This window comes from Methylococcus sp. S1M, assembly GCF_051295855.1.
Lineage (GTDB): Bacteria > Pseudomonadota > Gammaproteobacteria > Methylococcales > Methylococcaceae > Methylococcus > Methylococcus capsulatus.
In genome coordinates this window covers 456,917-514,587 of sequence record NZ_JBPDXO010000002.1, presented here as the reverse complement: position 1 = coordinate 514,587, position 57,671 = coordinate 456,917, and the positions used below count along the sequence as shown (strand labels likewise).

The 57,671-nt window shown below is 62.5% G+C and carries 41 protein-coding genes (1 of these 41 cut by a window edge); 26 read left to right on the top strand and 15 right to left on the bottom strand.

Annotation, left to right across the window (positions count from 1 at the left end; translation table 11 throughout):
• Positions 1-446: 446 nt before the first annotated feature.
• The 9 genes from ACSHWJ_RS05885 to ACSHWJ_RS05845 all read left to right on the top strand — a co-directional run bounded on the left by ACSHWJ_RS05885 (position 447) and on the right by ACSHWJ_RS05845 (position 10,102).
• Positions 447-1,376: a TIGR01777 family oxidoreductase gene (locus tag ACSHWJ_RS05885; protein WP_026045856.1), complete on the top strand. Its 930-nt coding sequence runs from the start codon at positions 447-449 to the stop codon at positions 1,374-1,376.
• A 327-nt stretch (positions 1,377-1,703) separates the two neighbouring features.
• Positions 1,704-2,510 carry a UDP-2,3-diacylglucosamine diphosphatase gene (locus tag ACSHWJ_RS05880; protein ID WP_432539357.1) on the top strand — a complete coding sequence of 269 codons (807 nt, stop codon included), beginning with the start codon at positions 1,704-1,706 and terminating at the stop codon, positions 2,508-2,510.
• A complete protein-coding gene (locus ACSHWJ_RS05875; RefSeq protein ID WP_432539358.1) occupies positions 2,467-3,468 on the top strand; it encodes a glycosyltransferase family 4 protein in 1,002 nt (333 codons plus the stop codon). Before ACSHWJ_RS05880 ends, ACSHWJ_RS05875 begins: the two co-directional genes overlap by 44 nt.
• Positions 3,469-3,587: 119 nt before the next feature.
• Complete coding sequence (locus ACSHWJ_RS05870; protein ID WP_010961470.1) at positions 3,588-3,824, top strand: hypothetical protein; 237 nt, start codon at positions 3,588-3,590, stop codon at positions 3,822-3,824.
• A 751-nt stretch (positions 3,825-4,575) separates the two neighbouring features.
• The gene (locus tag ACSHWJ_RS05865; RefSeq protein WP_432539359.1) at positions 4,576-6,399 is read left to right on the top strand and encodes a DUF2341 domain-containing protein; all 1,824 of its coding nucleotides are present in this window, start codon (positions 4,576-4,578) and stop codon (positions 6,397-6,399) included.
• Positions 6,396-6,800 (top strand): ExbD/TolR family protein, encoded by a 405-nt coding sequence (locus tag ACSHWJ_RS05860; protein WP_218805966.1) that lies wholly within the window; start codon positions 6,396-6,398, stop codon positions 6,798-6,800. Before ACSHWJ_RS05865 ends, ACSHWJ_RS05860 begins: the two co-directional genes overlap by 4 nt.
• Before the next feature lie 12 nt (positions 6,801-6,812).
• Entirely contained in the window at positions 6,813-7,475 is a 663-nt protein-coding gene (locus tag ACSHWJ_RS05855; protein WP_218805965.1) for a TonB family protein, read from the top strand.
• A gap of 61 nt (positions 7,476-7,536) precedes the next feature.
• Complete coding sequence (locus ACSHWJ_RS05850) at positions 7,537-9,315, top strand: putative porin (RefSeq protein ID WP_218812198.1); 1,779 nt, start codon at positions 7,537-7,539, stop codon at positions 9,313-9,315.
• The gene (locus ACSHWJ_RS05845; RefSeq protein ID WP_256994122.1) at positions 9,302-10,102 is read left to right on the top strand and encodes a hypothetical protein; all 801 of its coding nucleotides are present in this window, start codon (positions 9,302-9,304) and stop codon (positions 10,100-10,102) included. Before ACSHWJ_RS05850 ends, ACSHWJ_RS05845 begins: the two co-directional genes overlap by 14 nt.
• Before the next feature lie 90 nt (positions 10,103-10,192).
• On the opposite strand, the gene ACSHWJ_RS05840 is transcribed toward ACSHWJ_RS05845, so the two are convergent.
• The 11 genes from ACSHWJ_RS05840 to ACSHWJ_RS05790 all read right to left on the bottom strand — a co-directional run bounded on the left by ACSHWJ_RS05840 (position 10,193) and on the right by ACSHWJ_RS05790 (position 35,140).
• Positions 10,193-10,798, bottom strand: a complete 606-nt coding sequence (locus tag ACSHWJ_RS05840; protein WP_432539360.1) for a hypothetical protein — start codon at positions 10,796-10,798, stop codon at positions 10,193-10,195.
• Positions 10,795-12,222, bottom strand: a complete 1,428-nt coding sequence (locus ACSHWJ_RS05835; protein ID WP_218812200.1) for a TolC family protein — start codon at positions 12,220-12,222, stop codon at positions 10,795-10,797. The genes ACSHWJ_RS05840 and ACSHWJ_RS05835 overlap by 4 nt, the downstream gene beginning before the upstream one ends.
• Positions 12,215-15,391 carry an efflux RND transporter permease subunit gene (locus tag ACSHWJ_RS05830; protein WP_218812201.1) on the bottom strand — a complete coding sequence of 1,059 codons (3,177 nt, stop codon included), beginning with the start codon at positions 15,389-15,391 and terminating at the stop codon, positions 12,215-12,217. The genes ACSHWJ_RS05835 and ACSHWJ_RS05830 overlap by 8 nt, the downstream gene beginning before the upstream one ends.
• 19 nt (positions 15,392-15,410) lie before the next feature.
• Positions 15,411-16,460, bottom strand: a complete 1,050-nt coding sequence (locus ACSHWJ_RS05825) for an efflux RND transporter periplasmic adaptor subunit (RefSeq protein WP_238536818.1) — start codon at positions 16,458-16,460, stop codon at positions 15,411-15,413.
• 528 nt (positions 16,461-16,988) lie between these two features.
• Complete coding sequence (locus ACSHWJ_RS05820; protein WP_218812202.1) at positions 16,989-17,666, bottom strand: hypothetical protein; 678 nt, start codon at positions 17,664-17,666, stop codon at positions 16,989-16,991.
• Between the two features lie 632 nt (positions 17,667-18,298).
• Positions 18,299-28,348 carry a filamentous haemagglutinin family protein gene (locus tag ACSHWJ_RS05815; protein WP_432539361.1) on the bottom strand — a complete coding sequence of 3,350 codons (10,050 nt, stop codon included), beginning with the start codon at positions 28,346-28,348 and terminating at the stop codon, positions 18,299-18,301.
• Between the two features lie 13 nt (positions 28,349-28,361).
• Positions 28,362-30,005, bottom strand: a complete 1,644-nt coding sequence (locus tag ACSHWJ_RS05810) for a ShlB/FhaC/HecB family hemolysin secretion/activation protein (RefSeq protein WP_256994124.1) — start codon at positions 30,003-30,005, stop codon at positions 28,362-28,364.
• Between the two features lie 162 nt (positions 30,006-30,167).
• Positions 30,168-31,661: a hypothetical protein gene (locus ACSHWJ_RS05805; RefSeq protein ID WP_017364660.1), complete on the bottom strand. Its 1,494-nt coding sequence runs from the start codon at positions 31,659-31,661 to the stop codon at positions 30,168-30,170.
• Positions 31,662-31,753: 92 nt separating this feature from the next.
• The gene (locus ACSHWJ_RS05800; protein WP_017364439.1) at positions 31,754-33,043 is read right to left on the bottom strand and encodes a PKD domain-containing protein; all 1,290 of its coding nucleotides are present in this window, start codon (positions 33,041-33,043) and stop codon (positions 31,754-31,756) included.
• Between the two features lie 508 nt (positions 33,044-33,551).
• Positions 33,552-34,709 carry a cyclopropane fatty acyl phospholipid synthase gene (cfa, locus tag ACSHWJ_RS05795; protein WP_017364440.1) on the bottom strand — a complete coding sequence of 386 codons (1,158 nt, stop codon included), beginning with the start codon at positions 34,707-34,709 and terminating at the stop codon, positions 33,552-33,554.
• 290 nt (positions 34,710-34,999) lie between these two features.
• Positions 35,000-35,140: an HlyD family efflux transporter periplasmic adaptor subunit gene (locus ACSHWJ_RS05790; RefSeq protein ID WP_432539362.1), complete on the bottom strand. Its 141-nt coding sequence runs from the start codon at positions 35,138-35,140 to the stop codon at positions 35,000-35,002.
• Between the two features lie 239 nt (positions 35,141-35,379).
• Between ACSHWJ_RS05790 and ACSHWJ_RS05785 the strand changes: the two genes are divergently transcribed.
• Together ACSHWJ_RS05785 and blaOXA are read left to right on the top strand one after the other, a co-directional pair.
• Positions 35,380-36,231: an acid phosphatase gene (locus tag ACSHWJ_RS05785; protein WP_282213263.1), complete on the top strand. Its 852-nt coding sequence runs from the start codon at positions 35,380-35,382 to the stop codon at positions 36,229-36,231.
• A 224-nt stretch (positions 36,232-36,455) separates the two neighbouring features.
• Positions 36,456-37,235: a class D beta-lactamase gene (gene blaOXA / locus ACSHWJ_RS05780; protein WP_256996518.1), complete on the top strand. Its 780-nt coding sequence runs from the start codon at positions 36,456-36,458 to the stop codon at positions 37,233-37,235.
• Positions 37,236-37,286: 51 nt separating this feature from the next.
• On the opposite strand, the gene ACSHWJ_RS05775 is transcribed toward blaOXA, so the two are convergent.
• Complete coding sequence (locus tag ACSHWJ_RS05775; RefSeq protein ID WP_010961451.1) at positions 37,287-38,960, bottom strand: formate--tetrahydrofolate ligase; 1,674 nt, start codon at positions 38,958-38,960, stop codon at positions 37,287-37,289.
• A 562-nt stretch (positions 38,961-39,522) separates the two neighbouring features.
• Here ACSHWJ_RS05775 and ACSHWJ_RS05770 point away from each other — a divergent pair.
• From ACSHWJ_RS05770 to ACSHWJ_RS05745, 6 genes are all read left to right on the top strand, one after another.
• The gene (locus ACSHWJ_RS05770) at positions 39,523-39,612 is read left to right on the top strand and encodes a potassium-transporting ATPase subunit F (RefSeq protein WP_017364446.1); all 90 of its coding nucleotides are present in this window, start codon (positions 39,523-39,525) and stop codon (positions 39,610-39,612) included.
• On the top strand, positions 39,612-41,399 hold the full coding sequence (gene kdpA, locus ACSHWJ_RS05765) for a potassium-transporting ATPase subunit KdpA (RefSeq protein WP_017364447.1): 1,788 nt from the start codon (positions 39,612-39,614) through the stop codon (positions 41,397-41,399). The genes ACSHWJ_RS05770 and kdpA overlap by 1 nt, the downstream gene beginning before the upstream one ends.
• A gap of 12 nt (positions 41,400-41,411) precedes the next feature.
• Positions 41,412-43,484 carry a potassium-transporting ATPase subunit KdpB gene (gene kdpB, locus ACSHWJ_RS05760; RefSeq protein WP_432539363.1) on the top strand — a complete coding sequence of 691 codons (2,073 nt, stop codon included), beginning with the start codon at positions 41,412-41,414 and terminating at the stop codon, positions 43,482-43,484.
• A 9-nt stretch (positions 43,485-43,493) separates the two neighbouring features.
• A complete protein-coding gene (gene kdpC / locus ACSHWJ_RS05755; protein WP_249385276.1) occupies positions 43,494-44,066 on the top strand; it encodes a potassium-transporting ATPase subunit KdpC in 573 nt (190 codons plus the stop codon).
• A 196-nt stretch (positions 44,067-44,262) separates the two neighbouring features.
• Positions 44,263-46,995, top strand: a complete 2,733-nt coding sequence (locus ACSHWJ_RS05750; RefSeq protein ID WP_432539364.1) for a DUF4118 domain-containing protein — start codon at positions 44,263-44,265, stop codon at positions 46,993-46,995.
• A 3-nt stretch (positions 46,996-46,998) separates the two neighbouring features.
• Positions 46,999-47,694, top strand: a complete 696-nt coding sequence (locus ACSHWJ_RS05745; RefSeq protein WP_218800419.1) for a response regulator — start codon at positions 46,999-47,001, stop codon at positions 47,692-47,694.
• Between the two features lie 18 nt (positions 47,695-47,712).
• Here ACSHWJ_RS05745 and ACSHWJ_RS05740 read toward each other — a convergent pair whose 3' ends face one another.
• Together ACSHWJ_RS05740 and ACSHWJ_RS05735 are read right to left on the bottom strand one after the other, a co-directional pair.
• Positions 47,713-48,771, bottom strand: coding sequence for a PA0069 family radical SAM protein (locus ACSHWJ_RS05740; protein WP_432539365.1), 1,059 nt, complete (start codon positions 48,769-48,771; stop codon positions 47,713-47,715).
• Between the two features lie 22 nt (positions 48,772-48,793).
• Positions 48,794-49,540 carry a HesA/MoeB/ThiF family protein gene (locus tag ACSHWJ_RS05735; protein WP_432539366.1) on the bottom strand — a complete coding sequence of 249 codons (747 nt, stop codon included), beginning with the start codon at positions 49,538-49,540 and terminating at the stop codon, positions 48,794-48,796.
• A 131-nt stretch (positions 49,541-49,671) separates the two neighbouring features.
• On the opposite strand from ACSHWJ_RS05735, the gene tsaB reads away from it, so the two are divergent.
• The 8 genes from tsaB (at position 49,672) to galU (ending at position 55,582) form a co-directional block, all read left to right on the top strand.
• The gene (gene tsaB, locus ACSHWJ_RS05730; protein ID WP_017364454.1) at positions 49,672-50,358 is read left to right on the top strand and encodes a tRNA (adenosine(37)-N6)-threonylcarbamoyltransferase complex dimerization subunit type 1 TsaB; all 687 of its coding nucleotides are present in this window, start codon (positions 49,672-49,674) and stop codon (positions 50,356-50,358) included.
• Between the two features lie 50 nt (positions 50,359-50,408).
• Positions 50,409-51,032, top strand: a complete 624-nt coding sequence (locus tag ACSHWJ_RS05725) for an L-threonylcarbamoyladenylate synthase (protein WP_017364455.1) — start codon at positions 50,409-50,411, stop codon at positions 51,030-51,032.
• A gap of 37 nt (positions 51,033-51,069) precedes the next feature.
• Positions 51,070-51,735 carry a site-2 protease family protein gene (locus ACSHWJ_RS05720; protein WP_036245942.1) on the top strand — a complete coding sequence of 222 codons (666 nt, stop codon included), beginning with the start codon at positions 51,070-51,072 and terminating at the stop codon, positions 51,733-51,735.
• On the top strand, positions 51,732-52,547 hold the full coding sequence (locus tag ACSHWJ_RS05715; protein WP_432539367.1) for a segregation and condensation protein A: 816 nt from the start codon (positions 51,732-51,734) through the stop codon (positions 52,545-52,547). Before ACSHWJ_RS05720 ends, ACSHWJ_RS05715 begins: the two co-directional genes overlap by 4 nt.
• A 1-nt stretch (position 52,548) precedes the next feature.
• Positions 52,549-53,154, top strand: a complete 606-nt coding sequence (gene scpB / locus ACSHWJ_RS05710) for an SMC-Scp complex subunit ScpB (protein WP_017364458.1) — start codon at positions 52,549-52,551, stop codon at positions 53,152-53,154.
• Positions 53,078-54,010: a 23S rRNA pseudouridine(2605) synthase RluB gene (gene rluB / locus ACSHWJ_RS05705; protein WP_432539368.1), complete on the top strand. Its 933-nt coding sequence runs from the start codon at positions 53,078-53,080 to the stop codon at positions 54,008-54,010. The genes scpB and rluB overlap by 77 nt, the downstream gene beginning before the upstream one ends.
• 75 nt (positions 54,011-54,085) lie before the next feature.
• Positions 54,086-54,697: an adenylyl-sulfate kinase gene (gene cysC, locus ACSHWJ_RS05700; protein ID WP_432539369.1), complete on the top strand. Its 612-nt coding sequence runs from the start codon at positions 54,086-54,088 to the stop codon at positions 54,695-54,697.
• Positions 54,698-54,703: 6 nt separating this feature from the next.
• Positions 54,704-55,582 (top strand): UTP--glucose-1-phosphate uridylyltransferase GalU, encoded by an 879-nt coding sequence (galU, locus tag ACSHWJ_RS05695; protein WP_010961435.1) that lies wholly within the window; start codon positions 54,704-54,706, stop codon positions 55,580-55,582.
• A 49-nt stretch (positions 55,583-55,631) separates the two neighbouring features.
• On the opposite strand, the gene ACSHWJ_RS05690 is transcribed toward galU, so the two are convergent.
• Positions 55,632-56,813, bottom strand: coding sequence for a pyridoxal phosphate-dependent aminotransferase (locus tag ACSHWJ_RS05690; RefSeq protein ID WP_432539370.1), 1,182 nt, complete (start codon positions 56,811-56,813; stop codon positions 55,632-55,634).
• Positions 56,814-56,993: 180 nt separating this feature from the next.
• On the opposite strand from ACSHWJ_RS05690, the gene uvrB reads away from it, so the two are divergent.
• A protein-coding gene (uvrB, locus tag ACSHWJ_RS05685; protein WP_432539371.1) for an excinuclease ABC subunit UvrB crosses the window boundary here: on the top strand, positions 56,994-57,671 show its beginning. The gene runs 1,401 nt beyond the window's last position; the window shows 678 of its 2,079 coding nt (coding positions 1-678); its start codon is at positions 56,994-56,996; the stop codon falls past the right edge of the window.

Below are 57,671 nucleotides of genomic sequence, written 5' to 3'. Positions count from 1 at the left end.
TACACTACAAGGCAGGTACAATACATGGGAGCTATACTTGATCTGGTTGAAAAGATGAGATCGCCGACGGGGATCGTCGTCACCATCGCCATTGTCGCGATCGCGTTCTTTTTCGTTCGTTGGGTCTTCAAGGACGAAGACGGCAGCAATCAATAAGAGGTCTCCCCGTGGTGTGGCAAGCTGGGGGCGCGAGGTCCGTGTTCCTTCCTTGCCACGCACATATCAAACGTTTCATGTTTCTCACGTGATGTGGCGGAACTCGGGCCATAGAGCGTGATTCTCCTCAGGGGCGCCGTCAGAGCCCCCGAAATGGGCCGGCGAGAATTCGATGCACGCGGTCCTTGCGTTTTCTGCAACTGTCTTCAGGGAGGAGGGAGCGCCGGTCCAACGATCGGTGGTGCCGCCATGATTACGGCCTGCGACGGTGCGGGACGGGGAGGGCGATGATGCGAGTCCTTGTGACAGGCGGGACCGGTTTCATCGGCAGTCGGCTGTGCCAGGAACTCGGCGGCAGCGGGGCGCGACTGGTCGTGCTCAGCCGCCGACCAGACCGTGTTCGCGACCGCTGTGGCCTGGGTGTCACCGCAATCACCGCGTTCTCAGACCTTTCTCATTCCTTGGTGTTCGACGTCGTGATCAACCTGGCGGGCGAACCGCTCGTCGGTCCACGCTGGACGGATGCGCGCAAGAGGCTTCTGTGGGATAGCCGGGTCGAGCTGACCCGATCCCTGGTCGATTACATTGAGCGCGCCAAGGTCAAACCGAAATTGCTAATCAGCGGTTCGGCGGTCGGTTTCTATGGCGATCAGGGAGATCGCATTTTGGATGAATCCTCGGCCCCTGCCGACGGTTTCGGGCATCGGTTATGCGAGGCCTGGGAGTCGGCTGCGCTGCGCGCCACCGAGTTCGGCGTTCGTGTCTGCATCCTGCGGGCCGGGTTGGTGATGGGGGCCTCGGGCGGTTTTCTCGCGCCCTTGTTGCCGCTGTTCCGTCTCGGACTCGGGGCTCGCATCGGCAGCGGCGAGCAATGGGTGTCGTGGATCTGTCTGCGCGACTACATCGCCATCGTACGGTGGTTGATCGCCACACCGGAATTTTCGGGGATTTTCAACGCTACGGCACCGAATCCGGTCACCAACCGCCGGTTTACCGAAACCCTTTCGGGCTTGCTTGGCAAGCCCGCGTTCCTCGTCGTTCCCGCCCGCCTTGTCCGAGCACTGATGGGAAGAGAAATGAGCGGTCTCCTGCTGGGCAGCCAGCGGGTCTTGCCGGCCCGTCTGCTGGAGTCCGGTTTTCGGTTCAGATGTCCCGAGCTGGAGATGGCCCTGCGGGATGCGTTGAGCCAGACATCGGCCGTCCCGGGCGGGTCGTCTTAGCTTCCGCCTCTTCGGGCAGGTCCAGCCGATTCCCCGGAATGGCCGCGGTTTGACGGGGGCGTCTGTGCGCGGGGGCGGTCGTTCGAAAAGAACCCTCCGGGGGCGGGTTTGCCCGAAACTCGGTCTCGAGACGACGTGAGTCGGGCAAGACTCTAGCGTTCAGGAATGACAAGGAAATGACCATCTCATTTCTGCCCGGTGAATAATCGCTGTTCCGCGGTGTCACGGCTTCCGAATCCTGAAACTGTCATCAAATCATGACGGCTTTGTAATACACGGTGGTTACCTTGTGACCGTTTACCGATCCGGCTGAATGAGGTGGTCTTAATGGCTCTGGATTATAGAACGGTGTGGATTTCCGATGTCCATTTGGGTACCCGCGGTTGCAAAGCCGAGTATCTGGTGGATTTTCTCAAGAATGTCCGCTGCGACACGCTCTATCTGGTCGGCGATATCCTCGATTTGTGGAAACTGAAATCAGGGTGGCACTGGCCGCCGATGCATTCGGAAATTCTGCGCGCCGTCATGGATCGCGCCAAACGCGGTGTGAGGGTCGTCTACGTACCCGGTAACCACGACGAAATGCTGCGCGATTACACCGGCAGTCTGTTCGGAGGCGTGGAGGTCGTCGATCGCGTCGTGCATGAGACTAAAGACGGGCGGCGCCTGCTGGTATTGCACGGCGACGAGTTCGATGGTGTGGTCTGCAGCACCAAGTGGCTGGCCGTGCTCGGCAGCGAGGCCTATGAAGTGCTGCTGGCATTCAACCGCTGGTTCAATTGGGGGCGCCGCAGGCTCGGTTTCCCTTATTGGTCGCTTTCCGCTTTCATCAAACACAAGGTGAAGAATGCCGTGAATGTCATCTGCCGCTTCGAGGAAGTGCTGATGCGGGAAGCGGCGAGCCGGGGGCTGGATGGCGTGGTGTGTGGGCATATCCACCATGCCGCGCTGCGCGAGGTCGACGGCCTGACCTATGCCAATTGCGGCGATTGGGTGGAAAGCTGCACGGCATTGGTGGAAACGCCGGCCGGTGAGCTGAAGGTCGTGCGCTGGGTCTATGAAAGCGCCTTCCTGCTCGAGGATACCAAGCGTGAAACTGGCACTGATAAGCGACGCCTGGCGACCGCAGGTTAACGGTGTCGTCACGACGTTGAGCCGGATATGCGAGGGAGCCCGGCAGCGCGGGCACCAGGTCGAGACGTTCACACCGGATTGCTATCGGAACTGGCCTTGCCCCGGCTATCCCGAGATCCGGCTGGCCTTGGGTTGCGGTTCCAGGCTGCCGTCGCAACTCGACGCCTTCGCGCCGGATGCCATCCACATCGCGACCGAAGGCCCGCTGGGAATGGCGGCACGTCGTTATTGCCTGCAACGGCGGCTGCCGTTTACGACATCCTTTCATACCCGTTTCGCCGAATATGTGAATCTGCGGACCGGGCTCCCCTTGCGCTGGGGGTATGCGGCCTTGCGCTGGTTCCATCGTCCCAGCGTGCGGGTGATGGCCCCGACGCCAACCCAGGTCAGCGATCTCCGCGCCAGGGGGTTCCGTAATCTGGTGCTGTGGTCCCGAGGCGTCGATACGACGCTTTTCGCGCCGCGAGGCAAGGCGCGGATCGACGACGTCCGTCCCGTATTCATGTATGTGGGACGCCTCGCCGTGGAGAAGGGACTGGACGATTTCCTGAGGCTCGATCTTCCCGGCGTGAAGTACGTGGTGGGCGACGGACCGTCCAGGACCGAGCTCCAGAAGCGTTATCCGGACGTGCGCTTCCTCGGTTATCGCTGCGGCCTGGATTTGGCCGAGACGATCTCGGCGGCGGACGTCTTCGTCTTCCCCAGCCGGACCGACACCTTCGGGCTGGTCATGCTGGAAGCCCTGGCGGCAGGTGTCCCCGTCGCCGCCTATCCGGTACCGGGGCCGCAGGATGTCATCACCGACCCCTCGGTGGGGTGTCTCGACCACGATCTACGTGCCGCCGCGCTGCGCGCACTGGAGCTGCGGAGCGAGGACTGCCGGAAATTTGCAGAGCGCTTCACCTGGGACCGTTGCACCGAGCAGTTCCTAGGCTATCTGGCGCCGATTTCACGCTGATCCGCTGGCCACCTTCAAGGGTGCGGAAGACCCGGCAAGGGAGGCGGCGCAGGGAGTGAGAGGCGAGGCAGGGAAGGGGGCGCCGGCAATGCGATTATCGGAGCGGGAATCAGTGGGACATGGATGACCGGTGCTTCATCCCCGCCGAAATGGGGGTGGTGATGGTGCCGGTGGAGACCGTAGGCATGGCCGTGGTGGTGTTCGTGGCCGTGACCATGGTGATGCTCGTGACCATGACCATGGTGGTGCCCCCCGGCCAGAGCGCCATGGCTTTCGATGAGGTAAGCCCAGAGGAGGGCGGTCGAGACAATCGTCTTTTTCATGGAGGTACATCCGACGAAGGATGTTCTTTGTGAGACATTTTTCGTGCCAGGCTCGTCGCGCGGGGAGCAATCGCGGCGTTCCCCCTGGGCCGATGCGGTCCCATGGTTTTGCGTGCCAGCGATGACCCTTGTGAGGTGTCGCACAGGCGCGACTTCATGAGTCATCCACGCCGTGGCTCTGGGCGATACGTCTCGTTCCAGGCGCGGAGCGGAACGAAGGTGCGGCGCAAGGCAGAAGCCGAGCCGCCGCAATGACGGGCAGTTTCACCCTCCGCCGGCGCTTTGCCAGACGCGGTACGGCGGCTTTGCATTCCTGTCGTTCCGGAGCGTCACATCGAGGTAAGCGCGACGTCTGTGCCTCTGCGGTGATCATGGCTGCGGCATCGGTCCGAACGAAGTCTCGGGTATCGTCGTCATATCCACATGGATGTGTAAATCCGTTCCGATCCTTCCTTGCTGGCACTGTCTACGCCTGTAAATGGGGGGCTGATTAGGGCTCTTGCGTCCGATTTTCCTCCCTTCGCCCCCTCTTCCGGGGCGTCATCCCTTCCTCTGGCCAGTCCCGATCATCGGGGTTTCTCGGCACCCTTGAGCCTGGCTACCCGGGCGATATGTCTCCAATGACATGTAGATGCAGCGCTGATACCCGGTTCGCGGGGCCGGTCCGGTTTTCCCTTGGCGGATCCGGCGGCCTCGTCGTGTTCGTAACGTGTTCGTAACACCCGCGTAATACGATGAAAGCATTTCCATTCAACACTACGCGTTTCACGGCGCGGCGAGAGACATGAAGACATTGAGGCTGATCGTATTGGTATGCCTGGCCATGGCGCCGGCCATCGCACTGTCCTGGTGGAACGATGACTGGCGGTCCAGAAAACAGATTTCCGTGGATGCCAGCGTCACCGGTGCGGATACCCGCGACCTGGTGGCCGACTTCCCGTTACTGATCCGGCTTCATACGGGCAATTTCAGCTATTTTGGCGAGTTGGCCGAGGGCGGGAAAGACCTGCGCTTCATGGCGGACGACAAAACGCCGCTCAAGTTCCACCTCGAAAGGCTCGATCCGGTCAACGAAATGGCACTGATCTGGGTCAAGGTGCCGCGGATTCCCGGCCAATCGGCCGACGAGTCGTTCTGGATGTATTACGGCAACGAAGAAGCCCAGGACGGCAGCGACGCCAAGGGAACCTACGATGTCAACCAGGCACTGGTTTTCCATTTCGACGAAAAGGATCCCGCGCCCAGGGACGCCACGGCATACGGCAATGATGCGGCCAGGTCGGCGGCCCTGCCGGAACCGGCGGGCTGGATCGGGGTCGCGGCCCGGTTTACCGGCACCGGCGGGATCGAGATCAATCCGTCGCCTTCCCTGCAACTGGACCCGGCCAAGGGCTGGACCTTTTCGAGCTGGCTCAAGCTCGACTCCGGTGCGACTGAGGGCTACGTCTTCCGTGCCGCAGAAGGAGAGGCGAGCGCCATCGAGCTGCAGGTGCGCGGCGGGACGCTGGTGGCGCGCTACCTGGCTGCGGGCAAGGTGGTCGAGACTGCGCCCGTGGCGATGACCACCCCGGATCGCTGGCAGCACGTGGCCTTGGTATTGCGGCCGGACAAGCTGGAGCTTTATTTGAATGGCGAGCCTGCGGCGCAGGCCGCTGCCGCTCCGTCGGCCATGAATCCCTCGATCAGCTTGGGAGGGGCCGCGACGGGAGGTTTTCTGACCGGGCTGCTCGATGAGGTCCAGGTTTCGAATACGGCCCGCAGCGCCGAATGGATCAAGCTGTCGGCACGCAGCCAGAGTCAGGATTTCAGCGTCGTAAGTTTCGGCCAGGACGAAGGCAAGAGCAGCGCGGGCGAGATGAGCTCCTTCGGGGTCATCATCCAGAACGTGACGGTTGACGGCTGGGTGGTGATCGCTTTGACCGGCGTCATGTTCGTGGTTTCGGTGCTGGTCATGATCATCAAGGCCGTGGTGATCTCCAAGATCAAGAAGGACAACAAGGCGTTTATGGCCCAGTACGAAGCCTTGAGCCCCGATGCCGATCCCGGTCAACTGGATCGTGAGGAAACCGAGGACGAAAAGGAGTTGGCCGACTCCGAATTCCTTTCGGCCCTGGTCGGCCAGCACGACCATTACCAGAGCTCGCCGCTTTATCACATCTACCACGCCGGCATCCGCGAGGTGAAAAAACGCCTGGGATCCTCGGCCAAGCCCCTCACGCCGGAAGCGCTGCACGTGGTGCGGGTCAAGCTGGATTCCATCGTGGTGCGCGAGAGCCAGCGCCTCAACAGCAAGATGGTGCTCCTGACCATCGCCATTGCCGGCGGGCCGTTCCTCGGGCTGCTGGGCACCGTGGTGGGCGTGATGATCACCTTCGCGGTCATCGCCGCGACCGGCGACGTCAACATCAACTCCATCGCGCCCGGCATCGCGGCGGCGCTGCTGGCGACGGTGGCGGGGCTGGCGGTCGCGATTCCGTCCCTGTTCGCCTACAACTACCTGCTGACCCAGATCAAGGACGTCATCGCCGACATGCGGGTGTTCTCGGACGAGTTCCTCGCCATGCTGTCCGAGCGCGTGGCCGACCGCTGCAGGGAGGCATCGTCATGAAGGTCGAATCCGAAGAGAAGGTCTACGACGACATCAACATCACGCCCATGCTGGACGTGGCGTATGTGCTGCTGCTGATCTTCATCATCATGACCACGGCGACGGTGCAGGGCATCACGGTGAACCTGCCCAAGGCCAGCAGCACGCCCAGCCTGTCCAAGCCCAAGACCAAGGCGATTTCCATCACCCAGGACGGCACGATCTACCTGGACACCTATCCCGTGTCGCCCGAGGAGCTGGAAACCCGCCTGGCCCAGTACAAGGCGGCGACGCCGGACCTGCCCGTGGTGCTCAAGGCGGACGCCTCGATCCAGTACCAGAAGGTCGTCGAAGTGCTGGACATCGTCACCCGCCTCGAAATCAGCCAGTTGGGGCTGGTGACGCAGAAGCTGGTCAAGTAGCGGGCTCGTTCCATGAACATCAAGCTGATGCGCCGATATCTGCCAGTCGCCGTCGGCGTGGTTCTGGTCCTGCTGGTGGCCCTCGGCGTCTATCTGGCCAGGGATCTGTTCGACAAGCCGGCGCAGACCAAGAAGCAGATCCAGCAGATCACCGTGGTTCAGCCGCCACCCCCACCGCCGCCCCCGCCTCCGCAGGAGAAGCCGCCGGAGCCCCAGGTCAAGGAGGACAAGATGGAGGAGCCGGAACCCCAGCCGGAGCCGGAACCCGAGCAGGCCGAGGAGCCGCCGCCGGGCGAAGACCTGGGGGTGGATGCCGAAGGCGGCGCGGGGAGCGACGCCTTCGGCCTGGTCGGCAAGAAAGGCGGGCACGGCCTGATCGGAGGAGGCGGCGGCAACGCCATCATCTGGTACGGACAGCAACTGCAGCGGACCGTCTCCAGCGAGCTGCAGAGAAAGCTCAAGGACCGGGCACGTAACAGCCGGTACCAGGCCGTGCTCCACATCTGGATCAGCCCCCAGGGCACCATCAGCCGGGTCGAGCTGGGAAAGTCCAGCGGCATCGAAGAGATCGACGAGGCCCTCAAGGCCGCGCTGGCAACGATTCACGGACAGCTCGAGCCGCCCCCGGAGCGCATGCCGCAACCGGTCAAGATCAGGGTCCAATCCGAAGGTTAAACAGGCCACCTACTGAAAACAACCGCACCTTGGATGCGGCGAGGCAAACAAACGGGACATTATGAAAAGCGAACACAAATCCCTTGCGCTGCTGGTCTCCTGCGCGCTGGCGGGGTCGCCCGCCGCCTACGGCAGCGAGAAGAACGAGAAGGAGGAACTGCTCAAGCTGCGCAACACCACGCTGAACCTGATCGATCTGCTGGTCCAGCAGGGCATCCTGGACAAGGGCAAGGCGGACCAGATGATCCGGCAGGCCGAGCAGAAAGCCGCTGCCGAGGCCAAGGCCGAAGCGCGGCGGGAAGCCGAGCAGTCGGCAGCGGCGGGCGGCGCGGAGAAAGCCGAAGAGAAGGATGGCGCTTCGGGCAAGGCTGGAAAGGGCAAGGGCGAACCGGGTACCGTACGGGTCACCTACGTACCGGACTTCGTGAAGGACGAAATCCGCGCCGAGGTGCGCAAGGAACTCAAGGATGAGGTGGTCAAGGAGGTCAAGGCGGATGCCAAGCACGAGAAATGGGGCGTTCCGGCGGCCCTGCCCGACTGGGTCAACCGTTTCAAGCTGTTCGGCGATTTCCGCGTGCGGTTCGACGACGAATTCTTCGGCAGCAACAACCGGCCCAACACCTATTTCAACTGGCCGGCGATCAATGCCGCCGGGGGTATCACCAAAGTCGGTGATCCTTTCCGGAACACCACGAACGATTTTCAGCGCTGGCGCCTGAGGCTCCGGCTCGGCCTGGACGCGAAAATCACCGACAGCCTGAAGACCCAGGTCCGTCTGACCACCAGCAACGACTACAGCCCCATTTCCACCAACCAGACCCTGGGCCAGTACGGGCAAGGGTACGAGGTGCAGCTCGACCGCGCCTTCCTGCAATACGACTACCTGGACGACAAGGGCCAGGACTGGGCCACCTTGTGGGCGGGCAGGATCGCGAATCCGTGGTTCAGCACCGACAACATGTTCGATCCGGACCTCAATTTCGAGGGATTTTCCGGAACCTTCCGCTTCCCGTTCGGGCATGACTTCAATCCGGAAGTCATCGCCTACCACGTGGTCAGCACGGAGGGACGCCAGCAGTTCAACTGGGGCTACACCAAGCCGAACGAAGCCTATCTGACCCTCGGCGCTTTCCCGCTCGAGGAAGACATATTCTTCGGCACCAGCAAGTATCTGTGGGCGGCGCAGGGCGGCCTGGACTATCTGTTCAACCGCAACAACCGCTTCAAGTTCGGTGTGGCCTATTACGACTACAACAACACCCAGGCGCGGCGCGATCCCCTGGGCAGCACCAAGTACGACTGGACCGCCCCCGAGTTCTTCACCCAGGGCAACAGCCTCGCGCGCATCAGTAACGATCTCAATTCCGCGACGGAGCCGCGCCTAGTGGGCCTGGCGTCGAAATTCGAAATTTTCGACGTCACCATGACCTACGACTACACCGGCTTCTATCCCCATCACGTCATGCTGATCGGAAGCTACTCCCACAACTTCGGCTTCGACCAGCAGCAGATCTACAACACTCTCGGCGAGGACCTGTCGCCGCATACCAATGCCTTCCAGGCGCGGGTCGAAGTCGGCGAGCCCAACATCCAGCGGTTCGGCGACTGGAACGTCTGGCTAGCCTACAAGTACCTGGACGCGGACTCGGTGCTGGACGCCTTCACCGATTCCAATTTCCACGCCTACGGCGGCACCAACGCCAAGGGCTGGGTGCTGTCCGGCAACTATGCCATCGCCAACAACACCTGGCTCAATCTGCGTTGGATGTCCAGTTCGGCCATCGTGGGACCGACCTATGACGTGAACTCCTTGCTGGTCGACCTGAATGCCCGTTTCTAGCGCCGACGCGATGAAGAAAGTGACGCCCTCCGCCAAGGACATCGAGAATGGAACCAGGGATATGACCCCGCAGCCGCTTCGGTCCCGCCTGGCGCCAGCCATAGCGCTCGGCTTGTGTTCGCTGGTCTGGAGCGGCTCGGTCTTCGCCGAGAAGCCGAAGGGGGACGACGGCGTCGTCCAGACCCTGCGCAAGGCCCAGGGCATGCTACGGCAGCTCAGCCAGGAGAAAATCGAACTGGAAGCGAAGAACGCCGCGCTCGAAAAGCAGCTCGCCGAGCAGTCCGCCGCGCTCAAGGCGCTCGAGGCCAAAGCCGCGAAGCTGGAACCCCTGGAGGGGGAACTGAAGCAGATCACCGCCGCCCGGCAGAGCCTGGAACAGCAGCTCGGCGGCCAGACCTCACGGCTGCATGCGCTGGCCGAGCAGCAAAAGAAAGCCTTGGCCGAACTTCAGCGCTACCGCAGGGACAATCAGCTTCTGGTCGATGCGGTCAAGGAGCGGACGCGCTGGATCGAAAGCTGCACAGCCAAAAATCGCGACCTGGTGCGGGCGAACGAGGAAATGCTGGAAAAATTCGGCAACAGCAGTTTGCTGGACAAACTGGTGGAATCCGAGCCGTTCACCGGTATCGCCGCGGTCGACAAGGAAAACGCCGTACAGGAATTCCGTTACAAGATCGAAGATCTGGAAGTCACACCCTGGAAGGACGTGCCAGCGGCAGCGGCTCCGGCGAGCGGCGGTTCCGAGACATCAGCGGCGCCGGAAGAAGAAGACGAAGATGGAGAATAGAGTCCCTTTCTGGCCGGGATGAAACCCGGACAGGGGATGGCAGTCCGAGAGCCATCTGGCTTGAATGAGTAGCTGGGTATACCGCGACCTCTATGACGATTGCCTGCCGATCTTGAGAAGGAACCCTTGGATATACGCCGGCGTCAAAATGAATGGAGTCGAAACAGAACCGTTGGGGCCAAGGAGATGCAGGGTGATTCCTTTATGTTTATGTTCGGTCAGATATCGGCCTTCCAATTCGATAACGATAGCGTCCTGAAATTCGCAATTGAATTCACATTCTACTCCTTGTCGTAAAGAATAAGCGGAAAACTCGTGGCCGTCGTCGTCGGCCGCGTGGATGGCGCCACGCCAATGGCCTCGATACCGATGGTCGACTGTGAGAAAGTACCGTGTATCGCCCAAGCGATTCGCGTTTGCATGCAAACTGATTTCTTTCACCTCAGGGAAGCCTTCCGGTTCGGCTTCCTGAGTGACGACGGGTCCATGATAGAAAACCCACCCCGTAGACGTATCGCGGCTGACCTGTACCGCCTTCTCTACATGGGTGGTCTCGTTCGGTACGGTGCCCAGACTACCCGCACAGCTTGTCAGCAGACTATTCAATAGAAAAAAAAGAAAAGGCACGCATCGGATTAGAGTCGTTGCCGGCTCGCATCGGCGAAGAGCACCTGCTCTAGGTGCCGGACGACTCATCTCCAGCCTCCGCCAAGGGACTTATAAAGGTCGACCATCGCAAATACCTGTTTTTGCTTTGTTTCAATCAACTCACGTTTGGCTTCGAGAGCATCCCGTTGAGTCGTCAATACATCCAGATAGAACGTTCTTGCGGATTTGAAGAGTTGAATAGAAATATCGATCGATTTGACCAGGTGGTCAACCTGGTCCTTCTTTAAGTTGAAGCTCTTCCGCGTATTCTCGATATTCGATATCTGGTTCAGAACTTCAACATAGGCGTTGATAATGGACTTTTCATATTCGAATGCGGCTTCGACCTGTTTGACATTGGCGGTTTTGAAATTGGCTATGATGGCATTTTTATTGACCAGGGGGGCAACCAGTTCGCCCGCGACATAGGCTGCCAATGATTCCGGTGTATTGATAAGATATTTCATTGCAAATGCGTCAAATCCAACCCCAGCTCTGATGCCGAAAGAAGGAAAAAACTCAGCCCTCGCAACCTCGATGTTCAGTTGGGCCGCGGCCAGCTCCAGCTCGGCCTTTCTGATATCAGGTCTGTTCAGGAGCAGTTGTGATGGAATACCGGTGTTGATGAGTTTGGGTTCGAGATCCAGGAAGCCCGACGAGGTCCGCCTGATCGGCTGAGGCGTCCGGCCGAGCAGGTAATTGATCCGATTCTCTACGACGACGATTTCCTGCTTGATCTCGTACCTTTTACTCTGGTTCTTGGCCACCTCAGCTTCGTAACGTTTGACGGCGAGAGCATCTGCTCTTGCAAACTTCTGAAGCTCTTTGACGATCCGCAATGCGTCCTGCTGAATCGCTATGTTCTGATCGAGATTTTCCAGCTGATTATCCAGCGTGACGAGTTCATAGTAGGAGTGAGCCACCTCGGCCACGAGATTCGTGATGAGGAAGTTCTTTCCTTCCATGGTCGCCATGTATTCGAGCATGGCCACCTCAGTGGCGTTCCTAAGTTTTCGCCAGATGTCCAGCTCCCACGTCGATGTAAGCCCGAACTGATAGTCGCCTACAAATGTCGGAAACGGATTTCCTGCAAGCGGAAGATTGCGTTCGACGGCGCCATTGAAGGTATAGTCGCCGGGTTTTTCTCCCCCGGCTTTGGCGCCGGTCCTGATGAAAGGCAGGTACGCACCGCGCCTCGCCTGAATTTCATTTTCGGCAGCGCTGATACGCTGCATCATGATATTTACGTCCTTGTTGTTGGCAACGGCAATCTCCAGGAGATTCAAAAGGTTTTCGTCTTCAAAGAAGTCATTCCATTTGATGATTGCTGAATTTGATTTCTCGGTCGGCCCGGCCTTGTACCGATCTGGCAAATGGACGTCCGCTGTCCTGGTCGTCATATCAGGAATTCCGCATGCCTGTAACGTCAAGGACGCCAGAACAGCTAGGAAACGACATACAACCTTAGTCATCAAGGTCGTCCCTGGTGTACTGGTAAGTTTCGGTAAAAGGTTCTTTGTCTTCGTTTCTGATCAGGGACTTACCTTCGATCATTTTCCCGAATAGGTAATAGAGTCCTGGTATCAGAACGACGCCTACGACGGTTCCGAATAGCATCCCGCCCATTGAGGCGGTTCCGATGGTGCGGTTTCCTATTGCGCCTGCGCCCGTGGCTTTAACCAAGGGTATCAAACCTGCTATAAAAGCAAACGAAGTCATCAGAATGGGACGGAAGCGCGCTTTTGCTCCCTCGATTGCGGCATCCTTGACGGACAAACCCAGACCGTGCCGTTGAACCGCAAACTCTACGATAAGTACGGCGTTTTTTCCTAATAGCCCGATAAGCATGATCAAGGCTATTTGTGAATACACATCGTTGGCGAGTCCAAACAATTTCAGTAAGAAATAGGAGCCAAAGATGCCTGCAGGCAGCGAACACAGCACAGCCAATGGCAAGATGAAACTCTCATATTGGCCTGCGAGAACGAGATAAACGAACACGATGACGACCATGAAAACGATGACCGCTTCATTGCCTCGGGCCGCTTCGTCGAACGACAATCCTTCCCACGCGATGTCGTAACCACGTGGAAGAGTCGTTGCTGCGACTTCTTTGACGGCTTCAATGGCGTCTCCCGAAGTATATCCTTTTGCTGGAGCGGCCCGAATCACCGCGGAGTTGTAGAGATTGTAACGGGTGATTTCATTCGGTCCCTGGGTTTTTTTCATCGTCATGAATGACGAGTAGGGAACCATTTCTCCTTCTTCATTCTTGACAAAATAATTTAGAATGTCTGAAGGGTATCTGCGGTATTCTGGAAGTGCCTGTGCGTACACCTTGAAAAAGTTGTTGAACCTAATAAACCCTTGTTCATAGGTGCTCCCGATCATGATGTCAAGATTTTCCATGGCTTTGGCTATCGATACATGTTTTTGCATCGCAAGCTTGTTGTCTATTACAAGCTCATATTGGGGGAAATTGGCTGCATAGAAAGTAAACAAGCCGGTTAATTCCTTGCGCTTTTTCAATTGCATGAGAAAATCTTGGGTGATCTTGTCAAATTGCTGATAATCGGTGACGTCAGACTTGTCAAGCAGCCGTAACGCTAGACCTGATGACGCGCCGTAACCGGGTACGGGAGGAGGTTCAAAAAATTCGATAATCGCTCCAAAATCCCTGGATTTCTCCTCTAGCTCCTTGATGATATCCTGCACGGTATTCTTGCGCTCTTCCCAATCTTTCAGGTTGATGATGCAGGTGCCAGCGTTAGATCCTCGTCCCTCGGTCAGAACCTCATATCCGGCAAGTGACGAAACGGACTTGACTCCTTCGATTCCTTTGGCCAGTTCCTCGAGTTCACGAGCGACCTTGTTGGTGGTTTCTATTGTCGATCCCGGAGGGGTTTGAATGATCGCGTATATCATTCCTTGATCTTCGCCAGGAATGAAGCCCGCCGGTAGTTCAAGATTGACCGCATAAATACCAATAGAGAAACCCGCAAAGGCAAGAATGGTCACCAGGCGGCGAGTAATGATCTTTTCTAGAATCGTGACGTATCTGCCGGTGGTCTTTTCAAAAAAGGAATTGAATGTATCAATGAAGATGCGGACTGGAGTTCGCTTTCTTGGTTGTCCGTGAGTATTTTTCAGGATCATGCCGCAGAGTACAGGTGCAAGTGAAAGCGCAACCAGTGCGGAAATCAGAATCGCGGACGCCATAGTAATGCCAAACTGTCGATAGAACACACCGACAGGTCCGCTCATGAAGGAAATGGGTACGAACACCGATATCATTATCAAGGTGATGGCAATGATGGCGCCGCCGATTTCGCCCAAAACCTTCTTGGATGCCTGATAGGGGGATAGGTGTTCTGCCTCCATCTTGGCATGTACGGCTTCGACTACCACGATGGCATCGTCTACCACGATGCCGATGGCTAGTACCAGGGCGAATAGAGTGATCAGGTTTATCGATAGTTCGAAAGCCTGTATGACTGCAAACGTACCGATCAAAGAGACAGGAATCGAAAGGATCGGTATCAACGTCGAGCGCCAGTCACCCAGGAAAACAAATGTAACCAGGGCGACTAGCACGAAGGCTTCCATCAACGTATGGAGAACCTTGTGGATGGATGCATCCAGAAAGCGGGAAACGTCGTAATTGATTTCATAATCCATTCCTTCCGGAAAAGTCTCCTTCAACTCTCTCAGTTTCTTCTTTACGTCCTCGATTACTTTGCTGGCATTGGTGCCGTAGTTTTGATTGAGGACGATCGAGGCGGAAGGAAGGCCATCCTTATCCGAATAGATATTCCAGAATTCACTGTTCAGATCGACGGTGCCGATATCCTTTATACGCAACAGTTCGCCTTCCGAGTTGGCTCGTATGATGATATCCTCATATTGCTCCGGCTTGTTGTACCAGCCTTCATACACCAGAACATATTCTTTCGATTGGGCTGTGACTCCCGTGCTCTGTCCCAATCTGCCAGGCCGGCCGATAATGCTTTGCTCCTCGATGGCCTTGAGTACTTCCTCTGTTGAAACCTTATAGGCTCTCATCCTGTCCGGATTCAGCCATATTCGCATGGCATATTGGCGGCTGCCCAATATCCTTGCCTGTGCTATGCCGTTTACACGTTGGATCTCTGGAACGACGTTGACGTAGGCGTAATTGAAAAGGAATTTTTGATCTGCATTCTTGTCTTTGCTGAACAGATTGATATACATCAGCATGCTTGGCTGGATGCGCTGGACCCAGACCCCTTCGAGCGTCACCAGCTGGGGGAGCCGGCTCATGGTCGTATCCAGCCGAGTCTTGACGTCGATCATGGCTTGCAGTGGATCGATTCCCAGATCGAACAGGATCTGGATCGTAGCCTCCCCAGCGCTCGTCGCGGCAGAAACCATGTATTTCATGCCGGGAACGCCATTGATCGCACGTTCTATTGTGATGATGGACGATTTCACCAATACGTCCGCACTCGCTCCTGGGAATGACAGTGTTACGGTTACGCGGGGAGGGGCAATGTCTGGAAACTGTGATACCGGCAATGATTTTATCGACAGAAACCCCATGAACACGATCAATAGTGACAGCGATATCGCCATCACCGGTCTATTGATAAAAACGCCAAACATAGATGAATACGAATCCTGTTTATTCGGCATGGAGCTGCAGATTTGACTGTAGCTTTTCTGTTGGAATCAAGGTGATGTCCAGATGGTCGCCAGGATGTACTTTACGCAAGCCCTCGATCAAGATCTTGTCATCATCTTTGACGCCTTGCTTTACCAGAAAGAAATATGGAATTTCTGCGTCAATAGTGATCTGCCTCTGTTCGACGACGCCTTCATTGTTGATGACGTAGACAAACATCTTGTCCAGGACTTCGAAGGTGGCTTTTTGGGGGATGAGCAAAGCGTTTTTGTATGGCTTTTTCATTATGATGGTTCCGGTTTCTCCATGTCTGAGGAGACCGTTGGGATTCGGAAAAGTGGCCCTGAACTCGATATTGCCTGCGGTGTTGTCGAAATCTGCTTCGATCGTTTCGATCTTGCCTTCCTGATCGAAAATCGCGCCATTTGCCATTTTCAGCTTGACTTTCGAGTATGTCTGGTCGGCGTTGTTATTGGTTTTGTAGTCGAGATATTCGGATTCGGGTACGTTGAAATAGACCCATAACTTGCTGATGTCGGAGAGCGTGGTTAATAGTGTCCCTTCGTCCAAAAGGCTGCCATTTCTGGCCAGGAGATGATCGACGATTCCGTCAAATGGGGCATTGATGGCGGTGAAACTCAAATGTGTCTCTGCCAGTTTTACTTCGGCATTGGCCTTGTCCAGCTTGGCTTTGGCCAAAGCGAGTTCGTTCTGCGATACGATATTCTGGTCGGCCAGGCCTTTGGTGTTTTTGTATTCGATATTCATGATGTTGGCTTCGGCTTGTGCCTTCATCAGTTCTGCTAGATAGATGGCCGGCATGATTTTGAACATCGGCTGGCCCTGATGTACCAACTGACCCTCATCTACATATATGTCTTGCAGGTAGCCTTTTTCCATGGCCCTCACCTCGATATGTCTGATGCCGTGTATCTGACATACATATTCCTTTTTTATTGATATGTCTTTGCGAAATGGGGTGGTTGCTTCGTATTTTGGAGTTTCCTGGTGCGTTTCGTTGTCCGTCTCCTGGCAGGCAAGCAACGACATGGCAATGAGGATGATGTATAGGGGCGATGTTGTGTTCATCGTTCAGGAGGGGGATGTTTATTCAGTCAGCTTCGTCGTCGATCGTCTGCAGGTTGGTTCAAGGAAACCGCAGCCGTGTCGATAAAAAAGATGTCATGGCCCGTTTGTCTTTATGGGAGACAAAGTCGGGGTTTATTGGTTACCTTTTGGCCGAACTGATGCTCTGTGGAATCCGTGGTAAAAGCGTGCTTTAGCAGGCTCGATCGTGTCTTGTCGATCGAGCAAGCAGGAGATCGTTATCGGTCCTCATTTGGACATGGGTCCCTGTGAGGTTTGATGAATCGACACGGCAGACAAACGACAAGCAAAGAACTCACTTCGCTCAAACGGATTTCTGAAAGGTGGTTGCCTCCTAGACATTCATGCTGACCTGGCATGGAGATAACGGACCCATCGGATATCGATCACTGTCATGGCCTGTATGTTTGTCATTGGCGGGAGGATGGGGTGTCGTCGGTTACCGTCGCCATCGGCGATCGGGGTTGGCCTTTATTTTATTTTCTGGGGTACGCCGACACATGAGAACGCGTCCCCCGTGGGGTTCGTCGTTCCTTGGCCACATACGAAAAATTCGTCATACGTTTCGTCGTTGATCATGGCCGTGATATGGAATCCATAGGCGCCTACTCCTTGCACGTCTGCAGAATCGCCGGTCCGTGGGCCAGTCGGGCCCGTCATGAAGCGCGCGGAATATTTGTAGTTGAACTGAGGGTCCATGCTTTGAACCAACGGGCCCATCATGGTGTATCCGTAATAAGGCTTCAGCATTGTGGCGCTAATGACGTTCTTGTCCGATTCGGCGGTTACGTGTGTCTGTTTCTTCAGGCGCAGAACGTGAATCATGACATTCATGATGGTGTCGTCTTTCATGACGTCGACGGGAACGTATTTGGCGCCGCCATTATTGGTGTCGTCGTCGAAATCGGGGATCGTTTTGGTGAGATCTAGCGTGGTCGGGGTGCCGACGTTCTTCTTGATCCACAGATCGAGTCCATTCATTTCGTTGGCCAGTGCCGGCTCATGGGTGAATCCCACGAGAACCAGGTAGTAACACGGATCGTTATGGGTCGTACTTGGGAGACAACGTGCTTCATGAGCTTGAACGTTACCTGCCGCGAGAAGTCCTGCGCTCATCAGCACAGCCGGGATGAGGTGGTCTGCTTTCATGGGTGAGTCCTCTTGTCATTGGCATTGAAACGGAGGAGCTCACGCATGCTGCTCCACGGATATTGGGGATATCCAAGGTCGGTGGCTCCTGCGCACTATCAAGCAGCTTTGGTGCCAGAAGCGGATGGGTTGATTATTCAAGGGTTTTGAGGGTTTCGGTTGCGGGCGAAGGGGTATATAAACCGAAGGGGTAGGATATGAACCAGAAGCGGGCCGGTCCGTGAGCAGCAAGATTCGCGTTCGAAGTGACATCCACCTACGGAGCACAGATACGCCGACAACGCAGGCAGGTAGGGAGGGAGAATTCTACCCACCGTGGCGCAGCGGGGGCTTCTTCGGCGAAGAAGGCTCCGATTGGAGGCGATGACGGTGCACCGGGAGAGGCGGCGCGCCGCTTTGGCGGGGTTCGCGGTGGAGAAGTCGAACACGTCGCCGGGATTCGTTCCGGACGTGCCGGGCGTTAGAGCGAAGCTCGGATGAAAAGGGGAGGCATCGGCTCCCGTTGGTGAGTGACCGGGACTTGACGTTTCCGAAATACCGGGCCCTTTCGAGGCCCCGGAACGAGCAGCGCGGGATGTCTCTTCGCCGCGCGCCGCCGCGGCGCGGACCGGTCCGGCCGGCGGCCGGACCGGTCAAGTGCAGCCGGGCGAACCGTTCTTGATGTCAGTCGTCGAACATTCGCCGAATCCCAGCAACTCGACTTTGAGCGGGTTGAGGCCGCTGGAATTCGCCACCTTGGGTTCGGACTTCTCCTCGCTGTCGGACACGGTGGACTGCATGGCGGCCTGTGTGGCCGCGCCCGCAGCGGCTGCCGCGCCGGCCGGAACCACCGGGACGCTGACATTGGTGCTGGGTACGCCGGTGGCGGTGCCTCCGACCTGAATGTTGCTGGCGCCGAGTACGGCCGTCGCCGCGATCGCCACGTTGGTGCCGCCGATGCCCGCCTCGCCGGCATCGACCACGCCCCGCGGGGCGGCGAGGAATACGTCACCGGGCACGGGGGCCGTGCTGGCTGCGGTACGGATGCCGCTGCCCGATACCACCGGTGGGAATTCGACCTGCAGGTTGCCGCGTTCGTCGAAGGTGATCCGCGGCGGCGGGACGGCGATGGCCGATTTGGCACCGCGGCCGGCGTCGATGTTGCCATTGGATGACCAGATGGTGATGTCACCCCCGTCCATGGCGAACACCCGTGATTGGTTGACCATGAAATTGCCGTTTACCAGGGCATTCACGGCTCCTTGCCGCTGAGCGACGATGCCCAGATCGCTGGCGGCCTTCGAGCCGGCGAAGGCAACGGCCAGACCGGCATTCACACCGCCGCCGGGAACGAGGAGATTGATGTCGCCGCCGTCGACGGTGTGGATCTTGCTGAAGAACAGGCTGAGATTACCCTTGTAGTGGGTGTCGCCGCTTTGCGGGAAGAGGGTATCGATGGCCGCGAAGCCGCGGTCGTAGGCGGATTTGCTGCCCGTCTTGGCGGCCTGGGCGGCGGAGATCCGGATTTCTTCGAACAGGATGGCCAGCAGGAATTCGTGCTGCTGGTCGCCGGGCAGGGCCCGATAGGCGTCCACCGCACCGGCGTAATCGAGCCTGCCGTTGCCGGTCCGCCGGCGCATGTAGTCGCGCAGGAGGGTGCGGTACCGGGCCGAGGTGGGGTCGTATTTCTCCGCGAATTTGTCGAAGCGCGCCTGGTTGCCGTTCAGGCCAGCCATGACCGTAATCGAGGCGCCGTTGTCCGGCAGGGTGCGGTTTTCGGTGTTGCCGATGGTGTAAATGCCTTCCGAAGCGCCCAGGTCGATGTTCCGTCCCGCGCTGACCCAGAGCTGACCGGGGCCTGCAAGCCGGATTTCGCGGGTCAGGTTCACCAGATTGCCCTGGGCGTTGCGCGGGGAGGTGAAACGGATGTCGCGGCCTGCGGTGATGGTGGACATCGCATAGTCGGGGTGCTGCACATGCAGGCTGACATCGAACAGATCCCGGCCCGCCATGACGTCCACCGCCTTGGGCAGGACGAGGAGCAGGGGATCGACGGAGGCGATGTTGCCATTGGCGTATATCCTTGCCGCCTCGCTGTCGCCGCGATGGACGGGAACCTGGGCGTGGATCAGATTGGCGGCGCCGAAGGGTTGCAGCCTCTGCGAAGCATCGTCCCAGCTCCGGGTGGGATGCGCGATCCCGGGCAACAGGGCGGGGTCGGCGTCTGACTGGGTGACATTGACGTTGTCACCCACCGAGCCGCTGCCGATGTTTCCGCCCGCCATGAGGTTGAAGCTCGCTTGGGCAGCGGGATAGGTCGTGAAGCTGCGTTCCAGCACGATGTCCCCTTGCAGCGCAGTGACGTCGAGCGAGGCGGGATACACGCCGAGCGCGCTCAACGAAGCGCCGGGGAAGCTGAGCTGGTTCCTCGTGCTGCGCAGATTGTTGACGGCGCTGACCATCCCCGGGATGTCGTTCTGGAGGCGGACGTTTCCCGCGAGCGATTCCAGCGCGATGCCGCTGCGGTCGGAATAGGTGAAGAAGAAGTTGCGGGCGGTAGCGCTGTTGATCACGGTGGGGTTGATGGCCGCGCCCAGTTCGATGTCCTGGCCGGCGTTCAGGCTGAACCGGGAGTCTCCCAGTGCCAGCACCGGCCCCAGGCCGGTCGTCGATGCCTTGATTGCACCCCTCGCGCTGATTTCCCCCATGCCCTTGCCGGTGTAGAAAGTACCACCCAGGACGTCGCCGCCGGCACGGACGGTCAGGTTCCCGCCGCCGGAAATCTGCACTTCGTTGGTGTTGAAGCCGGTGTCGGAGGGATCGTTCGGCTTGGAAGGGGTGCCGAGCTGTTTGCCGGTGGTGGCGATGACCGCCGAAAGATCGGACACGTTCCGACCGGCCTCGACCGTGATGTTGCCGCCGCCGAGTGCGCCGATGTTCTGCTGGAAGCTTCCCTGCTGCGCCGAGGTGCCGACCGGACCGCCGATCGCCACGGCCCAGGCCGTCGGCGTTTCGCCCTGGTGACTGGTGCCATCGGTCCAGTTGCCGGTGCGCACCAGCCAGCCGTCGAAGAACTGGCCGGTCTTCGCGCCGATCACGTCGCGGCCGGCGCTGATATGGATGTCTCCGCCGTCGACCGGGTATTCGCCGTAGAACTGGAAGGCTACGAAGCCGTTTTTGAAATTGCCGTAGCGTTGGGTGTCGGTCGGACGGCCCGCAGTGTAGATGGATGAGCCGGCATTGGTCAGGACCACGTCCCGGCCGGCGTTGACGTCGATGTCACCGGTGCCGGTCCGCACCGCGACGTCGGCGCCTACCACCACGTCGGTGCCGGCCTGCAACCGGTAGCTCCATGAAGAACCGGTCTGCAGCATGTCTTTCACGGCGACGGTGGCACCGGGGCCGAGGATGCCGGAAACGTCGATGCCGTTGGGGTCATCGCGGAAGCCGTCACTGAGTTTGCCGTCGATCGAGAGCTGGCCGGCGGCTTTCAAGGTGAGGACGCCCGGACGGCCGCCATAGCGCCAGTCGACCAGGTCCCAGCCGGCCGATCCCAGGGTCAGGTCGCCGCTGCTGCGGATCTCCAGGCCGGCTCTGAGGCCGCCAGGCAGCCCCAGACGGCTCTCGATGGCGCCGGCGTTGGCCATGTAGGCGTCGGTGTCGGTTTTCCAGGCCGCGATGTCGGTACTGCCGATGGTGCCGCTGTGATCGTAGATACGGACGGCTTCCACCGTGGTTTCCCGGGCCCCGGTCACGGACGATCCGAGGTTCCCCGAGACGGCGACGTCCTGCCCCGTGCGCAGCGCGCGCAGGTTCACGGTTCCGTTGGCGGAACCGTCCGTCGCGCTCACGTCGATTCGGGCGCCCGATGCCACGGTGATCCCGCCCTGCGGACCCGGGTCCATGGACTCCAGCGCGATCCGGCCGCCCTGGCTGGTACTGCCGTGCGCTTCCAGGTCGGCGCCCGCAGCCAGGGTCAGGCCGCCGCCGGCCTTGAGGTCCAGGCTGGCGTTGTCGCCTTGGGCTTTCAGGCTGCCGTCGATCCGGACCGAGCCCTGGTCGGCCGCGAGTTCGACGGTGCGTGCCGCCAGGGTATCGCCGGTATTCAGGTGCAGGTCACCGGTGCGCGCCCTCAGGCTGATGCCATCGCTGAATCCGGCCGACGCCAGCTTGCCGGCCATTCCGCCGACGTCGCCCCCGTTTTCCAGGGTATGGACATCGAGACCGAAACGGCCGCCGCGTTCCGTGCCCCGGGCGTCGATGTTGCCGTCGAAGCGGAATCCGCCCGCTGCCGCCGACACCTGCAGCTCGCCGCCCTTGCTGCCGTTGAGCGCGAGCTGGGCGCCGGATTCCAGCGCGACGCTGCCGGTCCGGCTGGAGAGCTCCACCGCACCGCCGTCGGTTTTGACATTGGCTTTGCCGATGCTCACTTCCCGGCCGGAAACGTCGATGTTGGAGCCGGCGGCGAGGACCACGTCGCCTTTCAGGGCATCGAGCTTGACGACGCCGGACTTGAGCGCAATCGTCCCGGCGTTCCGGATGCTGTCCGCGGTGATCGACAACTGGGCACCGAGTGCGTCGGCGGCGGCCTGAGCGGCGCCGGACGACTGGATGGCGACCGCGTGGCCGGTGGCGTCGATCCGGGTGTCCGCCCCGCGGTCGCCGGTGACGACGGGGGTTTTGAAGTCGAGATCCGCCGAGGCGGTCAGCGTGCCCGTACCCGAGCCGACGATGGCCTTGCCGGCTTCGACCGTCACTTTGGAATAGCCCTCGAGTGCATAGGCGCCCCCGCCCAGTTCGACGGTGTCGGCGACCAGGGAGAGAGTGCCGGTGCCGTTGCCGGTACGGCTGGTGCTCGCAGCGAGCGGATTCTCCAGACGGATGTCTCCGGCCTTGATGCTTGCGGTCTGGCCGGCGTTGTCGAATCCCAGGAGTCCGCCCGAGCGCAGTACGATCCGCTGCGATGTCAGTTCGACCGGGCCGTACAGGCTGATGTCGCTGCCGCTGTTCAGGCGCAGTTCGTTCGCATGGAGGGCGTTCAGTGCCGTCTGGCTCAGCGCCAGGCCGTTCTGGAAGCTGGCGTCGGCGCCCAGCCCGATCCGGCTGGCGCCCAGCGATACCGAGCCGCCCTGGGCCAGGAGTCTACCGGAAAGATCCATGTTGGCCGTGGCATCGATGATCATGGAGTTGGACGTGGCCAGGGTCGCGCCGGTGCCGATCCGGATCGAGCCGCTCTGACCCGAGACACTGCTGCGTTGGAGATCGGCTTGGTCCGACGTCGACACCCGCAGGAAGGCTGCATCGCCGTCGACTTTATAGACCTTCGGTGTTCCGACGCTCTTGGACGGGCCTTCGGCGGTGATGCCGGAACCCTTGGCGAGGGTGATGTTGTCCTTGGCGGTGAGGATGAATTCGGAGCCCTTGAGCCGGGCGTTCTGCTCCAGGGAGATGGTCGAGGCATGGGTGTCGACCGTGACGGTACCATCCACGGTGTTGCGCACACCACCGATGGCGATGCTGGAGACCCCCAGCCCGTTGAGCTTCTCTGCGACCAGCCTGATGGCGCTGCCGGTCGCCTGCCCGGCGTTGCCTTGGGAGACGATGGCGATGTTGGTGGCATCGATGTCGAGGCGGCCGCCGCGGCCCTTGGCGCCGGCTTTGGCCGACACCCGTCCGTCCAGACCCAGCGCCGTCTCCGCCGAGATGAACAGTGAGCCCGCGTCGCGCGGCAGATAGGGGAGCGCGGTTTCATCCTTGGCCGCCTTGGCAGAGAAGAATGCGTTGGCGCCGTAGGTCGAATATTCGGCGCGGGTGCGGGCGGCGCTGCCGGGTTCCACCGCGAAGCCGCTCCAGAGTGCGTCGCGGATGCCCGTGCCGGAAACGGTGCGGTAACCGGCGACGATCGGAGCGCCGTCGGCACGCTGCAGGTCGAGGCCCGGCACGATGTTGGTGACGTTCTTGTCGGGCGTCACCAGATAGGCGCCGGGGAGCAGCGCATAATGGGCCGGCAGGAGGACGTAATAGCCGGCCTTGAGTCCGCCGCCGCCGGAGAGGTAGACGCTGTCGCCGACCTTGAGGCCCGAGGTGGCGGATTCCAGCGGATCGTAGGGCGCGGTCGTACCCTTGAAGGAGGGCAGGACGGCGTAGGCTTCCTGGTAGCCCTGGCTGGTGGGGTCGAGCAGATCATAGGAACCGCCTGGTCCCGGCACGAATTCGAAGGCGAACAAATCGCCGCCGCCCCGTGTGTCGATCACCGAGCCGTTGGCGATGTCGACCTTCGGACCGTCGAGCACCAGTTTCTTTTCCGGCGGCGCGGTGAAGACCAGGTTCTGGTCGCCCAGCGGGTAGATCCAGTCCAGCCCGCCCTGGGTGCGTCCGAACGGAATGATCGCGCCCTTGGCCGAATTGGAGGTGACGCTCCCGGCGGCCAGTTCGAGACGGTTGGATGCCTGGAAATTCAGCTGGCCGAGCGGCGCTTTCACGGTGCCGCCCTGGACGATGTTCGGAGCCTCCAGCGTCAGTTTCCCGCCGGCGGAGAGCACCGTTCCCCCTTTCGAGTCGCCTGGCTTGACCGTGAGCGTCCCGTCGCTTGTGCCTCTCACCGCGATCCGGAAGTCGCTCAGGGTCGACGGATAGATCTGGTCGGCGATCAGGGTGAGATCGCCGGCCGCCAGGAACTCGCCCAGGAAGTCCCGCTGCTGCTGGGTGGTGCGCACCCCGATCAGCCGCAGGTCGCCGGCGCTTTTGAGGTTGGCGCCGTCGAAGCCCTGGAGGGCGGTGGTGCCGACCAGGTCGATCAGGCCGGCGTTGACTTGCAGGCTGCCGTTGCCGGTGGTCGGAGCGGCGTTGCCAGGCCGGGTCTGGGTCGAACCCAGCGCGACGTAGGCCGAATCCAGCGACACCTTGCCGGCGGTGGCGCCGGTGGCGGGCGCGAAGGCCAGCACCGGCGCGTCGAGGACGATGCTGCGCTCGGTGTGCAGGTTGAGGCCGCTGCCCAGTTCGATGCGGCCCGGTGTGCGCAGCGTCAGTTCGCCGAAGCCGCCGCGTTCGACCTGGCCGGCGCTCAGCACCGCCTGGCCGTAGCGGTTGGAGGCCACGGCCTCGCCCTGGACCGTGGCTGTCCCCGCGGGTCCGGACTGGTTCAGCGATATCACGCTGGGGACCTTGGGGAAGGGCGTCTGGCCTTGGCCGATCTCGTCGGGTTCGGCCCGGGTGTTCGGATTGAGTTCCAGCGACAGTCCGCCGCCCGCGGCGCCGGTTCCGTCACCGGCCCGTCCGTCCAGCTTCCCGTAGAGCTGGATGCCCTCGGCGGCGCGGATCGCGATGCTGCCGCCGGAGGAGGCGATCTGGCGGCGCTCCTGGGAGATGGCGCCGTTCGGTCCCCTGACGGGTACGTCCAGGCGTCCCTGGGTCCCGGAAACGTCGAGTTCCGAGCCCTCGTCCGCCACGACGAAGCCGCGGTCGGCGTGCAGGGTGATGGTTCCGCCGTCCAGCACCTTGCCGGTCACGTGGTCCGGCCGGTCGCTGTAGAGCAGGGCAGTGCCGGACACGTCCACCTTCGCGCCGGAACCGATCCAGATGCCCTGGTCCGCCTTGAAGCCGGGGTCGGTGCCGGCCGGCGGCGTGACGGTCATCGCCACGTCGCCGCCGGCAGCTTCGAGGGTTCCGTTCATGAAGATGCTGGAATCCGATTGCAGCGAAATCTTGCCGCCGGCATCGGTATGGATCACCGCGCCGTCGCCGATGCGCACAGCAGCGTCCTTTCCGCCTTGCCCGACCTTTTGGGCCAGCACCAGATCGAGCTCTCCCGCTTGGCGTGACAGTTCGGGGAGCAGCTCGACCTGCGCGAAGTCGCGGAAGTTCGAGCCGCTGACGCGGCGGACGGCCGTCGGATCGATGACCCGGTTCTGGACGCTGAGTTGGATACGGGTTCCGTCGCTGACGGTGACCCCGCTCTTGTTGGAGCCTACGGAGTAATGCGCAAACCCGCCCTGGCCGAAGAAATCCGGGGTGAGGACCAGCGGGTCGGCGCCCTTGGCGGTCCCGACGTCCGTGGCGTTGCCCAGGATCACCTGGTCGGAGACGAGACTGAGCGACCCGCCCTTGCCGCCGGCGAAGGCATAGCCTTCGAGCGTGCCTTTCAGTTTGAGGTCCGAGCCGTCGACGGCCGCGGCTTCCAGGCTGATGCTCCCCGCGTCGCCGGCCTTGATGCTGTCTTTGCCGGTGCGCCGCGCTCCGCCGCTGACGTCGATGCGGCTACCGGCGGCGAGATTGACGTCACCTTCGGCCTTCGCCGAAACGGTACCGCCGTTCACCAGCACGCGGCTGCGGTCCTGCCCGGCGTGGCCGGTAGCGTCGGCCGGACGGTCGTTGATCCACTGGCCGCTGACGTCGATGGTGGCGCCAGCGCCCAGGTCGATGGCACCGGACAGCTTGCCCTGGGTGGCGCTGGTGAGCCGGGTCGAGAGATCGACTTCGCCGGCGTGGGCCGTGATCGTTCCGTCGACCTTGATTTCGCCGCCGGTGAGCGCGAGGCTGCCTCCGTCGGTCATGGCGAGGTTCTCGCCGGAGCGGATGGCGACCTTGCCGTTGGTCTTGATATCGGCGTACATGATGCCGGAGTCGCGCAGCTTGTTGCCGGACAGCACCAGGGCGGCCGGCTGGCCGGGCTTCTCGGGGTCTTGGGGAAACGGCTGGTCTTTGCCGATGCCCAGAGATCCCGGGGCGCTGCCGAAGATCACGGACTGGGTACTGTCGGGGCTGCGCGCCAGGTCGATCTTGAGGGTTCCGCCGGCGGGCTGGGTTCCCGCCTCACGCTGGTGCAGACCGGCGGTCGCGGCGCCGCGCATCTCGGCCTCCAGCGCCAGCGCCGCCGCCTTGATGTCGAGCGTGCCAGCGGCCTTGCCCTCCACATAGCCCTGTTCGTAGCGCCCCAGGTTCCTGGGGCCGATGATGTCCCAGGTCTTGGTGACGTTCCAGGCCTTGAACTTCTGGGTGACCTGGCCGAAGATGCCGGCATAGGTCTGATTCGGATCGGCGCTGCCGATGTCCACCGTCTTGCCGTCCGGCGTCAGCAACTGGGTGGTGTCGATGTAGCCGGAGCGGTAGGCCACCGAACCGCCGGAGAAGTCCAGCAGTGCGCCCCGCTGGAGGATGGCGTCGCCTTCCGATGTGAGTTTGATGGTACCGCCGGCGGTGCTGCGTTCGGCCACGGTGCGGGCGATGCGCTCCAGTTCGCCCGAGATGTCGGCGATCGGCGTGCCCTTGCGGATATCGACCCGTATTTTCTTTCCATACAGTACGCCGTGGCGTTGCAGCGGCGAGTCCCGCAGTTCATTGCTGCGCAGTTCGACCGTCACCACGTTGCGTTCCATCGGCACGCTGACGTCCTTGATGCCCGATACGTCGATCGTCGCGCCCTTGTCCACATAGACGCGGGCGTCGTTCTTGACGTTGTCGAGGCCGGGGTTGGCGGGGTTTTCGGTGGCCGTCACCGTGACCTTGCCCGAGCGGGACACCAGTTGCGCACCGTTCTCGATCCGTATCTGGTGTCCCATGATTTCCACCCAGGAAGCATCCTGCGCCTGGCCGTCCACGGCGGTGGCCGGGTCGTTCAGGTCCGGATTCGCCGAAGTCTTGCTACCCCCTTTCAGTGTCACCGTGGCCCGGGTGCCCAGGCCGTCGTCCAGGGGGGCGCTGCGTTTGGTGCGGTTCGCCTGCAACAGCCAGGCATCGCCCTCACGCCGCACGCTGGCACCCTCCCGTGCCAGCAGCCGCACCGAGCCGTTGACGCGAACCGAGGTGGTCGCCGACACCCGGCCCTGCTGGTTGACGGCGAATCCCATCAGCGTCACGTTGCCGCGCTCCGCCAGTGCCTTGCCGATGTTCGCGACTTCGCCGCCGGTCCCGACTTCGACCAGAAGGCCGCGCAGGGTGGAGTCTTTGCCGGCTTCCTGCAGATAGACCTTGTCGGTGGCGGCGATGAGGAGAATCTGGCCGTCCGGCGAGGAGAGATCGCCCTTGTTCACCACGGAAGGAGCGGCGGCGATGATGCGCCCGGAATTGGCGGTCTTGACGGAGGAGCCTTCGGCGAACTCGATGCCGATCTTGACGCGATTCCCCTTCTCGTCAAGGACGAACTGGCCCTGGTCGTCGACCCGGTAGACTTTGCCGTCGCCCACCAGCGCCGCCCGTCCGTCCTGGTCCAGGACCTTGGTGATGCCGCGCTGGAAGGTATCGTCGGTGATGTTCAGCGTGCTGACCAGCAGGGTGTTGACGTCCACCTGCGAGCCTTTGCCGAACAGGAATCCGTTCTGGTTGAGCAGGTAAACCTGGCCGTTGGCGGAAAGCCTGCCGAAGATGCGGCTGGGATCGTTCTGGTAGATGCGGTTGAGGGCGATGGACGAAGCCGAGGGCTGCTTGAACTGCACCGTGTTTCCGGCGCCGATGTCGAAGCTCTTCCAGTTCAGGATGGCGCGGTCCGAGTGCTGATTGATCGTCATCAGGTTGCCGGCGACCGACTGGTCGGCGCTGCCGCTCGACACGAAGACACCGGCAGGCACCGGCAGGCTTCCCGCATGCGCGGCGCCGCCGGCCAGGAAGGCGCCGGCCAGTACGGTACGGACGGAGGCGGCGAGCGGTTTGAGGCCGAGGTCGGCGGGGGGAAGATGGGCTTTGCGGTTTGCAGCTTCGCGGGTCGTCATGCTCGTTCCCCGATCAGTAATCGTAGGCGATGCGGAAATCGACGCGGGTTTCGCCTACCGCGACGCTTTCCGTCCGGGTAAAGGGATAGGACCAGAACAGGGTGCCGTTGAGTTTGCGCCACAGCTCCATGTTGAATCCGGCGCCGGTGCTGGCCAGACTGAAGTGCTGGGGCTGTCCGGGCAAGGCGTCCTTGACCCAGAGGTAGGCGAGGTCGCCGAACACCAGGAACCGGAGCAACCCCATGTTTTCGTAAAGGTACTGACCGAGATCCGGGCTGTAGAATTCCAGCGAGCCGTTGATGCCATTGTCCCCCAGCCGTTCGACCTCGTGGTAGCCGCGCACGCTGAACATGCCGCCGGCGCCCATCTGTTCGTTGCTGATCAGGGGTACATTGGTGATCTGGCCGGTCATCCGTACCTGCAGGGACAGGTCTTCCGGCAGTACCTGCCGGTGTCGGACGTCCCCCTTCAGGTAGACGTAATTGGGGGTCGCGCCGAAACGGCGGTTTTCGAATTCCTGATAATCGCCCCAGAACAGGACATGAGTTTCCAGGTTGAGTTGGCTGAACGAACCATCGTCATAGCCGAGGCTGGCGTCGTAGCCGGCCATGAAGGGCGAGTAGCTGATCGGTGTCATCTGGGTGCCGCTGTCGGACAGGATGGCCTGGCCGAAGTTCTTGTAATCCCAGCCGAGGGTCGCGTAATGCCCGAGTTGCTTGGTGAGGCGGGGGAGGGGTTTGATCCAGCGTAGCCCGAAGATTTCGCCGTCGCCCACCACGTTGAGGGCGCCGACCGTCGACACGCCGCTCTTGGAATTCAGGCCGATGCCGTAGAAGACCATGCGGGCGTCGGAATTGAAGATGTCCATGGGCATCACGTAGGTGCCCGACCAGACCTGGACGTTGTCGGTGTTTTCCGGGGAAACCTGGAATTGCAGCGAGGCGCTGTGATTCAGCTGCCAGAGGTTGTCGTAGCGCGCCGAAGCGATCAGGCGGGTACGGCTGGTGCCAACGCTGTTGCGGCCGTTGAACTCCAGCCCCGCGTGCAGGGGCAGCTGGTCGTCCACCGCCAGCTCCACTTCCACCGTCCCGGGGGTATTGCCGGCTCGCATCACGGGCGTCACCGTGCGGTCCGCATTCTCCGCCGAAAGCTTGCTGAGCTGTTCCTGGGCGGCGGGCAGATTGAGCGGCTGGCCTTCGGCCAGGGCCGGCACCTTTTCTTTGATATGGCCCAGCGAGAAATACCGTGAGCCGGTCACCTTCAGGCGGTCGACCTTGCCTTCGCTGACCTTGAGGATCACCACGCCCTCGTTGACGTCCTGTTCGGGGATGTCCACCAGCGCCGCCGAATAGCCGGCGTCGTGGTAAGCCTTTTCCAGGGCTGCGCGCGCGCTTTCGACGTCGCCGATCGACTTGCCCGGCCCGAGAAAGCCGTAGACGGTCTTTTCGACCACTCTCTGATCCAGCACGGAATTGCCCTCGACCCGGTACTCCCAGACGTCGAACAGCGGCGCCTGTTCAGCCGCGGCGTCCGGCGGGCTGTCCTTTGCGGCCGGGTTGCCGGTCGGATCGGCATTGGCCGGCGATGCAGCCAAGGCCAGACAGAAGGGGATGCCGGCAAGGACACCGGTGCGGCTCCGCGGCATTGTTTCTTGCATGCGTTCCATTCGATACCAGAGAGACGGACTTTGCCTTTATACGGCGTTGCACCTGTATGAATACAAATAGCGATAAAACCGGCGTCCCTTCCGGAACGCCGGTTTATGCCCCCGCAGCGGGGAGAGGCGAGGCCGTGCGCGGCCCCGCCACAGCCCCCTCGATCAGAGCCGGTTCGGCAGGTTGTCGTTGACCACCGGCACGCGGCAGTTGTCCAGAGACAGGCCGGGCGCATGGCTGTAGGGCAGGATCGGATTGTTGGGATCGAACTTGCCATCCGCCGACGGGGTGTTGCCCGCCGTGGTCACCGCGAGATAACCGCCCTGGCCGAAGGGATGCGCGTAGGCGGCGTTGTTCTTGGCGGTCAGGCTGGGGCTGCCGGCATCGGATGCGATCTTCTGGATGATCTTCAGCTTGTCGCCGGTCGGACCGTTGTAGGCGGGTTTGCGCCATTGATAGGTATTTTCCGCCCAATCCATGTAGTGGCCGCTTGCCGTGTTGGCGAGCGTGGGTGCAACGCCGTCGATGGCGATGAAACGGTAGTTGTATTTGAGGTTGGCATTGCGTTCGGTGCTCTGTACACCGATGGCCCAGGCCTTGACTCCGGCCGCATTGGCTTTGCTGTTGTTGGTGCCCTGATTGAAATCATCCAGGCAGGTGTCGACATTCCCCGCGCCCGAGTTCAGGATCACGACCGGTCCTGCCAGCGGATTGGAGGTGGAAGCGGGACTCAGTGCGCTGTCGGTGCAGGGTGCATTGAGGAAATTGGCATTGGTGGTGGCCTGGGTACCCGATCCGTTGACCCGGCGGCAGATATAGACCTTGTCGTCCGTGATCGATCCGTTGGCGTATTGGGTCAAGTCGCCTTTCGCCTGGCCGTTCTTGTCGACGACCTTGATTTCGCTCCATTTGCCGATGTTGCCGGTGAGCAGGCTGGCGATCTGATACTTTCTCAGGCTGGGCATGCAGCGCTCGGTGTCCTGCCCTTCGCAGTCCGGGTCCAGGGTACCCATGTCGATCTGGGCGCGCTGCAAAGCGTCGCGCAGAGATTTGGTCACCGGCGTGTTGAAAACCAGGGCGCCGCCGGAGACCACGTCCAGGCGCTGGCTGACCTTCGCGGGATCCACCGGAGCCACGCCATCCGGCGTGTTCATGCTCCGGAACATCGCGGGATTGACGTCGGAGACGCCGGCGTCGGACACCTTTTGCGCGAGGTCGCCGGGCTGGGAGATCCGGCACAGCCAGTTACCGCTCGCCGCATCCTTCTGGCAGTTGCCGTTGTTGATCATCATGGCGTCGATCGCCTGTTCGTCGAGCACCGGGCCCACACCCTGCGCCGAACCGCCGGCGGAGCGCTTGTGGAACAGCACCTTGGGATTGTTGACGGAGAGCCCCGTCACTTTGGACGAGTCGATCTGGCAGAAGATAGCCGTGTGTGCGGAACCGGGGTTGGAGGGGTTCGAGTTGTCGAAATAGACATCGAGCGTTCCTCCCACGCAGAGTTCTTCGAACAATTGCCGGACATTGCCATCCTGGGCCGATGCGCCGGACATGAAGATTTCGATGTCGGGCGATACGCCGGGTTCCAATGCCCAGCCCTGAGCGCAGAATCCCAGAGAGCTTGCCGCGACCGCTGCAGCGATTTTCTTGACTTGCATGAGTTAACTCCTGTCTGTTTGAGAGTGATTGGGTGATTACGCCGGGCGGCCCGCCGGTTCCGGCGGGCCGCCGTTCCTGGACCTTGCCGGAGTCAGGGTTCTACCGTGACGTCGATCTGGTCGCAGACGAACGAGGACTTTTTGCTCGGTTTGACGCAAACCCGGAGCACACCCTGTTGTGTGACGTGCTTCTTGGTCGGCTTCCACAGGGTCTGTCCTTTTTTGTTGGCGACGCTCTTCAGTTTCTTGAACTTGGAGCCGCCGTCGGTGGAGAACTCGAGGTTGACCAGCTTGCTGGCCGGCACTTCCGTGGTGGTCCAGGCGACTGTCTGAGCCTGCTTGACCTTCCAGGCCGCGGGCGCATCGATGTGGATGGAAGCGCCCGTGGAGCTGCCTTCCACCGTGACGGTGGCTTGGGCGGTACCGGTGGCGGCGCCGTCGCTGACCGTCAACTGGAAGGTGTAGCTGCCGACCTCGGCGGGTGTGAAGCTGGCTTTCGCCTGATCAGCGTTGCTCAACGTCACCGTGGGGCCGGAGGTCTGCTTCCATGCGTAGGACAAGGGTTGGGGACCGTTGTCGGGATCGGTGCTGGCGCTGCCGTCCAGGGTGACGGTGGTATTGACCGCTACCGTCTGAGCGGGATTGGTGATGGCCGCCGTCGGGGCTTTGTTCCCCGATCCCGAGCACAGGGTCGAGGTGCCGGTGCCGCTGTAGCTCAGAGCGCCGGCGCTCGACAAGCTCCATGCCCCCAGCTTGGTGATGTGTTCTCCCTTGGAATCGCCGGTGGAGTTGTTGATGAAATAGAACTCGAGTTCGGCGCCGGGGGTGCCTTCGGTGTTGCCGTTGACGGAGCTCCCCATGGTGGGACCCCAGGTGCCCTTGCCGTGATAGGCAAGGTCGTCGGGACCGAACACGCCCGATTTGTTCTCCGCCGCCTGCCCGGGCTTGTTCTCGAACGGCTGGACGTTGAGGGCGGCGATGTAACCCTGGATCTTCTGGATCGCATTGTCGATCAGGTTCCATTTGGCGCTGAAAATGTCCTTGCCCTGGCTCGATGTGGCCAGATAGCCCCATTGAGTGATGTTACTGGCATCCTTCAGCAAGGGATTGACCGCCGCGATGTTGTAGACCAGGTTGGTTTTGCCGGCAAAGGCCGCAAAATTGGGATCCTGCGCCAGATTGGCGTCGAGGCAGCCCTGGCCGTTCATGAACTGGACCATATCGACGCCGAGGTCCTTGTAATAGGACTTCTTTCCGTCCACATCCAGGATCGAGATGAACAACTCGCCCGGCGTTCCGAACTTCCCGTCGTTGATGGCCGCATGGGCCGGGTGCCCCGCGGCGACCAGCGTGCCCAGAAAAACTGCTCGCAATTTCTTCATGGTTTTCGCACTCTCCGTAAATGGGAAAAACTCTCGTTCGCCACGCGAACCCGGCGTTGCCGAGCCGGCCGGATTCAGACATGGGCGATGCATTGATGCTCCGATGGCCGGTCTCCCCCCACCCCAAAAAATCCCATCGGGACACCGATGGCGCGGCCGCCGAATGTCCCTTGAGAAGATGAGTGCGCAAAAGTAGCCGGCTTTTGTTACGGCGATATGACTTGAAAATGACAGTTGGATTGCGATTGCGTGACGGGGCGCGAGCCCCGAGCCGCGGAGCCGGACACGGGGTTTGCGGGCTACCGGAGAGGGGAGGAAAGAAGAGCGGAGGGCGATCCGGTAATCGAACCCGACGGGCGGGCGGTCGCCCCTTCAGGACGAAAGCCCCGTCAGGTGGATGCCGGCAGGCGATCCGCCGGGACCTGACGAGAGGGCGATCCTCGATTCATCGATCGAGCCTTCTCGCGATGCTCTTCCTTTGGGGCAAAGGGAATGACTTTCTCGCGGCTCAGCGCGGCGCGTCGTAGCGCCGGGTCAACCCCTTGGGGGAGAGCACGATCTGCCACAGCTGAATATAGCGGGCCCGGAACGCGCCGGCAAAGCTCAGCAGGTAGAAGCGCCACATCCGGTAGAAGCGGTCGCCATAGCGGGGCCGCAGTGAAGGCCAGTGCCGTTCGAACCGGTCGTACCAGGTCAGCAGCGTCCGGTCATAGTCCGGACCGAAGTTCTGCCAGTCCTCCATCACCAGTCGGTTTTCCGTGGCCGTGCCGATCTGGGCGATGGAAGGAAGCATGGAGTTGGGGAAGATGTAGCGGTCCACCCAGGGATTGCCGTGATTGTCCGAGGTGTTGATGCCGATGGTGTGCAGCAGGAACAGACCGTCGTCGGGCAGCCGGTCGGCCACGAGCTTCATGTAGGTTCCATAGTTCTTGCAGCCGACATGCTCGAACATGCCGAGCGAGTAGGCGCGATCGAAGTGACCCTCGATGTCCCGGTAATCCTTCAGCTCGATCGTGACCGGCAGACCCTGACAGATTTCCCGGGCGTAGCGGGCCTGCTCCGCGGAAACGGTGACGCCGTAGACCTCGACACCGTACTTCTCCGCGGCGAACCGTGCCGCTCCGCCCCAGCCGCAGCCGATGTCCAGCACCCGCATGCCGGGCTCCAGCCCGATCTTGCGGAACACCAGGTCCAGCTTGGCCTCCTGGGCCTCGTCGAGCGTCGTGGCGTCCTTCCAGTAGCCGCAACTGTAGATCATGCGCCGGTCCAGCATGCAGCCGTAGAGATCGTTGCCGATGTCGTAATGGCGCTGGCCCACGTGGAACGCCCGTGCCGCATGCTGAAGGTTGAACAGTCTGGCCTGCAGGGCGGCGACGGCATCCCGCCAGGAACGGAAGCGGTCGGCCAGACCGGCGCGGATGATCCGGCAGATGAACTCGTCGATTCGGTCGCAGTCCCACCAGCCATCCACGTAGGACTCGCCGAGCCCCAGCGAGGCGTCGGCGAACATGCGCCGGAAGAAGGCCGGGTCGTGGACCCGGATGTCCCACGGCCGGTCCCCATTGATCCTGATGCCGGCCTGTTCCAGAAGCGGTTCGAGCCGCTCGCGGCAAAAATCGTGACGGCTTCCCCGCCAGGGCGATGATTCCAAGGTATTGATCGGCATGGTCCGTCCTCCACCTTCATCATTCGGGCCCTGATATTCAACAACGGGAGGAGGACAGGAGCAATACGGGGAAATCCCGGGCCGACCGCGGAACCCGAACCCACCTTTCATGCAGGCTCTCGCTGGCGTGCTGGATCGGCGGACTGAGGAAATATCCGATCACCCGGCGCGTGCCGGTCTTGATTTCCACGGATGCCGACCTGCCCGGAGACAGGTTGACGGTTTTCCCGTCCACCCGCATGGTGGAGCGCTCCGGCTTGACGCGGCGCGAATGGATAAGCCCGCGCTTCTCAGATCTCCGCCTCCTGGCCGGCCCTGACGAAGCCGATATCCTTGTTTTCGACGAAGACCCAGACCTCCAGCGGGTTGTCGTCGGGCACCACCATCATCAGGGGCTGGGCCGGGGTCACCACGCCGCCGACGGTAGGCACTGCCTCGAGGACAGATGACGGAACCCGATCGACGTTGCCGCCCAAAAAATCGGGCCTCGCTCAGTCCTATGTCGGGCGTCTTCGACGTGAGTTGAAGCCGTCGGTGCGGTGATGGCTGGCGACGCTGGCGAATCCGCGTCCGGATCTCCGGATCTTTGCAGTCCGAAAAGAACCGCCGAGCGCGTTGCGGGCTTACACTACCCCAGGGAGATGCGACAACGAGCGGGGCTGGAGGTTCGATGAACAGTGTCTGCAGTCGTGGGCGGCATGTATTTTGGGCTGTGCTGGTGCATGCCGCTCTGTTCGCGGGCTGCGCCCGAAACCCCGCACTTCGGCAATCCGATGTTCCAGCCGAATTCCGCTCGGCCTCGGTCGTGGGTTATCTGCCGTTTCAAACCCTTCCGAACAGTCGCGCGCTGGTTCCGCCGCCTCCCGCGGAAGGATCGCAAGCGCTTGCACTCGACATGGATTACAGCCGCAGGAGCCTGGCGCTGCGCGATTCCCCGGCGTGGACGCTGGCGATTTCCGACGCTTATCTGATGTTTCCGCATGCGGCGGGCACTTTTTCCTGTGCGCTGGACGCGCCGATCACGGAAGCGGATACGCCGCACCTCTATGTGCTGCTGCGGCGATCATTGATCGACGCCGGGCTTTCGACCTATGCCGCCAGGAATTACTACCGGCGGCCGAGACCGTTCATGTCGAACCAGGAGCCGATCTGCACGCCGGCGGAGCAGGCCAGGCTGGAGGAGAACGGCTCCTATCCTTCGGCGCACGGGGCGATCGGCATGACCTGGGCGCTCATCCTCGCCGGGCTTTCACCGGAGCGTGCCGCCGAAATCCTTGCCCGCGGGCGGGCGTTCGGACTGAGCCGCGTCGTTTGCAATACGCACTGGTACAGCGACGTGATTCAGGGACGAAACGTGGCTTCGGCGACGGTGGCCAAGCTGCGCGCCAGCCCGGCGTTTCTCGCTGACTTCAGGGCCGCCAAGGCCGAACTCGCTGCGGTGCGCCGCAAGGACCCGAAACCCCAGCGCGCCTGCGGGAGCGAAGCTGCAGCCATGGAGCTGCAGCGGTCGTTGGCGCAGTGAAGGTCGTGCCGGCGCCGGGCGTGTTTCCGGAGGCGGATTTCTTCTGCGTTCACTGTGGAGTCACCCATAATTCCCGGGCGGCTGGAGGACATCGGAAAATGGCTGGAGGGGCTGGTGGCAAGGTCGAGGGATTCTCAGTGAGCAGGGCGAATGATATGAATATGCCGACTTCCTTGTCGGCTGCAAACGTTCCGCACCCCTGTCGGGGTATGTCGACTCGAATAATGCAAGGGGTATTCGCAGCAGTGGTTTTGTTTGCATGCGCAGCGCATGCAGCCGGCTGGAAAGACAGCCGGGAAGTCGGCGATATTTTCAGGCATGCCGGCGTGCATGGCACTTTCGTACTTTATGACGTCTCCGCCCAGACGTTTACCGGTCATGAGAGAAAACGCGCAGAAACCAGATTCGTTCCTGCGTCGACGTTCAAGATTCCAAATACTTTGATTGGACTTGCCACCGGCGCGGTCAAGAGTGTCGATGAAGTCTTGCCCTATGGCGGCGCTCCTCAGCCTTTCAAAAGCTGGGAGAAGGACATGGGGCTGCGCGAGGCGATCGTGATTTCGAACGTTCCGATCTATCAGGAACTGGCCCGGCGTATCGGTCTCGAGCGCATGAAGGACTGTGTATCTCGCCTGGATTACGGCAACAGGGAAATTGGCTCTGCGGTGGATACGTTCTGGCTGGCCGGGCCGCTCAAGATCAGCGCGGTCGAGCAAACCCGGTTTCTCGCCAAATTGGCGCTGGGGGAATTGCCGTTTCCGAAAGATATTCAGGGAGCCGTTCGAGAAATCATCCGATTGGAACAAGGCACGAATTGGAAACTCTATGGCAAAACGGGCTTGGGAAATGTTGCCGGAGTCAGGGTGGGCTGGTGGGTCGGCTGGGTGCAACGGGACGATCGCGTCTATGCATTTGCGCTGAACATGGATGTCCGGAGCGAGTCCGACGTGGGCAAACGGGTGGAGTTGGGTAAAGCCAGCCTGAAAGCATTGGGGTTGCCTTGATCGGCACCGCCGCGGGCTGCCAAGCGTGGGCCCGCGGCGGCCGCACGCCGATCAGAACAAGCCGCTGATCCGGCCGTCGTCGTCGACGTCGATGTGCTCGGCCGCCGGGACTTTGGGCAGGCCGGGCATGGTCATCATGTCGCCGGCGATGGCGACCACGAAGCCGGCGCCGTTGGCCAGGCGGACTTCGCGGATGGCGACGGTGTGGCCGCTGGGCGCGCCCTTGGCGTTGGGGTCGGTGGAGAAGGACATCTGGGTCTTGGCCATGCACACCGGGTAATGCCCGTAGTCGGCATTCCACGCTTCGAGCTGGGCCTTGACCTTGGCGTCGGCGCTGATGCCGGCGGCGCCATAGATCTTGGTGGCGATGGTCTCGATCTTGTTCCACAGCGTCGCTTCGTCGCCGTAGACGAAGGTATGCCGGCCCGGCTGGTGGTCGACGATGTCGGCGACCGTCCGGGCCAGCGCTTCCGCGCCCTTGCCGCCCTCGGCCCAGTGGCGGGCGAGGACCGCCTTCACGCCCAACGCCTCGCACTTCTTCATCAGCCACGCGATTTCGGCTTCGGTGTCGAAACTGAAATGGTTGATCGACACCACGCAGGGCAGGCCATAGTGCTCGCGGATGTTGTGGACGTGCCTTTCCAGGTTGGCGAAACCGGCTTCCAGCGCGGCGAGGTTTTCCTGATTCAGGTCTTCCTTTTTCACGCCGCCGTGGAATTTCAGGGCGCGTACCGTGGCGACCAGCACCACCGCGGCGGGGTTCAGCCCGGCCATGCGGCATTTGATGTCGATGAACTTCTCGGCGCCCAGGTCGGCGCCGAAGCCGGCTTCGGTCACCACGTAATCGGCCAGCTTCAGCGCAGTCTGGGTGGCGGTCACGGTGTTGCAGCCGTGGGCGATGTTGGCGAACGGCCCGCCGTGGATGATGGCGAGGTTGTTCTCCAGGGTCTGCACCAGATTCGGCTTGATGGCGTCCTTCAGCAGGGCGGCCATGGCGCCGTGGGCCTTGAGGTCGCGGGCGTAGACCGGGGTCTTGCCGTCGCTCTTGTAGCCGACGATGATGCGGCCCAGCCGCTCCTTCAGGTCCGCCATGCTGGTGGCCAGGCAGAGGATGGCCATCACTTCCGATGCCACCACGATGTCGAAGCCGTCTTCGCGCAGATAACCGTTGGCGGTGCCGCCCATGCCCACCACGATCTTGCGCAGGGCGCGGTCGTTCATGTCGACCACGCGCTTCCACTGGATGCGGCGCGGGTCGATGTCGAGCGCATTGCCGTGGTTGATGTGGTTGTCGATCAGGGCCGAGAGCAGGTTGTGGGCGACGCCGACGGCGTGGAAGTCGCCGGTGAAATGCAGGTTGATGTCCTCCATCGGCACCACCTGCGCATGGCCGCCACCCGCGGCTCCGCCTTTGACGCCGAAGCAGGGGCCGAGCGAGGGTTCGCGCAGGCACATCACGGTCTTCTTGCCGATCCGGTTCAGCGCGTCGCCCAGGCCGACCGTGGTCGTGGTTTTGCCTTCGCCGGCCGGGGTCGGGCTGATGGCGGTGACCAGGATGAGCTTGCCGTCGGGCCGGTCCTTGAGGCCGTCGATGTAGTCGAGCGCGACCTTGGCTTTGTAATGCCCGTAAGGGTCGAGGCTGGCGGCAGGAATTCCTAGTTTCTCGCGGGCCAGATCAATGATGGGCAGCATCTTGGCGCGCTGCGCGATTTCGATATCGGACATCAGGGTTCCTCGTGTTCGTGTTCGGGTCAGGCCGCCGGTCGGGGCCTGAATCGGGGCGCCATATTATCAAGTAGCTGGGGGGGTGGCAGCCAAGCGCGGGTCGCAAGGCGGCCAGAGTCGGCTGGTGCGGTCCGAGGTCGCTCAGCGCCACCAGGCGCCGAGCCGGCGTCCCGAATGAGTCTCCGCAACGGCTTGCACACGGCCTCCTCATCATCGACGATCGCAATGAGGACAGGGTTGGCTTGCTTCATGGTGCGGGAGGTTTGCGACAACTCCACCGAGGCGACATCGGACCTTGGTCTGACGGTCCATTCCTTCGGTGAGCCCGGTGCGACGGCCGTCCGCCTGCGAATTCGCTCGAACCGGCTTTTTTATGCCTCCTTTACGCACTCTTCCGTCATCTTTAGGAGATCTTTATCCCGAAATCGCTAAGCTTTCTCGTCCGAAATTCAAACTGCAGGGGATTTGGAGCTATGGACGTTTTCTATCTCGCGGTATTGATTGGCGTGTCCCTCGTGACGATCGGCTTGGTTCATGGCCTGGAATGCCTGAAGGAGAAAGAATGAGCTGGATTCATCTGTTGAGCGCCCTGCTCGCGCTGGGAGTCTTGGTTTATCTCGTATTCGCTCTCCTTTGTCCGGAGAAATTCTGATGACGGCCAACGGCTTGCTGCAAATCTGCGGGTACCTCGGTGTGCTGCTGGCCCTGGCCAAGCCGCTCGGCCGTTACATGGCCGCGGTGTACGAGGGGAGGTCGGCGACGGTGCGCGTGCTGGCATCGGTCGAGCGCTTCATCTACCGCATCACCGGCATCGATCCCGAGGCGGAAATGCGCTGGACCGGCTATGCCTCCGCCTTCCTGGTGTTCAACCTGCTGGGGGTTTTGGCGGTCTATGCACTCCAGCGGTGCCAGGGGTTCTTGCCGTTGAACCCTCAGGGCCTGCCCGCGGTCGCGCCGGATTCGGCCTTCAACACGGCGATCAGTTTCGCCACCAACACCAACTGGCAGGGCTACGGCGGCGAGACGACCCTGAGCCATCTCACCCAGATGCTGGGGCTGACGGTGCAGAATTTCGTGTCGGCCGCCAGCGGCATGGCGGTGCTGGTGGCGCTGATCCGGGGCTTCGTCCGCAGGAACGCCGATACCCTCGGCAATTTCTGGGTCGATCTGACGCGCAGCATCCTGCACATTCTGCTGCCGTTGTCGTTCCTTCTGGCCCTCCTGCTGATCGGTCAAGGTGTGGTGCAGACCTTCGAACCCTATCGGAACGTCACTCTCGTGGAAGCGACCGGTTACGACAGGCCGAAGCAGGACGATGGCGGTCACCCCCTGGTCGATGCGGACGGCAATCCGGTGACCGGGCACGTCACGGTCAGCGAACAGACGCTGGCTTTGGGGCCGGCGGCGTCGCAGGTCGCCATCAAGCAGCTCGGGACCAACGGCGGCGGGTTTTTCAGCGTGAATTCGGCCCATCCCTTCGAGAATCCGACGCCGTTTTCCAACTTCCTGGAAATGCTGGCGATCCTCGTGATCTCCGGGGCGCTTTGCCACACCTTCGGCGTGATGGTCGGCGATACCCGGCAGGGCTGGGTGATCCTGGCGGCGATGACGCTGATCTTCGTTCCGCTGCTTTTCGTCACCGTCCTCTGCGAGCAGGGCGGCAACCCCGCCTTCGCCGCTTTGGGCGTCGATCCGGCCGGCGGCAACATGGAGGGCAAGGAAACCCGCTTCGGCATCGTCAACTCCGCGCTGTGGGCGACGGCGACGACGGCGGCGTCCAATGGATCGGTCAACGCCATGCACGATTCCTTCACGCCCCTGGGCGGCCTGGTGCCGATGTGGCTGATGCAGCTGGGCGAGGTCGTGTTCGGCGGCGTGGGTTCCGGCCTGTACGGGATGCTGGTGTTCGCCATCGTCGCGGTGTTCGTCGCCGGCCTCATGATCGGCCGTACCCCGGAATACCTGGGCAAGAAGATCGAGGCCTACGAGATGAAGATGGCCGCCATCGTCATCCTGGTGCCGCCCTTGATGGTTCTGGGAGGGACGGCCGTCGCCGTCATGCTCGACGCCGGCAAGTCCTCGGTCTTCAATCCGGGCGCCCACGGCTTCAGTGAAATCCTTTACGCCTTCTCGTCCGCCGGCAACAACAACGGCAGTGCCTTCGCCGGCCTCGCGGCCAATACGCCTTTCTACAATCTCATGCTGGGGCTGGCGATGTGGTTCTCCCGCTACTGGCTGGCGGTGCCGGTGCTGGCGATCGCTGGCGCCCTGGCCGCCAAGAATTACGTGCCGCCCGGGGCGGGCACCCTGCCGACCCATACGCCGATGTTCGTCGGCCTGCTGGTCGGCGTGGTCATCATCGTCGGCGCCTTGACCTTCATACCGGCGCTGGCGCTTGGCCCCATCGTCGAACACCTCATGATGATCGGTGCTAGATAAGAGGGATCGTTCATGATTCATCAAACCGCGAAACCAGGACTGTTCGACCGCGAGATCCTCGCGGAGGCTTTGCTGGACTCGTTCCGCAAGCTGGCGCCGCGGACACAGTTGAAGAACCCGGTGATGTTCGTCGTCTACGTCGGCAGCCTGCTGACGACGGTGTTGTATGTTCAGTCCCTGGTCGGTCAGGGTGAGGCGCCTTCGGGATTCATACTGGCGATCACGCTCTGGCTCTGGTTCACCGTGCTGTTCGCCAATTTCGCCGAGGCGGTGGCGGAAGGGCGGGCCAAGGCCCAGGCTGCATCCCTGCGCAGCACCAGGCGCGACGTCATGGCGAAGAAGCTGGACGAGCCGCGCTACGGCGCCAACTACAGCAAGGTCCCGGGGTCGAGCCTGCGCCGCGGCGACGTGGTGCTGATCGAGGCCGGCGATTTCGTCCCTGCCGACGGCGAGGTGATCGAAGGGGTGGCTTCGGTCAACGAAAGCGCCATTACGGGTGAGAGTGCGCCGGTGATCCGCGAATCCGGCGGGGACTTCAGCGCGGTCACCGGAGGCACGCGGGTGCTGTCGGACTGGCTGGTGGTGCGGATCACGGTCAATCCGGGCGAGGCCTTCCTCGACCGCATGATCGCCATGGTCGAAGGCGCCAAGCGTCAGAAGACCCCGAACGAGATCGCCCTGACCATTTTGCTGGTGGCGCTCACCCTGATTTTCCTGATGGCGACCGTGACCCTGCTGCCGTTTTCGATCTACAGCGTGGAAACGGCCGGCGAGGGCCGGCCGATCATGGTCACCGTGCTGGTCGCGCTCCTGGTGTGCCTGATTCCCACCACCATCGGCGGCCTGCTCTCGGCCATCGGGGTGGCCGGCATCGGCCGGATGATGCGCAAGAATGTGATCGCCACCTCGGGCCGGGCGGTGGAGGCGGCGGGGGACGTGGACGTGCTGCTGCTCGACAAGACCGGCACCATCACGCTCGGCAACCGCCAGGCATCGGCCTTCCTGCCGCTGCAGGGGATCGGCCGGCAGGAATTGGCCGACGCCGCGCAGCTGGCGTCGCTGGCGGACGAGACGCCGGAAGGCCGCAGCGTGGTGGTGCTGGCCAAGCAGAAGTACGGCTTGAGGGAACGTGACGTGCGTACCCTGGGTGCCACCTTCGTGCATTTCAGCGCCCAGACCCGCATGAGCGGCGTGAACCTCGAAGGTCGCCAGATCCGCAAGGGGGCGGCCGATGCGATCCGCGTCTACGTGGAGGAGCAGGACGGCAGTTTCCCCGAGGAAGTACAGAAGCTGGTCCATGATGTGGCGCGGCGCGGCAGCACGCCGCTGGTGGTCGCCGAAAATGGGCGGGTGCTGGGCGTGATCGAGCTGAAGGACATCGTCAAGGGCGGCATCAAGGAACGCTTCGTCGAACTGCGCCGGATGGGGATCAAGACGGTCATGATCACCGGCGACAATCCGCTGACCGCGGCCGCCATCGCCGCCGAGGCCGGGGTGGACGATTTCCTGGCGGAGGCGACGCCCGAGGCCAAGCTCAAGCTGATCCGCAGCTACCAGGCGGAAGGCCGGTTGGTGGCGATGACCGGTGATGGTACCAACGACGCCCCGGCCCTGGCCCAGGCCGACGTGGCCGTGGCGATGAACACGGGCACACAGGCTGCCAAGGAGGCCGGCAACATGGTGGACCTGGATTCCAATCCCACCAAACTCATCGAGATCGTGGAGACAGGCAAACAGATGCTGATGACCCGTGGCGCACTGACCACCTTCAGCATCGCCAACGACGTGGCGAAGTATTTCGCCATCATCCCGGCGGCGTTCGCGAGCACGTATCCGGCGCTGAATGCGCTCAATGTCATGGGGCTCGCAACGCCCGCCAGCGCCATCCTCTCGGCGGTGATCTATAACGCCCTCATCATCGTCGCGCTCATTCCGCTGGCGCTGAGGGGAGTGAGCTACAAGCCGGTGGGCGCTTCGGCGCTGCTGCGCAACAACTTGCTGATCTATGGCGTCGGCGGCCTGGTCGTACCCTTCATCGGCATCAAGCTGATCGACCTGCTGCTCGTCGCCCTGGATCTGGTTTAGGGGTGCCCCATGATCAACCATTTCAAACTCGCATTGCTCATGCTGCTGGTGTGGACCCTGGTCACGGGTGTCTTCTATCCGGTGCTGGTCACCCAGCTGGGGCAACTGCTGTTTCCCCGCCAGGCCAATGGCAGCCTGATCGAAAAGGACGGGAAGGTTCTGGGCTCCGAACTCATCGGCCAGCCCTTCGGCGATCCCCGCTATTTCTGGGGCCGCCCCTCGGCGACCGCACCGCATGCCTACAATGCCGGGGCCTCCAGCGGTTCCAATCAGGGGCCGACGAATCCGGCGTTGCTCGCGGCCATCAAGAGCAGGGTTCAGGCGTTGCGGAATGCCGATCCCGGCAATACGGCGCCGGTGCCGGTCGATCTGGTCACCGCTTCCGGCAGCGGCCTGGACCCGCACATCAGTCCCGCCGCCGCGGCCTACCAGGCGGCCCGCGTGGCGCGGCTGCGCAACCTGTCGCTACCCGTGGTCGAGGACCTGGTGAAACGGTACACCGAAGGCCGTCAATTCGGCTTTCTAGGCGAGCCGCGGGTCAATGTGCTCAAGCTCAATCTCGCGCTGGATGCCCTCCGATGAAGGTCATCATGAACGCCGGAAAATCCCGAAGAGGGCAGTTTCCACGGGCGGTACTGGCTCGATGGACAGGCGCGGCAGGAGAGCCGCCGTGGGAGGAGAGTGAGGGGGGAGCGAGATGGCACCCCATGGGGGCATTTGACACATCGGTTCGGCGCGGGCCAGGGGCCGCCCACGGATGGGGATGGTAGCGCCGCCGATGGCCGCGGAACGTCCGGACCCGGATGCCCTGCTCGCCAGGGTCGAGCGCGAGCAGGCCAGAGCGCGGCGGGGCCGGCTCAAGATTTTCTTCGGCGCCGCGGCGGGGGTGGGCAAGACCTATGCGATGCTGGAGGCGGCCCGGGAGCGGCGCGCCGAGGGTATCGATGTCGTGGTCGGACTGGTGGAAACCCACGGTCGGAAGGAGACCGAGGCCCTCCTCGAAGGACTGGAGATGTTGCCGGTACGGACGGTCGAATACCGCGGTACGGTGGTCGGCGAGTTCGATCTCGACGGCGCGCTCAAACGCCGGCCCTCGGTGATCCTGGTCGACGAGCTGGCTCACACCAACACCGCCGGTTCCCGCCATCCCAAGCGCTGGCAGGACGTGGAAGAGTTGCTGCGTGCCGGCATCGACGTCTACACCACGCTCAACGTCCAGCACCTGGAGAGTCTCAACGACGACGTGGGCCAGATTTCCGGCATCCGGGTGTGGGAAACCGTGCCGGACACGGTGTTCGAAGCGGCGGATGAAGTCGAACTGATCGACTTGCCTCCGGACGAGCTGCTGGTCCGTCTCAAGGAGGGCAAGGTCTATCTACCCCAGCAGGCAGAGCTGGCGGCAGAGAATTTCTTCCGCAAGGGCAACCTCATCGCGCTGCGCGAACTGGCCTTGCGCCAGACCGCGGCTCGTGTCGACGCCCAGATGCAGGACTACCGCGAGGACCACACCATCCGGGAGGTCTGGCAGGTCGGTGAGCGCATCCTGGTGTGCATCGGCCCGAACCCGATGGCGGAACGGCTGATCCGCGCCGGCAAGCGACTGGCGGCCAGCCTCAAGGCGGAGTGGCTCGTGGTGTACGTGGAGACCCCGGCGCTGCAGCGCCTCCCGGCGGAGCGGCGCGATGCAGTGCTGCGCATGCTGCGGCTGGCGGAACAGCTCGGCGCCGAGACAGTCACCCTGAGTGCGCCGGACATGAGCGAGGCCATCATCGATCTCGCCAGGGAACGTAACGTCACCAAGATCGTGATGGGCAAACCTCGGCGGCGCGGCTGGAAGCGCTGGCTGCTGGGTTCGGTGGTGGACACGATCATTGCCGAGGCTCACAACATCAACGTCTACCTGCTGGGCAGTCCGCCGGGTGAGGACCGTGGCCAGGAATCGCTTCAGGCGCCGCAGCCAGGGCTGAGCGCCAAACCGGACCGCGGCGGTGGGGCGGAGTACCGGGGCTATCTGGGAGCGGCGACGGCGACGTTCCTGTGTACTCTGACGGCGAAGGCGATGTTCGGCCGGTTCGAGCTGACCAACCTGGTGATGGTGTATCTGCTGGGCGTCATCTTCGTGGCGACCCGTTATGGGCGCGGGCCGTCCATCCTCGCTTCCATCCTGGGCGTCCTCGCCTTCGATTTCTTCTTCGTGGCGCCGTATCACACCTTTTCCGTCGCCGACACCCAGTATTTGTTCACCTTCGCCGTCATGTTCAGCGTTGCTCTGGTGACCGCCAACCTGATGGCAAACGTCCGCTCCCAGGCCAAGGTCGCTTCCCATCGGGAACGCCGGGCGACCGTCCTGTATGCCATGAGCAAAGAACTGGCGGCGAGCCGGAGCGAGGCCGAGATCGTCCGGATCGCGGTGCGCCAGATCGAAACCGAGTTCGGAGGACGCGCCGTGCTGCTGTTCCCGGACGAAAGCGGAAGGATCGGCTATCCGGTTTCCCCGCTTGCGGAGGAATTCTTGCCGGGCATCGACATGAGCGTGGCCCAATGGGTGTTCGATCACGACGAAATGGCCGGCCGGGGTACCAATACGCTGCCCGGCGCCAGCGGCGTGTACATCCCTTTGACCGGAGCGGAAAAGACCATCGGCGTGTTGGTCATGAAGCCGGTCAACCTGCGGCGGGTTTTCCTGCCGGAGCAGCAAAAGCTCCTGCAGACCTTCGTGAACCTGATCTTGCAGGCGATCGAGCGGGTCCGCCTCGCCGAACAGGCCCGCATCAACCAGGTGCGGATGGAGTCCGAGCGCCTGCGCAATTCCCTGCTCAGCTCGATCTCCCACGATCTGCGCACCCCGCTCGCGACCATCGTGGGCTCGGCGAGCACCCTGGTCGAAGGCGACTACGCCCTGGAGCCGGAGGACCGGCGGGAGCTCTGTCGGGCGATCTACGACGAGTCCCGCCGCATGGCCAGCCTGGTGAACAATATCCTGGACATGGCCTGGTTCGACGCCGGGGTGGTCAAGCTCCATCTGCAGTGGCACGTTCTGGAGGAAATCGTCGGCACCGTGTTGACGCGCTTGAAGAAGCAGCTCGAACGGCGCCCGGTGACGGTGCGCCTGCCGCGGGATGCCCCCTTCGTCTACGTGGATTCGGTGATGCTGGAGCAGGTGCTGGCCAACCTGATGGAGAATGCCATCCGCTACACGCCGGAAAATAGTCCCATCGAGATTGCCGCCGAGGCCACGCCGTTCACGATGACCATCACGGTTTCCGACCACGGGCCTGGCATTCCCAAAGGTCAGGAGGAGCTCATCTTCGAAAAATTCTACCGGGTCCACCGCGAAGGCCCGCAAAGCGGTGTCGGTCTGGGACTCGCCATCTGCCGTGCCATCGTGGAGGCGCATGGCGGTTACATCCGCGCCAGGAACCGGGCCGGCGGTGGAGCGGTATTCACGATCGTCCTGCCGCTGCGGGAGTCGCCGCCCCGGATCGAACCGGAAGCCGAGCCGGCGGAATAGACCATGCCCGGCCCCAATCCCGTCGTTTTGGTCATCGAGGACGACCCGCCGATGCGACGGTTCCTGCGCACCAGTCTGCGCAGCCAGGGTTTTCAGGTGTACGAAGCCGATACCGGCAACCGCGGCATCATCGAGGCCGGGCTACGCCGGCCGGAGGTCGTCGTTCTCGACCTCGGCCTGCCGGACAGGGATGGCGTCGAGGTCGTCAAGGCGCTGCGGGAATGGACCCTGCTGCCCATCATCGTGTTGTCGGCCCGCAGCACGGAGGAGCACAAGATCGAAGCCCTGGATGCCGGCGCCGACGATTACCTGACCAAACCGTTCGGCATCGGCGAACTCTTGGCCCGCATCCGGGTGGCCCTCCGGCGTTCGGCCGGCGTTACCGTGAATGTCCCGGACGAGGGAGGCGCCGGCGGGGGCTTGCGGATCGACTTGCTGCGGCGCACCGTGGCGGTCGGTGAACGGGAGATACGCCTGACCCCCACCGAATACCGTCTGCTCGCCGCGCTGGCGCGCCACGCGGGCAAGGTGCTGACCCACCGCCAACTGCTGTTGGAGGTCTGGGGGCCCAGCCATGTAGAGGATTGCCACTACCTCAGGATCTACATGAGCCAGCTTCGGCAGAAGCTCGAAACCGATCCGGCCAAGCCGGAATACCTGATCACGGAGTCCGGGGTAGGATACCGCCTGAAAGTATGAGAATGGCGGAGAGGGGGGCTAAAACAGCGCCAGTTGCCGTTGTCCGGGCGGCGTGAAAAGGTCGCTGACCAAGCCGGGCGGTTCCTCGGTCAGATCATGGCGTTTCAGCGCCAGGCGGAAGCGGCGGGCGAGGAGCGCCGCGTAGTCGCCGCTCCCGACCTGGCGCCGGCCGAAGCCGGGGTCGTAGATCCTGCCGCCGTGGGCGAGTGTGACCAGGTTGAGAGTGTGAGCGGCTTTCAGCGGGTAGTGCGCGGTCAGCCATTCCGCGAACAGGGATTCGACCTCCCGCGGCAGCCGCAGCAGGATGTATCCCGCCGATACGGCGGCGTGCTCGGCCGCCTTTTCCACGATGCGTTCCATCTCGCTGTCCGTGAGCCAGGGGATGATCGGTGCGATCATCACCTTCACCGGCACTCCGGCTGCGGCGAGGCGCGCGACGGCCAGCAGCCGCCGGTGCGGGGCCGAGGCGCGGGGTTCGAGCTTCAGGGCCAGGGTTTTGTCCAGCGTGGTGATGGACACCTGCACGTTGGCCAGGCCTGCCGCTGCCATCTCGCTGAGGATGTCCAGATCGCGCTCGATCAGGGCGGATTTGGTGGTGATCGTCACCGGGTGGCGGGCGCGCTGCAGGACTTCCAGCACTTGGCGGGTGATCCGCCACTCGCGCTCGATGGGCTGGTAGGGATCGGTGTTGGCGCCCAGGGCGAGCGGTGAGCACCGGTAGCCGGGACGGGCCAGCTCCTTTTCGAGCAGGGCTGGTGCGTCGGGCTTGGCGAACAGCCGGGTCTCGAAATCCAGCCCCGGCGACAGTCCCACATAGGCGTGGCTGGGACGGGCATAGCAGTAGATGCAGCCATGTTCGCAGCCGCGGTAGGGATTCAGTGACTGATCGAAAGGGATGTCCGGCGACTGGTTGCGGGTGACGACGGAGCGGGAGGTTTCGACGCTGACCGTGGTCGCCAGCGGCGGGGGTTCTTCCGGAAACCAGCCGTCGTCCACCGCCTCCCGGGTCGTGGCAGAAAATCGGGAAGCCGCGTTGCTGACGGCGCCGCGGCCGTGGCGCGGACTGCCGGGTTTCATGGGCCGGGCGTTCCCATACGCCTCACCGCCTGCCGCAAGTCGGGCAGGAGGGGTTCCTGCCCAGCCTGACTTCATGCCATTCCAGCCGCAGCGCATCGAAGACCACGAGGCGGTCGCTGCGAACGCCGGGAAGGCCCAAAAGCAGTTTGATGGCTTCCAGGGCTTGCAGGCTGCCGATGATGCCGGGCAGCGCTGCGACGACGCCGTTGCGGGCGCAGCTTGCATCCGGTTCGCCGCCCTGGGGATAGAGACAGTTGTAGCAAGGGTTCACGCCATCGCCGGGCGTGAATACGGCGAGTTGTCCCTCGAAGCGGATCGCGGCGCCCGACACCAGCGGGGTGCGGGTGGCCACGCAGGCCGCGTTGACGGCGAAGCGGGTGGCGAAGTTATCGGAGCAGTCCAGGACCACGTCGACCGCGCCGGCCCATTCCTCGAGGGCCGCTGCGGAGAGGCGTTCGGCGACCGGCTCGATCCGCACGTCGGGATTCATGCGCCGCAGCCGCCCGGCACAGGCCTCGGCCTTGCTCCGGCCGATGTCTGCCGTGTCGAAAGCGATCTGACGCTGGAGGTTGGAGAGATCGACGGCGTCGAAATCGCTTATGACCAGCCTGCCGACGCCGGCGGAAGCCAGATACATGGCGGCCGGCGAGCCCAGTCCGCCCAGGCCGATGATGAGGGCGCTGGCGCCGAGCAGCCGGTCCTGACCTCCGGCGTCGACCTCGGGAAGCATGATCTGGCGGCTGTAGCGGAGGAGTTGAACGTCGTCCATCGCGGGCTCGTGGTGTCGCGGAGTCGCGATTATAGCGCCGCCGCCGTCTCACGATGTCGTCCGGTTTGTTGGCCATGCCGCTGGGGTAAACTGGTCGGCCGCTATTGCACAAGCGTCGAAGAATCACAGCCATGATTTTACTCGCCATCGAGACCGCGACCGAAGCCTGCTCGGCAGCACTGTACCAGGACGGCGCCGTCCTGGAGCGCCACGAGGTGGCTCCCAGGGAGCACAACCGGCTGATCCTGCCCATGTTGGAGTCGCTGCTCGCGGAAGCCGGCATGGCACTGGGGCGGGTGGACGCCATCGCGGTCGGGCGGGGGCCGGGTTCGTTCACGGGGGTCCGCATCGCTGCGGGGGTGGCGCAGGGGATCGCCTTCGCGCTGGATCTCCCGGTCGCTCCGGTCTCGACCCTCGCCGCCCTGGCCGACGAGGCGATCGCCGAGACGGGCTGCGAATACGCCTTTCCGTGCATCGACGCGCGCATGGGCGAGGTCTATTTCGCCGTCTACCGTCGGGATGCGGAAGGCTACCCCGAATTGCTGGGGCAGGAGCGTGTTCTGGCGCCCGGCCGGGTGGATTTTTCGTCGGCGGCAGGGACTGGCGCAGGAACCGGAAGCGGCTGGGCCACTTACCGGGCTTGCCTGAGCGGCCTGGCCGGCGGGCGGCTGGACTCGGTCCTGAGTGGCCGCTTTCCCCGCGCCGCGGCGGTCGCCCGCCTGGGTGCCAGGATTCATGCCCGGGGAGGCAGCGTTCCGCCGGAACAGGCTCTGCCGGTTTACCTCCGCGACGATGTCGCCAAGAAGCCGAAGCCCTGAGGCGGGACGCCGCGTATCGGCCGTCGCGGCTCCTGTAGTACACTAACCGCATGGCGCAATATTTCGAGGTGCATCCCCACACGCCGCAGCAGCGGCTGATCCGCCAGGCCGCGGAGATCGTCCGCCAGGGGGGGGTGATCGTCTATCCGACCGATTCGTCCTATGCCTTCGGCTGTCAGCTGGACCGCAAGGATGCCCTGCATCGCATCCGCACCATCCGCCAGCTGGACGAGGAGCATAATTTCACGCTGATCTGCCACGATCTTTCCCAGGTATCGGCTTTCGCCCGGATCAACAACGAAGCTTTCCGTCTGATCAAGACCTTGACGCCAGGGCCCTATACTTTCCTGCTGGAGGCCACGCGCGAGGTGCCGCGCCGCCTCCAGCATCCCAAGCGCAAGACCATCGGGATCCGCCTGCCCGACAACGCGGTTTCGCGGATGCTGGTGGCCGAGCTGGGTGAACCCCTGTTCAGCTCGACCCTGATCCTGCCAGGCGAGACCGAAGGACTCGCCGATCCCGAGGACATCCGGGAGCGAGTGGGGACGCGGGTGGAACTGATCCTCGCCGCGGGCGTCATACCCTTCGCGGAGACCACGATCGTCGACCTGACCGGCGAGTTTCCGGTCATCGTTCGCCAGGGCAAAGGCAGTATCGGCTTCCTGCGCGCCTAGCCTTTTCATCCTTTTTCACTTCGGGTCTGATCACACGATGGATGATCTTACTTTGGTTCAGCGTTTCAGCGTCTGGGTGTTGCCGGTGCTGTTCGCGATCACCCTCCACGAGGTGGCACACGGCTGGGCTGCCAGCAGGCTGGGTGACAACACTGCCAAGCGCCTCGGCCGCCTGTCGCTGAACCCGCTGCGGCACATCGATCCGGTCGGGACTCTCCTGGTGCCGGGGCTGCTGCTGGCTTTCGGGGGTTTCATCTTCGGCTGGGCCAAGCCGGTGCCGGTGGACTGGGGGCGGCTGCGCCGGCCGCGCCGTGACATGGCGCTGGTGGCGGTCGCCGGACCCGGAGCCAACCTGGTGATGGGCCTGGGATGGGCGATTCTGCTGCGGCTGGCCACGGAGCTGCCCGAAAGCCTGGGCTACGTGGCTCTGCCCCTCGGGTTGATGGGGAAGGCCGGGGTGACCATCAACAGCGTGCTGATGGTGCTGAACCTGCTGCCGATTCCGCCGCTGGACGGCAGCCGGGTCGTTTCCACCCTCCTGCCGCTGCGGGCGGCGATCCAGTACGGCCGGCTCGAGCCTTACGGCTTCTGGATCCTGCTGATCCTGATCTACACGGACATGCTGGGACGCATCATGGTTGGGCCGCTGCTGCTGGTCCAACATCTGATCTATACCGTCGTCGGTTTGGCCGGAGGCGCATGACCGGGGCGGCGCCCGCCCCGGAAGTCCTGGAGCCGGTCGCGCGGGTCAAGGGTGCGCCGGTCGGTCAGTTGCCGGAAGATCTGTACATTCCGCCGGATGCGCTGGAAATCTTTCTCGAGGCCTTCGAAGGTCCGCTCGATCTGTTGCTGTATCTGATCCGCAAGCAGAATTTCGACATCCTCGACATCCCGATCGCCGAGATCAGCCGCCAGTACATCGGTTACATCGAGATGATGGACAGCCTGCGAATGGAACTGGCGGCGGAGTACCTGCTGATGGCCGCGATCCTGGCCGAGATCAAGTCCAGGATGCTGCTGCCCCGGCCGAAGGAGACGGAAGCCGAGGAAGAGGATCCGCGTGCCGAACTCGTGCGGCGCCTGCAGGAATACGAGCGTTTCAAGGCCGCGGCGGAACGGCTGGACCGGCTGCCTCGGCTGGAGCGCGACCTGTTCGAAGCCGGGGCGGGGAGCGACGACATCCCGGTGCCGAAGGTCTATCCGAGCATCGCCATGAAAGACCTCCTGTCGGCCTTCCAGGACGTCCTCAAGCGCCTGAACCACACCCGCCATCATCACATATGCCGGGAATCCCTGTCGGTGCGCGAGCGTATGAGCATGATCCTGGAGCGCCTGGCGGGCAATGCGACGCTGGCTTTCGAAACCCTGTTCCCGCTGCACGAGGGTCGGCCCGGGGCGGTGGTGTCGCTGCTGGCCGTGCTGGAACTGGGCAAGGAACGGCTGATCGAAATCATCCAGGACGAGCCCCTCGGCGCCCTGCGGGTGCGCGCTGTGGCCGCTACCGGAGGCGACTGAGGTGGATCTCAAGGCCATCCTCGAGGCGGCACTGTTCGCGGCGCAAAGGCCGCTTTCTCTGGCCGAGCTGGAAGCGCTGTTCGGCGAGGACGAGCGGCCCGCCACGGAGGAGATCCGCCTGGCGCTGGCGACGCTGGCAGACGAGTATGCCGCGCGGCCGCTGGAACTGCGCAAGGTGGCCAGCGGCTACCGGTTCCAGGTCCGCGCCGCCTATGCGCCGTGGATTTCCAGGCTGTTCGAGGAGCGGCCCGGACGCTACTCGCGCGCTCTGCTGGAGACTCTGGCGATCATCGCCTACCGCCAGCCGGTGACGCGCGGTCAGATCGAAGAGATTCGCGGTGTCGCGGTCAGTTCGGGGATCATCCGGACGCTCACCGAGCGGGAATGGGTGACCGTGGTCGGCCATCGCGACGTTCCAGGCCGCCCGGCGCTGTTTGCCACCACACCCCAGTTTCTCGATCATTTCAATCTCGAATCCCTGGCGGATTTGCCGGCCCTGCCGGAATTCGCCGTATCACCGGAGTTAGAAGATGTCCTTGCCGCCGCGCAAACCGACCCGACCCATCCGTCCGAGGAACCGCCCGATCCAGCCGACGCCGGGGCCTGAGCCAGCCGAAGCCGGCGAGGGCGAGCGTATCCAGAAAGCGCTGGCGCGTGCCGGTTTCGGCTCCCGGCGGGAGATCGAAGCACTGATCCGCGACGGCAAAGTTTTCCTCAACCGCCGGCCGGCCCATCTCGGCGATCGCTACCGCAAGGGTGACCAGATCATGCTGAACGGCCATTTGGTCAACCTCGAAAAGCGTCTGCAGGCATTCACCCGTGTGCTGCTGTACCACAAGCCGGTGGGCGAGCTGGTCAGTCGGCGCGATCCGGAGGGCCGTCCGGTGATCTTCTCGCGGTTGCCGCGTCTGGAGCTGGGCCGCTGGGTGGCGGTCGGACGGCTGGACGTGAACACCCAGGGGCTGATCCTCCTGACCAACAACGGCGAACTGGCCCATCGTCTGATGCACCCGTCCCGCGCAGTCGAGCGCGAGTACGCCGTCCGGATCCTGGGAACGGTCAGCGAGGCCGTCATCGAAAGGTTGCTCGACGGGGTGCAGCTCGAAGACGGTCCGGCGCGCTTCGAATCGGTGGCAGAAGCCGGGGGAGAGGGCGCGAACCGCTGGTTTCACGTGGTGGTCCGGGAAGGACGCAACCGGCTGGTGCGGCGTCTGTGGGAATCGCAGAATCTGGTCGTGAGCCGTCTCATCCGGGTGCGCTACGGCGACATCGTTCTGCCGCCGCGGCTACGCGCCGGGGCCTCCATCGAGCTGGAAGGGGAGGCTCTGGATGGTTTGCTGCGTTCCGTGGGGCTTCCGCCAGTGACGCCGGAAACCCCGCAGAAGCGTCGCTTCGGCGGGGAGACGCGGGGCCGGGAAGAGAGGCGGCGCAACCGGCGGAGCGCGCTTTCTGGGAAGCGGTGAAGCCGGTATGATGCAGCCTCGGCGCTGCCGGGCCGGCGGGGAGAGCGCTCCGGATTCGGGAGAAGGACGTATTCGATGAACACCCATATCGTTTGGCATCAATCCACCGTAACCCGCGGTCAGCGCGAACGGCAGAACGGTCACAAGAGCTTCATTCTCTGGTTCACCGGGCTCTCCGGCGCCGGCAAATCGACCCTCGCGCATCGGGTCGAGCAGCTTCTGTTCGAGCAGGGCTGCAGAACCTACGTCTTCGACGGTGACAACGTCCGCCACGGCTTGTGCTCGGACCTGGGGTTCAGCGCCGAGGACAGGTGCGAGAACATCCGCCGCATCGGCGAGATGAGCAAGCTGTTCATCGATGCCGGCGTGATCGCCCTGACCGCCTTCATCTCGCCCTTTCGCCGCGACCGCGATCTGGTCAGAGCCCTGGTCGAGCCCGGTGACTTCGTCGAAATCTTCTGCGATGCCCCCCTCGAAGTCTGCGAACAGCGCGATGTGAAGGGGCTGTACCGCAAGGCGAGGGCCGGCGAGATACCGGAGTTCACCGGGATTTCATCGCCCTACGAAAAGCCGCTTGCTCCGGAGATCACGGTGCGGACCGGGGAGGACGGCCTGGATGAATGCGCCGGGCAAATCCTGGGATATCTCGAGAAGAACGGAAAGATCAACCTGAAAACGACAAGGTAGGACAACATGGCAAAAGTCATCAGAAAAGCCGTTTTCCCGGTCGCGGGGCTGGGGACCCGCTTCCTGCCCGCCACCAAGGCCAGCCCGAAGGAAATGCTGCCGGTGGTGGACAAGCCGTTGATCCAATATGCGGTGGAAGAAGCCGTGGCAGCCGGCATCGACGAGATGGTGTTCATCACCGGCCGCAGCAAGAACGCGATCATGGACCATTTCGACAAGGCCTACGAACTCGAGACGGAACTGGCGGCGCGAGGCAAGGACGACATCCTGAACATCGTCCGGAACATCATTCCGCCGCACGTCACCTGCATCTACATCCGTCAGGCCGAAGCGCTGGGGCTGGGCCATGCCGTCAACTGCGCCAAGGCGGTCATCGGCAACCAACCATTCGCGGTGCTGCTCGCCGACGATCTCATCGACGGCAACAACCACGGCGGCTGTCTGTCACAGATGGTCCGGGTATTCGACAAATGGCAGTGCTCGGTGCTGGGCATCGAGCGCATCGATCCCGGCGACACTCACAGCTACGGCATCGTGAAGACCAGTCCGATCGAGGCCGGGCTGGACAAGGTCGAAGCGATCGTGGAAAAGCCGCGGCCCGAGAACGCGCCATCCAACCAGGCCGTGGTGGGACGCTACATCCTCACGCCGGCGATCTTCGACAAGCTTGCCAATGTCTCGCGCGGCGCGGGCGGGGAAATCCAGCTCACCGACGCCATCGCCATGCTGCTCAACGAGCAGACGGTGTTGGCCTACGAATTCAACGGCAAGCGTTACGATTGCGGATCGAAGCTGGGCTATCTCATCGCCACGGTGGAACAGGGCCTGCAGCATCCCGATTTGCGGGCTGGCTTCGAAGCCTATCTGCGGAGTCTGCAGCTCTAGGATGCGCGGTGGGGCATTGCCGGGGACGTCTCCCGGCAATGCCTGTCGGTCATTTGGACAGGGTGGTCGCCAGGCGTTCCATGGCCTTTTCCAGATTGGCCATGCTGGTGGCGATGGAGAGACGGACGTGGCCCGGTGCGCCGAAAGCCGAGCCCGGCACCACGGCCACGCCGCCCTGTTCGATCAGGTATTCGGACAGCGCCACGTCGTCCGCCAGATGCAGCCTGGCCATCGCCGCTTCGACATTCGGCAGGACATAGAAGGTGCCGTGGGTTTTCAGGCAATCGACGCCGGGGATGGCGTTCAGTCTTCCGACCACGAAGTCGTGCCTTTCCTTGAAAGCCTCCACCATGCCGGCGATGAAGCCCTGCTCGCCATTGAGCGCGGTCTCTGCCGCGACCTGCGAGATCGAGGTGGGATTGGAGGTGCTCTGCGACTGGATGTTGGTCATGGCCTCGATCAGCCGCTCGGGTCCGGCTGCGTAGCCGATGCGCCAGCCGGTCATCGAGTAGGCTTTGGACACGCCGTTCAGCACCACGGTCCGCTCGTACAGGTCCGGACAGACGTTCAGGATGTTGCTGAATCCACCTTCCCAGAGGATGTGCTCGTACATATCGTCGGTGGCGACGACGACATCGGGAAACCGCCGCAGCACCTCACCGAGGCCGGCCAGCTCGTCCGCGGTGTAGGCCATGCCGGTGGGATTGGATGGACTGTTGATCACGAACAGCCGGGTTCTGGCCGTCAGCGCGGCTTCCAGTTGTGCCGGCGTGATCTTGAACGCCTGCTGTTGCCCGGCCTCGACGATCACCGGGACGGCGCCGGCCAGCAGCACCATGTCCGGATAGGATACCCAGTAAGGCGCCGGGATGACGACCTCGTCGCCGGGGTTGAGCAGGGCCTGGGCCAGATTGTAGAAACTCTGCTTGCCGCCGCAGGACACCAGGATCTGATTGAGCGCGTAATCCAAGCCGTTTTCGCGTTTGAATTTCGCCTGGATCGCCTGCTTGAGGCCGGGCGTTCCATCGACCGCCGTGTATTTGGTGAAACCCTTTTCGATGGCCCGGATGGCCGCCTGTTTGATATGGTCCGGCGTGTCGAAGTCCGGTTCGCCCGCGCCCAGTCCCACGATGTCCTTGCCGGCGGCGCGCATCGCGGCGGCGCGGGCGGTGACGGCGAGGGTCGGGGACGGCTTGATGGACTGGACGCGGTCGGAAAGTCGTATGCTCATTGGTTTCGCGGATTGGCTGGAAAATTCGAGGCGTTATGTTACCGGTTAGGCGGCTTTCCTTGAACTCCGCGGGTGGAAAATTTGTCATTATCCCGAGGGTATCCATTCCGTCACACCGGCTTCGGCTATCCTTGAAACTCCCCCTGCCAGTGACTCGTTCCCCGGAGGATTGAATACGCCATGTTGCCTGGAAGCGGCCATTGCCTGGCCCAACCGGTCGAGCAAAGCTCGAAACTGCCGCGCGCCCAGAAATCCAAGCCGTTCTTGCTGCGAAGCGGTTATGCGCCGTCGGGCGATCAGCCGGAGGCCATCCGGCGTCTGGTCGAGGGCCTGAACGACGGCGAGTTGCACCAGACGCTGCTCGGCGTGACCGGTTCGGGCAAGACTTTCACCATTGCCAACGTGATTGCCCAGGTTCAGCGCCCGACCCTGATCCTGGCGCACAACAAGACGCTGGCCGCGCAGCTTTACGGCGAGATGAAGGAATTCTTCCCCGAGAATTCGGTGGAATACTTCGTGTCCTATTACGACTACTACCAGCCCGAGGCCTATGTGCCGGCCTCCGACACCTACATCGAAAAGGATTCGTCGCTGAACGAGCACATCGAGCAGATGCGGCTGTCGGCGACCAAGGCGCTGATCGAGCGGCATGACACCGTCATCGTCGCGACCGTGTCCTCCATCTACGGCCTGGGCGAGCCGGCCTCCTATTTCGAGATGGTGCTGCACCTGGTGCGCGGTGACATGATCGACCAGCGCACCCTGGTCCGGCGTTTGGCCGAGCTCCAGTACACCCGTAATGAAGCCGAACTGCGGCGCGGCAGCTACCGTGTCCGTGGCGACGTGATCGACATCTAC

Bases quoted from the DNA above. Each gene is read 5' to 3' on its own strand.
- cysC (WP_432539369.1), top strand. From the start codon at position 54,086: ATGAACACCCATATCGTTTGGCATCAATCCACCGTAACCCGCGGTCAG.
- ACSHWJ_RS05865 (WP_432539359.1), top strand. From the start codon at position 4,576: ATGAAGACATTGAGGCTGATCGTATTGGTATGCCTGGCCATGGCGCCG.
- ACSHWJ_RS05740 (WP_432539365.1), bottom strand. From the start codon at position 48,771: ATGAAACCCGGCAGTCCGCGCCACGGCCGCGGCGCCGTCAGCAACGCG.
- ACSHWJ_RS05880 (WP_432539357.1), top strand. From the start codon at position 1,704: ATGGCTCTGGATTATAGAACGGTGTGGATTTCCGATGTCCATTTGGGT.
- ACSHWJ_RS05785 (WP_282213263.1), top strand. From the start codon at position 35,380: ATGAACAGTGTCTGCAGTCGTGGGCGGCATGTATTTTGGGCTGTGCTG.
- ACSHWJ_RS05830 (WP_218812201.1), bottom strand. From the start codon at position 15,391: ATGTTTGGCGTTTTTATCAATAGACCGGTGATGGCGATATCGCTGTCA.
- galU (WP_010961435.1), top strand. From the start codon at position 54,704: ATGGCAAAAGTCATCAGAAAAGCCGTTTTCCCGGTCGCGGGGCTGGGG.
- ACSHWJ_RS05850 (WP_218812198.1), top strand. From the start codon at position 7,537: ATGAAAAGCGAACACAAATCCCTTGCGCTGCTGGTCTCCTGCGCGCTG.
- ACSHWJ_RS05745 (WP_218800419.1), top strand. From the start codon at position 46,999: ATGCCCGGCCCCAATCCCGTCGTTTTGGTCATCGAGGACGACCCGCCG.
- ACSHWJ_RS05815 (WP_432539361.1), bottom strand. From the start codon at position 28,348: ATGACGACCCGCGAAGCTGCAAACCGCAAAGCCCATCTTCCCCCCGCC.
- ACSHWJ_RS05725 (WP_017364455.1), top strand. From the start codon at position 50,409: ATGGCGCAATATTTCGAGGTGCATCCCCACACGCCGCAGCAGCGGCTG.
- ACSHWJ_RS05720 (WP_036245942.1), top strand. From the start codon at position 51,070: ATGGATGATCTTACTTTGGTTCAGCGTTTCAGCGTCTGGGTGTTGCCG.
- ACSHWJ_RS05860 (WP_218805966.1), top strand. From the start codon at position 6,396: ATGAAGGTCGAATCCGAAGAGAAGGTCTACGACGACATCAACATCACG.
- ACSHWJ_RS05715 (WP_432539367.1), top strand. From the start codon at position 51,732: ATGACCGGGGCGGCGCCCGCCCCGGAAGTCCTGGAGCCGGTCGCGCGG.
- kdpC (WP_249385276.1), top strand. From the start codon at position 43,494: ATGATCAACCATTTCAAACTCGCATTGCTCATGCTGCTGGTGTGGACC.
- ACSHWJ_RS05810 (WP_256994124.1), bottom strand. From the start codon at position 30,005: ATGCAAGAAACAATGCCGCGGAGCCGCACCGGTGTCCTTGCCGGCATC.
- ACSHWJ_RS05825 (WP_238536818.1), bottom strand. From the start codon at position 16,460: ATGTCGTTGCTTGCCTGCCAGGAGACGGACAACGAAACGCACCAGGAA.
- tsaB (WP_017364454.1), top strand. From the start codon at position 49,672: ATGATTTTACTCGCCATCGAGACCGCGACCGAAGCCTGCTCGGCAGCA.
- ACSHWJ_RS05770 (WP_017364446.1), top strand. From the start codon at position 39,523: ATGAGCTGGATTCATCTGTTGAGCGCCCTGCTCGCGCTGGGAGTCTTG.
- ACSHWJ_RS05735 (WP_432539366.1), bottom strand. From the start codon at position 49,540: ATGGACGACGTTCAACTCCTCCGCTACAGCCGCCAGATCATGCTTCCC.
- ACSHWJ_RS05820 (WP_218812202.1), bottom strand. From the start codon at position 17,666: ATGAAAGCAGACCACCTCATCCCGGCTGTGCTGATGAGCGCAGGACTT.
- ACSHWJ_RS05750 (WP_432539364.1), top strand. From the start codon at position 44,263: ATGGCCGCGGAACGTCCGGACCCGGATGCCCTGCTCGCCAGGGTCGAG.
- ACSHWJ_RS05855 (WP_218805965.1), top strand. From the start codon at position 6,813: ATGAACATCAAGCTGATGCGCCGATATCTGCCAGTCGCCGTCGGCGTG.
- ACSHWJ_RS05775 (WP_010961451.1), bottom strand. From the start codon at position 38,960: ATGTCCGATATCGAAATCGCGCAGCGCGCCAAGATGCTGCCCATCATT.
- rluB (WP_432539368.1), top strand. From the start codon at position 53,078: ATGTCCTTGCCGCCGCGCAAACCGACCCGACCCATCCGTCCGAGGAAC.
- ACSHWJ_RS05690 (WP_432539370.1), bottom strand. From the start codon at position 56,813: ATGAGCATACGACTTTCCGACCGCGTCCAGTCCATCAAGCCGTCCCCG.
- ACSHWJ_RS05885 (WP_026045856.1), top strand. From the start codon at position 447: ATGCGAGTCCTTGTGACAGGCGGGACCGGTTTCATCGGCAGTCGGCTG.
- kdpA (WP_017364447.1), top strand. From the start codon at position 39,612: ATGACGGCCAACGGCTTGCTGCAAATCTGCGGGTACCTCGGTGTGCTG.
- blaOXA (WP_256996518.1), top strand. From the start codon at position 36,456: ATGCAAGGGGTATTCGCAGCAGTGGTTTTGTTTGCATGCGCAGCGCAT.
- ACSHWJ_RS05835 (WP_218812200.1), bottom strand. From the start codon at position 12,222: ATGACTAAGGTTGTATGTCGTTTCCTAGCTGTTCTGGCGTCCTTGACG.
- kdpB (WP_432539363.1), top strand. From the start codon at position 41,412: ATGATTCATCAAACCGCGAAACCAGGACTGTTCGACCGCGAGATCCTC.
- ACSHWJ_RS05800 (WP_017364439.1), bottom strand. From the start codon at position 33,043: ATGAAGAAATTGCGAGCAGTTTTTCTGGGCACGCTGGTCGCCGCGGGG.
- ACSHWJ_RS05870 (WP_010961470.1), top strand. From the start codon at position 3,588: ATGGATGACCGGTGCTTCATCCCCGCCGAAATGGGGGTGGTGATGGTG.
- ACSHWJ_RS05845 (WP_256994122.1), top strand. From the start codon at position 9,302: ATGCCCGTTTCTAGCGCCGACGCGATGAAGAAAGTGACGCCCTCCGCC.
- ACSHWJ_RS05805 (WP_017364660.1), bottom strand. From the start codon at position 31,661: ATGCAAGTCAAGAAAATCGCTGCAGCGGTCGCGGCAAGCTCTCTGGGA.
- cfa (WP_017364440.1), bottom strand. From the start codon at position 34,709: ATGCCGATCAATACCTTGGAATCATCGCCCTGGCGGGGAAGCCGTCAC.
- ACSHWJ_RS05840 (WP_432539360.1), bottom strand. From the start codon at position 10,798: ATGAGTCGTCCGGCACCTAGAGCAGGTGCTCTTCGCCGATGCGAGCCG.